This window comes from Stutzerimonas marianensis (assembly GCF_022810315.1).
In the GTDB taxonomy this organism is placed as follows: domain Bacteria; phylum Pseudomonadota; class Gammaproteobacteria; order Pseudomonadales; family Pseudomonadaceae; genus Stutzerimonas; species Stutzerimonas marianensis.
This window is the reverse complement of sequence record NZ_JALGRD010000001.1, coordinates 1-56,876: the sequence shown is the minus strand read 5'-3', so window position 1 is coordinate 56,876 and position 56,876 is coordinate 1. Positions and strand designations below refer to the sequence as shown.

Genomic DNA, 56,876 nt, shown 5'->3' with positions numbered 1-56,876 from the left:
CCGAGCCCGGATTGCGGGCTGGTTTCCTCACGCCAGTAAGGCTGGAACAGCTTGGCCAGGCGATCCGGTGCGATGGGTTGCCCGGCGTTGCTCACGCAGAGCAGCAGTTGATCGTCTTCGATCGTTGCGGACACCTCGATCGTCCCCTCGGGCGCGCCGTGCACCAGGGCGTTCGCCAGCAGGTTCGAGAGCAGCTGGCCGAGGCGATCGGCGTCACAGCGAACGCCCTCCAGCGGCCCGATGTTCGCCTGGATCCTGCGGTGCGGGTTGGCGCTCTGAAGTTCTTCGACGATATGGCCCAAGGCGCCGCGCAGGTCGTCACAGGGGCTCAGGTTCAGCGGTATGCCCTTGCCGAGCCGGCCCCTGGCGAAGTCGAGCACGTCGTCCACCAGCCGAGCGGCGCGATGGCTGGCGGTCAGCATGTGGCCGGCAATGCCGAGCACGGTGGGGTCGGTGGAGCGGCGCTGTAGCAACTGGGCGCCGGACATGATCGAGGAGAGCGGGTTACGCAGGTCGTGCCCGAGCAGGGCGATGAACTGCTCGCGCAATTCGGCCGTCTGCCGCGCATCGAACAGGGCGGCCTCGGTCGCCTCGAAACGCGCCTCCGACTCCAGCTGCATGGCGAGCAGTCTGGCGAAGGATTCCATCATCGGCAGCACAACCGCTTCCGACAGCTTTGCCGGAAGCGGGTCCAGCGCGCATACCGTGCCGAAGAAGCTGCCGTCGGAGCGGAAGATCGGTGTGGAAATGTAGCTCTCGAAGCCGTACAGCCTGGGCGTGTGATGATTGCAGTAGCGATCGTCTTCGCTCGCCTTGCTGATGATGATGGTCTCGTGTGAGGAGTGGATCTCGTGGCAGAGCGTGGTCGTGACGTCCAGCTCGCCGCCGACCTCAAGGCCGAAATTGATCTTGTCGAGTACCGCGCAGGCCGTCCATGAGTCCTCGGTGACACGGGCCACCGCGGCGAAGCGCAAGCCGGTCGTGTCGCAGATGACCTGGAGAATCGCCGGTACGGCGCTGATACGGCCGATGGCCGAGATATCGTCGATGACCGATCGGTTCATGGAGCGGGTCGGTGTGCCATACGGATGGCTGGGCACTCTAGCATGCGTCACCCGACAAACGCACCGAGCCCACGCGCGGTTGGCCCGGTGCGATCGGTTACAGCTGGGACGTCGCGGTGGGCGTGGCGCTGACCGGCAGGATCTGCTTGCGCATCAGCAGGTAGTGCATCACGGCACCGAACAGCGCGCCAAGCAGCCAGGCGAAGCCCGACAGGCTTTCCAGGCCCGGCGTCCAGACCGAGGCGACGGAGAAAATCGAGGCGATGCCGAAGGCGATGATCGCCTTGCGGTTCCAACCGGCATTGAAATAGTAGGTCGAACCGGGTTCGGCGCTGAACAGCTGTTGCACGTCCAGTCGCTGGCGGCGAACCAGGTAGTAGTCGGCCACGATGATGCCGTACAGCGGCGCCAGCACTGCACCCAGGGTGTCCACGAACGCGGCGATGCCCACCGCGCTGATGAACGAAACCCACAACGCACCGATGAAGAAGGCGATGGCGGCAGTGATGAAGCCTCCCGTGCGTGCGCTGATGCGGGCGGGTGACAGGTTGGCGATGTCGTAGGCCGGCGGGATGAAGTTGGCGACCAGATTGATGCCCACTGTCGCGGCGAAGAAGGTGATGGCGGCGATGAGCGTCAGGCCCACATGATCGATCCGCGCCACGATATCGGTCGGGTTGGTCAGCGTTTCGCCGAAAACCACCACGGTGCCGGCGGTGATCACCAGCGCGATCAGCGAGAAGAACGCCAGGCTCACCGGCAAGCCCAGGAAATTTCCGATGCGCATCTGACGCTCGGTTTTGACGAAGCGGGCGAAATCGCCGTAGTTGATCACCACTGCCGCGAAGTAGGCGACCATGGTGCCGACAACCGCGGCGAACGCTGCAACCGGCCCGCCTGCGTAGCTGCCGGTGCCGCTGAAAATTCCGCCCAGCGCGCCAGCGAGGCTCGGGCCGGCCTTGTAGCAGATCGCGATCATCATCGCGATCATCACCAGATATACCAGCGGCCCGGCCCAGTTCAGAAACCGCGTCACCCAGTCCACACCACGTACGAACAGCGCGACCTGAAAGGCACAGACCAGCACGTAGGCGACCCAGTCGACGGTCGTCAGGCCCAGCAGCGTCGCCTCGGAGCCTGGACCCGTGAGGGTGCGGATCAGCAGGGCCACGGCGGTCGAGGCGAAATAGGTCTGCACGCCGTACCAGAAGATCGCCACGATGCCGCGCACCATGGCCGGGAAGTTCGCACCGCGCACGCCCATGCTGGCGCGGGCCATGACCGGGAAGGGGATGCCGTACTTCACGCTGGGCTTGCCGGTCAGCTGCACCAGGCCCATCACGATGAAGCCGGCCAGCACGATCCCGGCAAGCACGGCCCAGCCGTTCAGGCCGTAACTGATGAACAGCGTCGCGGCCAGCGTGTAGCCGAACAGGCTTTGAATGTCGTTGGACCAGACGTTGAAGATTTCGAACCATCCCCATTTGCGTTTGCCAGGCGCGAGGGGCTCGAGGTCGGCGTTGTGCAGGGTCGGATCGGGGTGTGGCAGGGTCAAATCCTGATCGTTCATGGCGAGCGCTCGTGTGCAAGGCTGGTTCTGTCAGCTGTATGCAGTTTGTGTACCGCACCAGCGTTCCCTTGAAGCGTTCCGCGTACTGCACACGTCGCGAAAGGCTGCGTGCCGCCCCGTCTGTGCGCCGGAAGGCAACGGTTTCAGCCTAGATCACGCTTGGGCAAGGTGCCGGATTTATGTATACAACTCGCGTGCCGGCAGGCACAGCACTTGCCGGCGCGCGCGGACAGAATGCCCCGTTGTGCTGCATCTGCCATGGGAGCGTGCAGTCATGGTGCGCCGATGGCCGCCGGAGCGGCTGGGCGAATAAATTCGCCCCTACAGGACGTACGGCCGAGCCATGCCCCGCCACACCAATCCGATGTCGCGAATTCATTCACCCGCGTTCAACACACGTCACGCTCCCGAAAAGGCCCTACCAACCGAATGGAACCCTTGTAGGGGCGAATTCATTCGCCCGCGTTCAACGCACGTCACGCCCCTGAAACGGCCAACCAACCGAATGGAATCCCGGGTAGGGGCGAATTCATTCGCCCGCGTTCAACGCACGTCACGCCCCTGAAACGGCCAACCAACCGAATGGAATCCCGTGTAGGGGCGAATTCATTCGCCCGCGTTCAACGCACGTCACGCCCCCGGAAAAGGCCCAACCAACCGATTGAATCCCATGTAGGGGCGAATTTATTCGCCCGCATTCACCGCACGTCACGCTCCGAAACGGCTCAACCAGCCGACTGGAATCCCGTGTAGGGGCGAATTCATTCGCCCGCGTTCAACGCACGTCACGCCCCCGGACAAGGCCCAACCAACCGATTGAATCCCAGGTAGGGGCGAATTTATTCGCCCGCATTCAACGCACGTCACGCTCCGAAACGGCTCAACCAGCCGAATGGAATCCCGTGTAGGGGCGAATTCATTCGCCCGCGTTCAACGCACGTCACGCTCCGAAACGGCTCAACCAGCCGAATGGACTCCCGTGTAGGGGCGAATTTATTCGCCCGCGTTCCAGCGCACGACAGGGCGCATCTGGTCCGCAAGTTGAGCGCGCCCTACCCGCGTTACCGCGCTAGCCGATCAGAACAGGAAATACCGCTGCGCCATCGGCAGCACGTCGGCCGGCTCGCACCAGAGCAGCTGGCCATCGGCGCGCACCTGATAGTTCTGCGGGTCGACCTGGATGTCCGGCGTGTAGTCGTTGTGGATCAGGTCCTTCTTCTGCACCTGGCGGCAGCCCCGGACCACGCCGATCTTCTTCTTCAGTCCCAGCTGTTCCGGCACGCCGGCCTCGAAGGCGGCCTGGCTGATGAAGGTGAAGCTCGACGCGTGCAGCGAACCGCCGTAACTGGCGAACATCGGCCGGTAGTGCACCGGCTGCGGCGTCGGGATCGACGCATTGGCGTCGCCCATCAGGCTCGCGGCGATGGCGCCGCCCTTGAGGATCAGGCTCGGCTTGACGCCGAAGAAGGCCGGGCGCCAGAGCACCAGATCGGCCCACTTGCCGACTTCGATCGAGCCCACCTCGTGGCTGACGCCGTGGGTGATCGCCGGGTTGATGGTGTACTTGGCGATGTAGCGTTTGGCGCGGAAGTTGTCGTTGCCCGCGCCGTCGCCGGGCAGGGCGCCGCGCTGCTTTTTCATCTTGTCGGCGGTCTGCCAGGTGCGGGTGATTACCTCGCCGACGCGGCCCATGGCCTGGCTGTCGGAGCTGATCATGGAGAACGCGCCGAGATCATGCAGGATGTCTTCGGCGGCGATGGTCTCGCGGCGGATGCGGCTCTCGGCGAAGGCGACGTCCTCGGCGATGCTCGGGTCGAGGTGGTGGCAGACCATGAGCATGTCCAGGTGCTCGTCGATGGTGTTACGGGTGAACGGCCGGGTCGGGTTGGTCGAGCTGGGCAGCACGTTGGCGAAGCCGCAGGCCTTGATGATGTCGGGCGCGTGGCCGCCACCGGCGCCTTCGGTGTGGTAGGTGTGGATGGTGCGGCCCTTGAACGCGCCGAGGGTCGTCTCGACGAAGCCCGATTCGTTCAGCGTGTCGGTATGGATGGCCACCTGCACGTCGTACTGGTCGGCGACCGACAGGCAGTTGTCGATGGCCGCCGGGGTGGTGCCCCAGTCCTCGTGCAGCTTGAGGCCGATGGCCCCGGCCTTGACCTGCTCGATCAGCGGTTCGGGCAGCGAGGCGTTGCCCTTGCCGGTGAAGCCGATGTTCATCGGAAAGGCGTCGGCGGCCTTGAGCATCATCGCCATGTGCCAGGGGCCGGGCGTCACCGTGGTGGCGTTGGTGCCGGTGGCAGGCCCGGTGCCGCCGCCGATCATGGTAGTGACGCCGCTCATCAGCGCCTCTTCGATCTGCTGCGGGCAGATGAAGTGGATGTGCGAGTCGATGCCGCCGGCGGTGAGGATCATGCCTTCGCCGGCGATGACTTCGGTGCTGGCGCCGATGGCGATGGTCACATCGGGCTGAATGTCCGGGTTGCCGGCCTTGCCGATGGCGGCGATGCGGCCGTCCTTGAGGCCCACGTCGGCCTTGACGATGCCCCAGTGGTCGAGGATCAGCGCGTTGGTGATCAGGGTATCGACCACCTCGGCGGCGCACAGCTGGCTCTGGCCCATGCCGTCGCGGATCACCTTGCCGCCGCCGAACTTCACCTCTTCGCCATAGGTGGTGAAGTCTTTTTCGACTTCGATCCACAGGTCGGTGTCGGCCAGGCGCACCTTGTCGCCGACGGTGGGGCCGAACATGTCGGCGTAGGCTTGGCGGGATATCTTCATGGCTGTTCCTTGATGCCTCGGCGCAAACGGTGGCTGCCGGTGGTTCGTTCATGGGCGAATGAATTCGCCCCTACGTATTGCGTCGACGCTGCGGGATGTTCGGCACCGGCCCTGTAGGGGCGAATTTATTCGCCCGCTCGTCGAACCCCTGGACCGACTCGCTCACAGCGCGCCCATCACCCGCCCGGCGAAGCCGAATACTCGGCGCTCGCCGGCCAGCTCGACCAGTTCCACCTCGCGGCTCTGTCCGGGTTCGAAGCGCACCGCGGTGCCGGCCGGGATGTTCAGGCGCATGCCGCGCGTGGCGGCGCGGTCGAAGGTGAGGGCGTCGTTGGTTTCGAAAAAGTGGTAATGCGAACCGACCTGAATCGGCCGGTCGCCGCTGTTGGCGACGGAGAGGGTCAGGGTGCGGCGGCCGGCGTTGAGCTCGATGTCGCCGTCCTGGATCTGGTATTCGCCGGGAATCATGGTTTCGAGGTCCTGTTCAGGGTCAGTTGCATCATGGTCAGATCCAGCCAGCGGCCGAACTTGCAGCCGACCTGGCGCATCTGGCCGACATGGATGAAGCCCAGTTGCTGGTGCATATGCACCGAGGCGCGGTTCTCGCTTTCGATAAAGGCGACCATCACGTGCTTATCGAGCATGCGGGCGCGCTCGATCAGGGCCTGCATCAGGCTGCGGCCGATCCCACTGCCGCGATGGTCGGGGCTGACGTAGACCGAGTTCTCCACGGTATGACGATAGCCGTCGTGAGGGCGCCAGGGGCCGAAGGAGGCATAGCCGGCCACCTGTCCCGCTTCGTCGATAGCCACCAGCACCGGGTAGCCCTGCTGATGCCGCTCGGCCAGCCAGGCCTGGCGGTTGGCGAGGTCGACGGTGCGGTCGTTCCAGATCGCCGTGCTGTTCTCTACCGCGTCGTTGTAGATCTGCAGGATGCCTTCGAGGTCGGTGTCCAGGGCGTCGCGTATCTGCACGTTGGTTTCCTTCAAGAACGGTTCAAGGTCGTGGGCAGTAGACATTGACCGATATTTCAGGCGATTGGTTGATGCACCGTGACCAGCTTGGTGCCGTCCGGGAAGGTCGCCTCGACCTGGATTTCCGGGATCATCTCCGGCACGCCCTCCATCACCTGCTCGCGGTTGAGCAGGGTAGTGCCGTAGTGCATCAGCTCGGCGACCGTCTGGCCGTCGCGTGCGCCTTCGAGCAGCGCGGCGGAGATGTAGGCCATGGCCTCCGGGTAGTTGAGTTTCACACCGCGGGCCAGCCGGCGCTCGGCCACCAGGCCGGCGGTGAAGATCAGCAGCTTGTCTTTTTCTCTGGGTGACAGGTCCATAGCAGTTCCACGTAGTGTTCATTGGCACGGGCGAGGGTAACGGCAAGGCCGGCTCGCCGGTGAGGCTGTCAGGTGCTCCATATCCGCGGCGCCAGCGCTTCGCGGCCGAGCAGCGCCGGGCGCAGTCGCTGCCAGAGCGCGATCATCCAGGCGCGTGCTTCCAGCGTTTCGCCGGCCAGGCAGCGCGCAACGACCAGGCCGGGCAATTGGGTCAGGTCGCCGCGCACGGGTGTCTTCAGGTCGCGGCAGGCGTCGAGCACATCGGTATCGAGGGTGCCAGTGACGATCAGGGTGCCGAAAACCGGTTGGCCGGCGAGGCCGATGGGCGAATCGAGCAGGCGGTCGCCGCCTTCGATCGCCTGGCGTTCATGCCAGAGCAGCTGGCCGTCGCGGCGAATGTCCAGCGCGGCGCGCAGCCGGCCACTGTCGAACCGCTCCGCACAGGCGGGGCGGCCAAGGGCGACGATGTCCCAATAGAACAATCGCGCGTCGCCTTCCAGATCGATGCGGGTGCGCAGTTCCGGCTGCGCGCCGGCGTAGACGATGGTTTCCTGCGGCAGCCACTCCAGCGTCGCGCCGGCCTGCACACGCAGGTCGAGGGTCTGATGGGCCGGGCTGGCAGCGCGATACCACTTGGCGGCGCCGGGACTGGTGAGCTGCGCCCAGGCACCGTGGCCAACTTCCGCATGAATCGCCAGGCGATCGCCCCCGGCGATGCCGCCAGGAGGGTGCACGACAATGTGCTGACAGACCTCGGGGCCCTCGGGGTAGAGGTGCTTCTGCACCCGCAATGGGCCGTTGTGACGACGGCGGACCGGGCGCGTCGCCTGGCCGAGCCGTGCGTAGCCGAGGTCGAGCTCGGCCAGCCAGTGCGGGGTGAAGATCGGGGTCAGTGCGGTCATGCGGGCGTGCGTGCCTTGGATTCGATAGAGAGTTTTCAGCAATTGTCGTGCCTTGCGCCATCCCGGTGCGCGGTCCTCCGCCGGGCGCCGCACCAGGCCGTGACGGGCGAGCGAGATGCCGCGCGTGGTGGACTGTCTGTGTGCGCCGTTGTGGTGCATTTCAGTGGCTGCAGTGACTTCGTGCTGCTCTTTGGTGCGCTTTGCTGGCTCGTGTATCGGCCGCGGTTGGCCCTGTCGCCGCCGAGCCGAGATCGCTAGAGTCGCGCGAACGCTTGCTGGAGTGCCCGGATGTTTGCGCTGCTTGCTTTCGCCGCCGGGCTGGTACGCGGCTACAGCGGTTTCGGTTTCGCCATGCTGCTGGCGCTTGGCCTGTTGACCCGGCTCAGTCCGGCACAGGTGGTGCCGGTCGCGCTGATGCTCGACCTGGCGTGTTCGGTCTCGCTCTGGCCTGGCGCGCTGCGCAGCTTCCATGTGCCCATTGGTAGTCGGCTGATCGTCGGCATGCTGCTCGCGGTACCGCTGGGGGCGGGTTTACTCTCGGTGGTGCCGGGCGCGTGGATGACGCCGGTGATTGCGTTGCTGTGCCTGCTGGGCGGCCTGCTGGTGTTGTGGCGGCCGCCACCCGTCCGGCCGGACGGGCCTGGAACCCGTGGCGCTTTGCCGGCTGGTCTCGCCTCCGGGCTGGCGATGACCATGGCCTCGGCCGGCGGCCCGCCGCTAATCCTCTATCTGCTGCGCAGCGGGCTGGACGCCGCCCACCTGCGCGGAACGGCCATTCTGTTCTTCGTCGCCAGCAGCGGCTGTTCGTTGCTTGGGCTGTGGGCGTTCGGCGTGCTCGGGCGCGAACACCTGACCTTGGCGCTGGCGCTGTTGCTGCCTGCGGTGGCAGGCAATCTGACCGGGCAGCTGCTTCATCGCCACTGGCGACCGGTGCCGATGCGGCTGGTGGTCGGCGCCATTCTGGTACTCACATCCGCGGCGATGCTCGGGCGAAGCCTGGCGCGGCTGGGTGGGGCGTGACGCCGCGCGGCGGGTTGCGTGGGGACGCGGGCGAATAAATTCGCCCCTACAGGGATTGGCGGGGCCGCGCGGTTGGTCGGCCTGTGACCGCGTCCTGTAGGGGGCTAATCAAACGCCGCCTTGGATGCTGTCGGCCCTGGCGGCTGGGCTTGGTTGTAGGGGCGAATTTATTCGCCCAACGGCTGACATCCACGGCGATGCCCGGGCGAAGCCTGGCGCGGCTGGGTGGGTGAGGACGCGAGGCGGGTTGCGTGGGGACGCGGGCGAATAAATTCGCCCCTACAGGGATTGGCGGGGCCGCGCGGTTGGTCGGCCTGTGACCGCGTCCTGTAGGGGGCTAATCAAACGCCGCCTTGGATGCTGTCGGCCCTGGCGGCTGGGCTTGGTTGTAGGGGCGAATTTATTCGCCCAACGGCTGACATCCACGGCGATGCCCGGGCGAAGCCTGGCGCGGCTGGGTGGGTGAGGACGCGAGGCGGGTTGCGTGGGGACGCGGGCGAATAAATTCGCCCCTACAGGGATTGGCGGGGCCGCGCGGTTGGTCGGCCTGTGACCGCGTCCTGTAGGGGGCTAATCAAACGCCGCCTTGGATGCTGTCGGCCCTGGCGGCTGGGCTTGGTTGTAGGGGCGAATTTATTCGCCCAACGGCTGACATCCACGGCGATGCCCGGGCGAAGCCTGGCGCGGCTGGGTGGGTGAGGACGCGAGGCGGGTTGCGTGGGGACGCGGGCGAATAAATTCGCCCCTACAGGGATTGGCGGGGCCGCGCGGTTGGTCGGCCTGTGACCGCGTCCTGTAGGGGGCTAATCAAACGCCGCCTTGGATGCTGTCGGCCCGGGGGGCTGGGCTTGGTTGTAGGGGCGATTTTATTCGCCCAACGGCTGACATCCACGGCGAGGCCCGGGCGAAGCCTGGCGCGGCTGGGTGGGGCGTGACGCCGCGCGGCGGGTTGCGTGGGGACGCGGGCGAATAAATTCGCCCCTACAAGGATGGGCGGGGCCGCGCGGTTGATCGGCCCGTGACCGCGTCCGGTAGGGGCTAATCAAACGCCGCCTTGGGTGCTGTCGGCCCTGACGGCTGGGCTTGGTTGTCGGGGCGAATTTATTCGCCCTACGGCTGACATCCGCGGCGGTGCTCGGGCGAAGCCCAGCGCGCCGTGCCAATCGTTGGCTATTGGTCGCGGTCGATGTTGAAGGGCGACCAGGCCTGGCGGGTCGGCATCACTTCGAGGCGGTTGATGTTGATGTGATCGGGCAGCGTGGCGACGTAATAGATCTGCTCGGCGATGTCTTCGGCGGTCAGCGGCGTGGTGCCGCGGTAAAGCTTGTCCGAGGCTTCCTGGTTGCCCTTGGTGCGGACCAGGGTGAATTCGGTCTCGGCCATGCCCGGGGCAATATCGGTGACCCGTACGCCGGTGCCCAGCAGGTCGCAGCGGAGGTTGTAGCTGAACTGCTCGACGAAGGCCTTGGTCGCGCCGTAGACGTGGCCGCCCGGGTAGGGCCAGTGGCCGGCTACCGAGCCGATGCTGACGATGCTGGCGCCCTTGCCGGTTTCGATCAGGCGCGGCAGCAGCGCATGGGTGACGTTGACCAGCCCGGTGACGTTGGTGTCGATCATGGTGTGCCAGTCGTCCAGCGCGACCTTCTGCGCGGGTTCGGGCGCGAGGGCCAGGCCGGCGTTGTTGACCAGCGTTTTCACCTCACGAAAGCCCTCGGGCAGCTCGGCGACCACCTGCTTGACCGCCTCGGCGTCGCGCACGTCCAGCGCGGCGATGTGAACCGGCACCTTGCTCGATAGCTCTTGTTTCAGCGCCTCCAGGCGATCGACGCGGCGACCGGTGAGCACCAAAGCCCAGCCGGCCTCGGCGAAACGGCGGGCAGTGGCGCGGCCGAAGCCGGATGTCGCACCCGTGATGAAAACCACATTGTTCATGCAGGGACCTCTTGTCTGTTCGGGTAGGCGGGCCGCACGCGGCCGACCGGGAGAGCTTACTGCGTCAGACCGATGAGGGCAGTAGCCAGTTGCCCGGGGCGGGTGGGTCAGGGCTGCCGGGAGCCAGCGGGCGAATAAATTCGCCCCTACGATGGGCGTGGATGGCGGGGCGCAAGCGGCTGTAGGGCGTATGCACTCGCCAAGAGAGATAGCGGTGCCGCAAGAGCGGGCGAATAAATTCGCCCCTACGATGGGCGTGGAGGGCGGGGCGCAAGCGGCTGTAGGGCGTATGCACTCGCCAAGAGAGATAGCGGTGCCGCAAGAGCGGGCGAATAAATTCGCCCCTACGATGGGCGTGGAGGGCGGGGCGCAAGCGGCTGTAGGGCGAATGCTCTCGCCAAGCGCGGTCGCGGTGCCGCAAAAGCGGGCGAATAAATTCGCCGCTACGGTGGACGTGGATGGCGGGGCGCAAGCGGCTGTAGGGCGAATGCTCTCGCCAAGCGCGGTCGCGGTGCCGCAAAAGCGGGCGAATAAATTCGCCGCTACGGTGGACGTGGAGGGCGGGGCGCAAGCGGCTCTAGGGCGAATGCACTCGCCAAGAGCGGTAGCGGTATCGCAAAACGGGCGAATAAAATCGCCCCTACGGTGGACATGGATGGCGGGGCGGAAGCGGCTGTAGGGCGAATGCACTCGCCAAGAGCGGTAGCGGTATCGCAAACCGGGCGAATAAAATCGCCCCTACGGTGGGGATGGATGGCGGGGCGCAAGCGGCTGTAGGGGCGAATTCATTCGCCCAAGCGAGCGGCCAGGCGTTACGCCAGTTCGAGAAACCGCCGAACCCGTTCGGTCGAAGGGTTGGTGAAGAAAAGCTCCGGCTCGGCCTTCTCGATTATCCGGCCCTTCTCGAGAAACACCACCTGGTCGGACACCGCGCGAGCGAACTCCATCTCATGGGTGACCACGATCATGGTGTAGCCCTCGGCCGACAGGTTCTTCATCACCTGCAGCACCTCGCCGACGCGCTCCGGGTCGAGCGCCGAGGTCGGCTCGTCGAACAGCATCACCTCGGGGCTCATCGCCAGCGCACGGGCGATGGCCACACGCTGCTTCTGTCCGCCGGAGAGCGTGTAGGGGTAGGCGTCGGCCTTGTGCTCCATGCCGACCTTCTCCAGCAGCGCCATGGCCTGGGCGCGGGCTTCATCCTTGCGCATGCCCTTGACCTGCACCGGCGACTCCATGACGTTTTGCAACACCGTGAAATGCGGCCACAGGTTGAAACCCTGGAAGACCATGCCGGTGCGCGCGCGCAGCGCGGCCAGTGCCTTGTTGCCCATCTTGCGGCCGCTGGCATCGATGCCGATGCGCTCGCCGGCGATGTAGATGCTGCCGCGGTCCGGCTCCTCCAGCCAGTTGATGCAGCGCAGCATGGTCGATTTGCCCGAGCCGGACGAGCCGAGCACGCTGACCACCTCGCCCTTGTTTACCGTCAGCTCGATGTCGCGAAGTACCTCCACGCCGTCGAAGCTTTTGGACAGGCGCTCGATGCGCACCGCAGGTACGTCAGACATGCTCGAATCCTCGTTTGGCGCCGAACCGGCCTGCCCACTTGAGCGCCAGTTCCAGGCAGATGCTGATCAGCCAGTAGAGTGCGATGACCACCACGAAGGCTTCCATCGGAATGAAGTAGGTGGCCTGCACCGAGTTGGCCGCCGCGGTCAGCTCCCGCACGGTGATGATGGTGAGAAAGGCGGTGTCCTTCAGCGCCAGGATCAGCAGGTTGCCCATGAGCGGGCGGGTCTTGATCACCAGCTGCGGCAGCACGATGCGCCGATACAGCCGGAAGGCGGTGAAGCCGTACGCCTTGGCCGCCTCCACCTGGCCGGCCGGCAGCACCAGCCGGGCGCCGCGCAGCACCTCGCCAAAGTAGGCAGCGTAGTAGACGATCAGCGCGATCAGGCCGGCGGTCCAGGCGTCGAGCCGCAACCCGAGGCTGGGCAGTCCGTAGTAGAGCAGGTACGCCAGGATCAGGAAGGGCAGCATGCGCATGCAGTCGATAAAGCCGCGCAGCAGCCAGGTCGCCGGATTTCGCCGTTCAAGCCAGTAGGCGAACAGGCAGCCGATGATAAAGGCGATGCTGACAGACAGGCCGAACAGCAGCAGCGTGTTGAGGAAGCCTTGCAGGAACGCCCCGCGCGCCTCCCAGATGATGGCCCATTCGCTCATCCGTGCCTCCTCACATCGCCAGCCGGTTGGCTTTGCGCTCGGCGATCGCCTGTACGCGAATCAGCACGCCGATGATCAGCATGTACAGCAACGCCGCCGCGAGAATCGGCGGCAGCGGCTCGTAGGTCACCGCGGTGATGCGGTTGGTCACCCGGGTCAGGTCGACGATGCCGATCACCGCGATCGCCGGGCTGCTCTTGATGATGAAGGACATCTCGTTGACCAGCCCCGGGAGGCTGCTGGTGAACATCTGCGGCAGCATGATGCGGCGGAAGAAGGTCGGCCCGGTCATGCCGCAGGCCAATGCCGCTTCGCGCTGGTCGCGCGAGAAGCTGAGAAAGGCCGCGCGCCACACCTCGGCATTGAATGCGGCGGTGTTGAGCGTCAGCGCGAGAATCGCCGCGGTATTGCGATCCAGGCCCACGCCCAGCGTCGGGGCGGTAAGAAAGATGAACAGCACTAGTGTGACCAGCGGGGTGGCGCGCGCGAGGCTGACGTAGAGCACCAGCAACTGATCGATGAAGGGGATGCGGGCCATGCGCACCAGCGCAACGCCGAGCCCCAGCACCACGCCGATTGCAATGGCAATGCCCGAAATCCACAGCGTGGTCCAGGCGCCTTCGAGCAACAACAGCCAGGCCTGTCCGTTCATGGTCGGTGTTCCCTCGATGCAGCGAATGACGGGGTGCGTGAGCCCGAAGGCTCAGCAGAGTGCTAGCAAGGCCGGGGCCAAGTCGGCCCGACGGCCTTGCCGCGAGGGGGCGTTCAGTCCATGCCGGCCAGCGAATGGAACTGCTCGACGCTGGTGATCGGCTCCTTCGGCAGGTTCGGGAAGGCTTCGCCGAACCACTTGGTCTGCAGTTCGGCGAGCCGGCCGTTGTCGCGGATGTGGTTCATGAAGCCGGTGAAGAATTCCAGCAGTTCGGGGCTCTGCTTGGACACCGGCCAGGCGGCGAAGCCGTCGCCGGACACCGCGATGCCTTTGGCGAAGGTATCGCCGCGGGTCTTGACCAGGTCGTTCACCGAGATCAGTGCGTTGACCACGTAGTCCAGCCGGCCGTTGGCGAGGTCGGCGTAGGCTTCCGGGTAGGACTGGTATTCCACCACCTCGCCCATTTCGCAGTTCTCGGCGGCCATCATCTTCTTCAGCTCCGGCAGGCGCGCGAGCAGGGCGCTGCCGGCCTGTACGCCGACGGTCTTGCTGCACAGGCTGGCGATTCCCGAGAGGCTGTCGTCGTCGGCCCGCTTGGTATAGAAGTGCTGCGCCGAGGCAAAGGGCGGGGCGAAGTCGAACACCCGCAGGCGGTCATCGGTGACCAGCGCGCCGGTGAAGGCGGCGTCGTACTGGCCGGACGAGACCGAGGCGAGCAGACCGGTCCAGGGCAGGATCTCCTGGCGCACATCGAAGCCCTGTTCCTTGGCGTAGGCCTTGAGGTCCTCGAGCAATTCCTTGTGGAAGCCCTCCGGCTTGCCATCGACGATGAAGTTGAACGGCGCGTAGTCATCCTCCGTGGCGACGGTCATGTAGCCGCGCGACTTGACTTCGGCGAGGTCCGTGGCCTGCACGTTGGCGGCCACGGCGGCCGACAGCACGCAGCCGGCCAGCGTCAGGGTGCGCAGGAGGCTGCGCGATTTGGCGGTAACCGAATCCTTGCTTGAATGCGTCATGTCATTGCTCCAGTTCGACGGTGGACGGGCCTGTCAGCGGCGCTGAGCGGCGGCTTGCTTTCACCTTAGGAGCCGGTTCGTCGGCGGCGATAGGTGCAGTTACCGAAGTTCGACTGGCCAGTCGGGCGGGCAAGGCGGGCGGGCACGTCCGCCCGCCACAAGCCCCCGGCACGTTCCGTAGGGGCGAATTCCATTCGCCCAGGGAGCCACGGCATTCCCGCCAGCGTCGTCGAGAACCCTGACCCAGGCGGGCGAATAAATTCGCCCCTACAGGGTTCTGCACGTTCCGTAGGGGCGAATTTCATTCGCCCACAGAGCCACGCCATGCCCGATAGCGTCGGCGAGGATTCCTGACCCAGGCGGGCGAACAAGTTCGCCCCTACAGGGTTCTGCACGTACCCGTAGGGGCGAAGTTATTCGCCCAGGGAGCCGCGGTATGCCCGCCAGCGTCGTCGAGAACCCTGACCCAAGCGGGCGAACCAGTTCGCCCCTACAGGGTTCTGCACGTACCCGGAGGGGCGAATTTATTCGCCCAGGGAGCCGCGGTATGCCCGCCAGCGTCGTCGAGAACCCTGACCCAAGCGGGCGAACAAGTTCGCCCCTACAGGGTTCTGCACGTACCCGTAGGGGCGAATTTATTCGCCCGCGTNCTGACCCAGGCGGGCGAATAAATTCGCCCCTACAGGGTTCTGCACGTTCCGTAGGGGCGAATTTCATTCGCCCACAGAGCCACGCCATGCCCGATAGCGTCGGCGAGGATTCCTGACCCAGGCGGGCGAACAAGTTCGCCCCTACAGGGTTCTGCACGTACCCGTAGGGGCGAATTTATTCGCCCAGGGAGCCGCGGTATGCCCGCCAGCGTCGTCGAGAACCCTGACCCAAGCGGGCGAACAAGTTCGCCCCTACAGGGTTCTGCACGTACCCGTAGGGGCGAATTTATTCGCCCGCGTCCGCTCGCCGCCGCCGTGGCGCACTCCTTGCTTTGGCTCAGGCAGATGCCTGTCGAAGGGAGAACGCCATGATCGATCACTACATCCACCTGGACTTCGATCAGCAGCGCGGCCTGCAGGAGCAACTGCGCGAGACGCTGGTCTCGGCGATCCTCAGCGGCGGCTTTCCGGCCGACGAGCCGCTGCCCTCGTGCCGCAAGCTGTCGCAGCAACTCGCGGTGTCGCGCAACACCGTGGCACTGGTCTACGAAAGCCTGCTGGACAACGGCTACCTGGTCAGCCGTCCGCGCAGCGGTTACTACCTGCACCCGGATTACCAGACTGGAGATTCGCTGTCCGAGCTCGCGCGCCTGCCCTCGCTGCACAAGGGCGATGCGTCTTCCGATCTGGCGGACGAACGCGCACCAGACTGGAGCGCGCGACTGAAGATGCAGCCCAGCCTGAAACACGGCGTGCTACGCCCGAGCAACTGGACGCGCTACCCCTATCCCTTCGTCTACGGCCAGCCGATCCGCGAGCTGTTTCCACTCGAACGCTGGCGCGAAGTGTCGCGCTCGCTGCTGCGTGGCGACCGTGAGCCATGCTGGATGAACGACCGCTTCGACCGCGACGACGAGATGCTCGTCGAGCAACTGCGCACGCGCGTGTTGCCCAAGCGCGGCATCTGGGCCCGCTCGGACGAGATCCTCGTCACCCTCGGCTCGCAGAACGCGCTCTACCTGCTCGCCACCCTGCTGATGGGCCAGGGCAGCCGAGTGGCCATGGAGAACCCCGGCTTTCGCGACGCGCTGAGTCTGTTCGAGCTGCGTGGCGCCGACGTGCAGCTGCAGCCGGTCGATGAACAGGGCCTGGTCGTCGACAACCGGTTGCACGGCTGCGACTACCTGTACGTCACGCCGGGCCACCAGGTGCCGACCGGCGTGGCCATGAGCGCGGCGCGCCGGACCGCGCTGCTGCGGCAGATCCGCCAGCATGATCAGGTGGTGATCGAGGACGACTACGACGCCGAATTCAACCTCGACCACGGGGCCCAGCCCGCGCTCAAGGCCAGCGACGCCAGCGGCCGGGTCATCTACATGAGCAGCCTGTCGAAGGCTTTCTCGCCGGGGTTGCGCATCGGCTACCTGGTGGCCGACGCCGAACTCATCGACGAACTGCGCGCGCTGCGCCGGCTGATGTACCGCCACCCGCCGCTGAACAACCAACGCATGCTGGCCGAGTTTCTCGCTCAGGGGCATTACGACGCCCACCTACGGCGCTTTCGCGAGGAGCACCGCCGCCGCCGCGACACCCTGCGGCTGGCCCTGGAAGATGAGCTGCCGAGCTGCCAGCCGATGGGCAGCCCCGGTGCCAGCGCCTTCTGGCTGCGCGCCCCGGATGGCATCGACACACAGCGCCTGGCCTGGGCCGCGGCGCAACAGGGCGTGCTGTTCGAAGCGGGCGCGCAGTTCTTCTTCAACGAGGCACCTCCCGCCCATTTCATGCGCCTGGGTTTCCATGCGATCGACGCCGCACGGATCGGCGAGGGTGCGCGTGTCTTGGGAAGGGTGTTGGACGAGCTCTAGCGTGGCCTCCGGCTTGGTGCGGGCAGTCCCTACGGTCGCGGCGCTGGCGACGGGTAGTCGCGGACTCTGTAGGGGCGACCTTGTTCGCCTGGGGCGATTGGTGTGCCTCTTCGGGCGAATAAATTCGCCCCTACGGTGTGGGCGGTGGCGAGGGATAGTCTCGGACTCTGTAGGGGCGAACTTGTTCGCCCGAGGCGATCCTGGCTACCCTGCGCGTCGACTTTTCATCGATGGGACATAAGGACATGTCACGAGATTGCCCTGCGCCGTGGGCGCTATTCCGCGTCAGGCCAGCTCTACCACATCACGACCTGCACACACGAACGGCGACCCTTATTTGCCAACGCCACCTGCGCGCGGCTCGTGATCGGGCACATGCGAAACCTGCATGACGACCGCCGATTGTCATCGTTGGCCTGGGTGCTGATGCCTGATCACCTCCACTGGCTTTTCGCCCTGGGCGAGGGTGCCACCCTCTCCGGAGTCGTCAAACGCTTCAAAGGCCGCTCAGCCGCTGGGTTGCGCCCGGCCACCGGCCCTGGTCCCGTATGGCAACGCGGCTTCCACGACCACGCGCTACGGCATGACGAAGATGTGCAGGCCATTGCTCGTTACATCGTCGCCAATCCCCTGCGGGCCGGGTTGGTGGGGCGGGTCGGCGATTACCCCTGGTGGGATGCGGTTTGGTTATAGCCACCGAGCAGCAGGGTGCTTGGGCGCAGGTGAGGGTGGTCGCGGGACGGCGTAGGGGCGAACTTGTTCGCCCGGGGCGATTGGCGGTGCCCCGTCGGGCGAATAAATTCGCCCCTACGGTGCGTCGGAGAGGCGTTCGTGGGCCTGTGTAGGGGCGAACTTGTTCGCCCGGGGGCGATTGGCGGTGCCCCGTTGGGCGAATAAATTCGCCCCTACGGCCTGGGCGTTGGCACGGGTAGTCGCGGACTCTGTAGGGGCGAACTTGTTCGCCCATGGCGCTCAGGCGCAGCGCCGCGAAAAGTCGTCGATCACCTCGTCGAGGATGGCCAGCGCTTCGTTCACTTCGGCGGGCGAGACGATGCATGGCGGCACGACGTGCAGGCGATTCTCGACCGTGAAGGTGAGCAGCCCTCTGGCCTGGAACGCGGCCTTCATCTGCGCGATCACCGGGGCCGCGAGCGGTGTCTTGTGCTCTCGGTCCGAAACGAACTCGACGGCCCAGAACAGCCCCATGCCGCGGACCTCGCCGATCAGCGCGTGCCGGCGTGCCAAATCCTGCAGCCCGGGGCTAAGCAGTTCCTGGCCTATACGCCGGGCGTTGTCGACCATGCCTTCCTCTGCCATGGCGTCGAGCGTGGCGACGATCGCCGCCATGGCCAGCGGATGACCGGAGTAGGTCAGCCCGCCAGGGAAGAAGCGTGTCTCGAAGAACTCGGCGATCGGCTGCGAGATCATCACACCCCCGGCCGGCACGTAGCCGGAGTTGACGCCCTTGGCGAAGGTGATCAGGTCCGGCGCCACGCCGAAGTTGTCCAGCGCCAGCCATTGGCCGGTGCGGCCGAAGCCGGCCATGACCTCGTCGAAGATCAGCACGATGCCGAACTCGTCGCACAGGGCGCGCACGCCCTGCAGGTAGCCTTCCGGCGGCACCAGGACGCCGGCCGTGCCAGGAATGGTTTCCAGAATGATCGCCGCGATCGCCGCCGGGCCTTCGCATTCGATCACCCGGCGCAGATGGTGCAGGGCGCGGGCGCACTCCTCGGCCTCGTCGCGGGCGTGGAACTCGCTGCGGTACAGGTAGGGGTTGAAGAAGTGCACATGGCCGCGGGCGAATTCGTTCGGTACGCGACGGGGATCGCCGGTAGCCACGATGGCCGCGCCGGTGCTGCCATGGTACGACCGATAGGCCGAGAGAATCTTGTCGCGCCCGGTGAATTGCCTGGCCATACGCATGGCGTTCTCGTTGGCATCGGCGCCCGCGTTGGTGAAGAACACCTTGCTGAAACCGGCCGGTGCGCGGGCGAGGATGCGCTTGGCCGCTTCGCCGCGCATCAGGTTGGCGGTGGCCGGTGCCACAGTGCAGAGGCTGTCGGCCTGGGCCTTGATGGCCTCGATTACCTTGGGGTGGCGATGGCCGATGTTGGTATTGACCAGCTGGCTGCTAAAATCCAGGTAGCGCATGCCGTCGTGGTCCCACAGGCGGCACCCTTCACCGCCGGCGATCACCAGCGGGTTGAGTGCGCCCTGGATGGACCAGGAATGGAATACGTGCTGGCGATCCAGCGCGCGGACGTAGTCGTTGGTAACTGGCGTGGTCATGTCGGCCTCGGGATCGAAGCGCCGGTAGGTCGGCGCGGGGTGAGGCCACCTTAGGAACAATCCGCACGCGTCCCGTAGGGCCAGATGCGGCCCACGCGCGGGTCAGCATGGGCACCCTGTCAGGTCCAGGCCGATGTTTGCGCGGCGAGCCCGTCCGCAACCTTGCCCGGCACTGGCTCGCCACCGCCCGGCAACTGTCCCTTGGCAGGTGTCGATATCCGGCTAGGCTGAGGGCTCGTTCAACTGCCGAGGACCGACCATGGCCCATGCCTTCGAAGGCGCTGCCCGTCCGCCTGCCGTCGACCGCGCCGCGCTCGACACGCCCGCCATCCGCCAGGCGCGCGTCGACCTGGCGGCCTGCTTTCGCATGGCCGCGCGACTCGGGATGGGCGAGGGCATCTGCAATCACTTTTCCTTTGTCGTGCCGGGGCATGACGATCTGTTTCTGGTCAATCCGTACGGGCTGGCCTTTTGCGAGGTTACCGCGTCGTCGCTGCTGATCTGCGACTTCGAAGGCCACGTACTGCTCGGTGAAGGCCGTCCTGAAGCCACCGCTTTCTACATCCATGCGCAGTTGCATCGGCTCAACCCGCGGGCCCGTGCGGCCTTCCATACGCACATGCCCAACGCCACGGCGCTTTGCCTTCTGGAAGGCGATCCCTTCGTCTGGGCCGGGCAGACGGCGCTGAAATTCTATGACCGCCTGGCCGTGGAGCGCTACAACGGCCTGGCGCTCGACAACACCGAGGGCGAGCGGATCGCCCGTGCCGCCGGCGACGCCGATGTGGTCATGCTGAAGAACCACGGCCCGCTGGTGCTCGGGCCCACCATTGCCGAGGCCTGGGATGATCTCTACTACCTGGAGCGCGCCGCCGAGGTGCAGTTGCGCGCGATGGCCAGCGGTTGGCCGCTCAAGCCTGTCACCCCGTCCCTCGCCCAAGCGGCATGCCAGCAAATGAAAGAGGGCAACGCCGAGAGCGCGCGGTTGCACCTTGAGAGCGTCAAGCGGCAGCTGATGCGCACGGAACCAGACTTTGCGGCGTGAATCGTGTGACCGGGCGAATAAATTCGCCCCTACGGTACTCGGCCTTGTGTGGGCGAATGCATTCCCCCAACGACCTCATGCCGAGTGGGAGACAGGGATGGACGCCGCGGGACGGGGCGATTTCGTGACCATGCAAGGCGACCGCTGTTTCGAGCGATGGGCGGCCGGGCGAATAAATTCCCCCACGGTTCGGCCTGTAGGGGCGAATTCATTCGCCCAACGACTTCATGCCGAGAGGGAGACACGGGTGGACGCCGCGGGACGGGGCGATTTCGCGACCATGCAAGGCGACCGCTGTTTCGCGCGATGGGCGGCCGCGCGAATAAATTCCCCCACGGTTCGGCCTGGAGGGGCGAATTCATTCGCCCAACGACTTCATGCCGAGATGGAGACCCGGGTGGACGCCGCGGGACGGGGCGATTTTGCGACCATGCAAGGCGACCGCTATTTCGAGCGATGGGGCGACCGGGCGAATAATTCGCCCCACGGTTCCGCCTTGTAGGGGCGAATTCATTCGCCCAACGACTTCATGCCGAGTGGGAGACAGGGCTGGACGCCGCGGGACGGGGCGATTTCGTGACCATGCAAGGCGACCGCTATTTCGCGCGATGGGGCGACCGGGCGAATAAGTCGCCCCACGGTTCCGCCTCGTAGGGGCGAATTCATTCGCCCAACGACCTCATGCCGAGCGGGAGACAGCTTGGACGCCTCGGGACGGGGCGATTTCGCGACCATGCAAGGCGACCGCTGTTTCGAGCGATGGGCGGCCGGGCGGCCGGGCGAACAAATTGGCCCCACGGTTCGGCCTTGTAGGGGCGACTTCATTCGCCCAACGGCCTCATGCCGAGTGGGCGACAGGGATGGACGCCGCGGGACGGGGCGATTTAGCGACCATGCAAGGCGACCTCTATTTCGAGCGATGGGGCGACCGGGCGAATAATTCGCCCCACGGTTCCGCCTTGTAGGGGCGAATTCATTCGCCCAACGGCCTCATGCCGAGTGGGCGACAGGGATGGACGCCGCGGGACGGGGCGATTTCGCGACCAGGCAAGGCGACCACTGGTTCGAGCGATGGGCGGCCGGGCGGCCGGGCGAACAAATGTGCCCCACGGTTCCGCCTTGTAGGGGCGACTTCATTCGCCCAACGGCCTCCTGCCGAGTGGGCGACAGGGAGGGACGCCGCGGGACGGGGCGATTTCGCGACCATGCAAGGCGACCACTGTTTCGAGCGATGGGGCGGCCGGGCGAACAAATTTGCCCCACGGTTCCGCCTTGTAGGGGCGAATTTATTCGCCCACATGGGGCAGCCGAGTAAGCCAGCGAGCGGCGGGCCGGGGCGTCAGATCGCCACCAGCCGTTGCACCCCCTCGGCTTCCATGTCCGCGCCGCGACCCTGCTGGATGATCTCGCCGCGGCTCATCACCAGGTACTGGTCGGCCAGTTCGGCGGCGAAGTCATAGAACTGCTCCACCAGGAGGATCGCCATGTCGCCGCGGGCCGCGAGCTTCTTGATCACCGCGCCGATCTCCTTGATCACCGAGGGCTGGATGCCTTCGGTGGGTTCGTCGAGGATCAACAGGCGCGGCTTGCTCGCCAGCGCGCGGCCGATGGCGAGCTGCTGTTGCTGGCCGCCGGAGAGGTCGCCGCCGCGGCGGTGCTTCATTTCCTTCAAAACCGGGAACAGCTCGTAGATGAACTCGGGTACTTCCTTGGCTTCCCTGGCGCTGAAACGGGACAGGCCCATCAGCAGGTTTTCCTCGACGGTCAGGCGGCCGAAGATCTCGCGCCCCTGCGGCACGTAGGCGATGCCGGCGTGCACGCGCTGGTGCGGCTTGAAGCCGGTGATCGGCTTGCCCTCCCAGTTCACCGCGCCTTCCTTGGCCGGGATCAGGCCCATCAGGCACTTGAGCAGGGTGGTCTTGCCGACGCCGTTGCGTCCGAGCAGGCAGGTGACTTCGCCGACCTTCGCCTCGAACGAGAGGCCGCGCAGGATATGGCTGCCGCCGTAGTACTGGTGCAGTTGCTGGACTTGCAGCATGTCGATGTCCTTGTTTCTTTCATGACGCGTGGAAAAGGCTGCGCCGTTTCGGCGGGCGTAGGGTGGACGGCCGAAGCCAGCCACCTTTTTTGCTCAACGCCCCAGATACACCTCGATCACCCGCTCGTCCGCCTGCACCTGTTGCAGCGAACCCTCGGCCAGCACCTGGCCCTGATGCAGCACGGTGACGTGGTCGGCGATGGTCTCGACGAAGCCCATGTCGTGCTCGACCACCATCAGCGAATGCTTGCGCGCCAAGGACTTGAACAGCTCGGCGGTGAATTCGGTCTCGGCATCGGTCATGCCGGCTACCGGTTCGTCGAGCAGCAAGAGCTGCGGCGACTGCATCAGCAGCATGCCGATCTCGAGGAACTGCTTCTGCCCGTGGGACAGCAGCCCGGCCGGGCGATGACGCGACTGGCCGAGGCGGATGGTCTCCAGCACTTCGTCGATGCGGTCCTTCTGCTCGCCGGAAAGCCTGGCCCTGAGGCTCGCCCACACCGACTTGTCGGTCTTCTGCGCCAGCTCCAGGTTCTCGAACACCGAAAGCGCCTCGAACACCGTGGGCTTCTGGAACTTGCGGCCGATGCCGGCCTGGGCGATGTCCACCTCGCTCATGCGGGTCAGGTCCAGCGTTTCGCCGAACCAGGCGCTGCCGCTGGTGGGGCGCGTCTTGCCGGTGATGACGTCCATCATGGTGGTCTTGCCGGCGCCGTTGGGCCCGATGATGCAGCGCAGCTCGCCGACGCCGATGTACAGGCTGAGATCCGTCAGCGCCTTGAAGCCGTCGAAGCTGACGTTGATGTCTTCCAGGCTGAGGATGGTGCCGTGGCGTACGTCCAGGCCCTTCTCGGCGACCCGGCCGAGGCCGATGGCATCGCGGGTCAGGCCACCGCCGGTGGGGTCGAAGCCGTCGATGACGGCGCTGCAGGGTACGGTTTTCATTCTTCGCCCCTCCGCTTGATGAGGCCGATGACGCCCTTGGGCAGGTACAGGGTGACGACGATGAATAGCGCACCGAGGGCGAACAGCCAGTATTCGGGGAAGGCCACGGTGAACCAGCTCTTCATGCCGTTGACGAGGCCGGCGCCGAGCAGCGGTCCGATCAGCGTGCCGCGTCCGCCGAGTGCGACCCAGACGGCCGCCTCGATGGATTGCGTCGGTGCCATCTCGCTGGGGTTGATGATCCCCACCTGCGGCACGTAGAGCGCACCGGCCAGGCCGCAGAGCACCGCCGACAGCGTCCAGATGAACAGCTTGTAGCCGCGCGGATCGTAGCCGCAGAACATCAGCCGGTTCTCGGCATCACGCAGGGCGGTGAGCACCCGGCCGAACTTGCTGCGCGCCAGGCGGAAGCCCAGGTACAGGCTGCCGGCCAGGAGCGCCACGGTGGCGAGAAACAGCGTGGCGCGGGTCGCCGGCGCCGAGATCGAGAAACCGAGGATGGTCTTGAAATCGGTGAAGCCGTTGTTGCCGCCGAAGCCGGTCTCGTTGCGGAAGAACAGGAGCATGCCGGCGAAGGTCAGCGCCTGGGTCATGATCGAGAAGTACACGCCCTTGATTCGCGAGCGGAAGGCGAAGAAGCCGAAGACGAAGGCCAGCACGCCGGGCACCAGCACCACCAGGCACATGGCCCAGAGGAAGCTCGACGTGCCATACCAGTACCAGGGCAGCTCGTTCCAGGCGAGAAAGCTCATGAATGCCGGCAGGCCGTCACCGGCGCTCTGGCGCATCAGGTACATGCCCATGGCGTAGCCGCCGAGGGCGAAGAACAGGCCGTGGCCGAGGGACAAGAGCCCCGCGTAACCCCAGACCAGATCCAGCGCCAGGGCGACGATGGCGTAGCAGAGGATCTTGCCCACCAGGGTCAGGGTGTAGGCCGAAACGTGCAGAGCATGCTCGGCCGGCAGCAGGTGCAGCAGCGGCATGGCGACGAGGACGGCCAGCGCCAGGCCGAGGGCGATGACCGTGGCTTTCGGCCCGGCTTTCTGCGCGGCGGTGAGGGTAAGTGGCTGGTTCAATCGATGACCCTCCCCTTGAGAGCGAAGAGCCCCTGCGGACGCTTCTGGATGAAGAGGATGATCAGCGCGAGGATGAGGATCTTGCCCAGCACGGCGCCGATCTGCGGTTCGAGGATCTTGTTGGCGATGCCGAGGCCGAAGGCGGCGAAGATGCTGCCGGCCAGCTGGCCGACACCGCCGAGCACCACCACCAGGAAGGAATCGATGATGTAGCTCTGGCCGAGGTCCGGGCCGACGTTGCCGATCTGGCTCAGGGCCACGCCGCCGAGCCCGGCGATGCCGGAGCCCAGCCCGAAGGCCATCATGTCGATGCGCCCGGTGGGCACCCCGCAGCAGGCGGCCATGTTGCGGTTCTGCGTTACCGCGCGCACGTTCAGGCCCAGACGCGTCTTGTTCAGCAAGAGCCAGGTCAGGAGCACCACGAACAGCGCGAAGCCGATGATCACCATGCGGTTGTACGGCAGCACCAGGTTCGGCAGCACCTGCAGGCCACCGGACAGCCAGGCCGGATTGGCGACCTCGACGTTCTGCGCGCCGAACAGCACCCGCACCAGCTGGATCAGGATCAGGCTGATGCCCCAGGTCGCCAGCAGGGTTTCCAGCGGGCGGCCGTAGAGGTGGCGGATCACCGTGCGTTCCAGCGCCATGCCGATTGCGGCGGTGACGAAGAAGGCCACCGGCAGCGCCACCAGTGGGTAGAAGGCGAGGGCGTCAGGGGCGAGCCGCGCCATCAGCACCTGCACCATGTAGGTGGTGTAGGCCCCGAGCATCAGCATCTCGCCGTGGGCCATGTTGATCACCCCGAGCAGGCCGAAGGTGATCGCCAGGCCGAGGGCGGCGAGCAGCAGGATCGAGCCCAGCGACAGGCCGCTGAAGGCTTGGCCGAGCAGCTCGCCGATCAGGAGCTTGCGCTTGACCTGAGCCAGGCTGGTCTCGGCGGCCTTGCGCACGTTGGCGTCGGTTTCCGCCTCGTCGGCTAGCAGGTTTTCCAGGCGCACCCGGGCCATGGGCGCGCCGGTTTCGCCGAGCAGGCGCACCGCGGCGAGGCGTACTGCCGGATCATTCGCGGTCAGCTGCAGGTTGGCCAGCGCCAGGGTCAGCGCTTCGCTGACGGCGGCATCATCCTCGGCGTCCAGGCGCTGCTGGAGCAGCTCGAGCTGTTCCGGTTGGCCGCTGCGCTGCAGGCGCTTGGCCGCGGCGAGGCGCTGCGCGGGGTCTTCGGCGAACAGCTGGTGGCTGGCCAGAGCGGTGTTGAGCAGGCCGCGCAGGCGGTTGTTCAGGCGCAGCTTCTTCGGCGTGCCGACCGGCTCGGCATCACCTTCGAGGGCACGGTAGGCTCCGTTTTCCTCGATGAAGGGCGTCTTGTTCTGGTCGATGGCCACGCGATTGGCGCGCAGCGCTTCGATCAGCGGCAGCCGCTCAGGCGCCGGCGCGGCGGCCCAGCTTTCCAGCAGTCTGGCCTGTTTGGCCGGACTGGCCTTGGCGTAGTCGGCCGCGTCTCCGGCCTGGGCCGCCCAGGGCAGGGCGAGCAGGAGCAGCAGCAATAATCGGTGCAGGGCAGTGTTCATCTGTGCATTCCCCAGGGGGCGCCGTGTGCTCTCTTGGCGGAGCTGGCGGCGGTGGGTGGGCGGATGAGAACGTCTCGACTACGCGTCCCGATCCGCCCAACGAAACCCGAGTGATCGTGGGGTGGATCGGGGCGCGCTGTAGGCGCGTCACCCCATCCACCGCGACGACCGCAGCGGTTAGTTCGACTTCACCGCGTAATCCGGCTTCTTGTCGTTGCCCGGGATGTAGGGGCTCCACGGCTGGGCGCGGACCGGGCTTTCGGTTTCCCAGACCACCGAGAACTGGCCGTCCTCCTGGACCTCGCCGATCATTACCGGCTTGTGCAGGTGATGGTTCTTCTCGTCCATGGTCAGGGTGTAGCCGCTCGGCGCCTCGAAGGTCTGCCCGGCGAGGGCATCGCGCACCTTGTCCACCTCGGTGCTGCCGGCTTTCTCGACCGCCTGCGCCCACATGTGGATGCCGACGTAGGTGGCTTCCATCGGGTCGTTGGTCACCGCCTTGTCGGCGCCCGGCAGGTTCTGGGCCTTGGCGTAGGCCTTCCACTTGCTGACGAAGGCTTCGTTGACCGGGTTCTCCACCGACTGGAAGTAGTTCCAGGCGGCCAGGTGGCCGACCAGCGGCTTGGTGTCGATGCCGCGCAGCTCTTCCTCGCCGACCGAGAAGGCGACGACCGGAACGTCGGTGGCGTCCAGGCCCTGGTTGGCCAGCTCCTTGTAGAAGGGCACGTTGGAGTCGCCGTTGATGGTCGAGACCACGGCGGTCTTGCCGCCGGCGGAGAACTTCTTGATGTTGGCGACGATGGTCTGGTAATCGCTGTGGCCGAAGGGGGTGTAGACCTCTTCGATGCTGGATTCCGGCACGCCCTTGCTGATCAGGAAGGCGCGCAGGATCTTGTTGGTGGTGCGCGGGTAGACGTAGTCGGTACCGAGCAGGAAGAAGCGCTCGGCGCCGCCGCCGTCTTCGCTCATCAGGTACTCGACGGCCGGGATGGCCTGCTGGTTCGGCGCGGCGCCGGTGTAGAAGACGTTCGGCGACAGTTCCTCGCCTTCGTACTGCACCGGGTAGAACAGCAGGCCGTTGAGCTCTTCATAGACCGGCAGCACGGATTTGCGCGAAACCGAAGTCCAGCAACCAAAGGTCACCGCGACCTTGTCCTGGGTCAGCAGCTGACGGCCTTTCTCGGCGAACAGCGGCCAATTGGACGCTGGATCGACCACCACCGGCTCGAGCTGCTTGCCGAGCACGCCGCCCTTGGCGTTGATCTCGTCGATGGTCATCAGCGCCATGTCCTTGAGCGAGGTCTCGGAGATGGCCATGGTGCCGGACAGCGAATGCAGGATGCCGACCTTGATGGTTTCGGCGGCCTGCAGGGTGAAGGGGAACAGGCCCGTCAGTACCAGGGCACTGGCGGCGAGGGTGGACTTGATCAGAGGACGGCGTTTCATGGTGACGGCTCCTTGGCTGTCCGTGCGCGACGGTTGGGTGGGTCCTTGGGACTGGGGAGCCTCATCGCAGCATCCGTGCCAAGTCATCGGCAGGCCTTCTGCTTCGCTGCTTTGCGCGATTTTCGGAAATGCGCCGTAACGGGGCGCGAAGCGTCTATTGTCCGATAAGAGGGCGTCTGGCGAGGGCGTGGCGCAGGCGATGCACCGTTGTGGTGCCGTTTGGCCTGGAACGCTGGGCGAGCCGCCGGCGGGGGCCTGGCCACAGGCGCGGACCGTTGAGGCTTGCCGGTCGGCCGGCCGCGTCCTAGCATGGCCGCCCAGCTCCTGAACGCTCCGCCATGCCCCGTACCTCCAATCCTCGCTCACCGCGCCCTGCCGCGGTCCGCCCCTCGCCTCGTCGCGTCGCCAAGGCGCCACCGGCCGAGCCACGGCTGTTGTTGTTGAACAAACCGTTCGACGTGCTCACCCAGTTCAACGATGCCGACGGCCGCGCGACGCTGAAAGACTTCGTGTCGGTGCCGGGCGTCTACCCGGCCGGGCGGCTGGATCGCGACAGCGAAGGCCTTCTGCTGCTGACCAATGATGGCCGCTTGCAGGCGCGTATCGCCGATCCGAAGCACAAGTTGCCCAAAACCTACTGGGTGCAGGTAGAGGGCGAGGCCAGCGAGGCACAACTGCAGCAGCTACGTGAGGGGGTGACGCTCAATGATGGGCCGACGTTGCCCGCCGAGGCGCGCCGGCTGCAGGATCCGACGTTGTGGCCGCGCACCCCACCAGTGCGTTTTCGCAAGTCGGTACCGACCTGCTGGCTGGAGCTGATCATTCGCGAGGGCCGTAACCGTCAGGTCAGGCGTATGACCGCCGCCGTCGGGTTGCCAACGCTGCGGCTGGTGCGGGTACGCATCGGCCCCTGGGCGTTGGACGGCCTGCAGCCTGGCGAGTGGCGGGAAGTGCCGGCGACACTGTAGCCCGCTGGCAGGGCCCTAGTGCGGGATGCCCTGGCTGACTTCGATGATGTAGCCGATGATCGGCTTGGCGAGAAAGGCGAACAGGCACAGGCCAAGGCCCAGGAACAGGATGGCGGTGCCGAGCCGGCCGGCCTTGGACTTCTTGGCCAGGTCCCAGATGATGAACGCCATGAAGGCCATCAGGCCGCCGACCAGCGCGATCATCATCCACTTTTCGAATACTTCGGGCTCCACGGGGGTCTCCAGCTGACATCGATGAACAGGCACGCGGCGGACCGGTGCGAGCGCGGCAGTATACGCGCGCGTCTGGTTTCCCGGATGCCTGTAGCTTGGACGGCCAGCCTCACGAAGCGTTCTGGACCGGACGTCCGCGGTCGGCGGCGGGCCAGTTTGTCGCAGGCTCAATAGTGGGACTTGATGACCTCGATCCCTTTGATCAGGACAGCGCGCCAAGCTTGCAGGTCCGTCGGCGTGAGTTTGCCGTCGTGCCGGCCTATGGTCTGCAGCAGTGCCGTGAGCCAGAGGTCGTAGAGGTCGGGGCTGATATTCAGGTGTTCGCGCGAATGGCTTTTGCCGAGCGCCTGAAGCTTGGTGTCGGGCATGCCACGAGCGAAGAGCACCAGGTTCATGATGCCGGCACGCAGCAACTGCTTCTGGGCGGTCATGTCGGTGTTGGCGAACTTCGCACGCACGGCAGGCGAGCTGGCAAGAAAAGTGGCGTAGAAGTCATCGAAGAAGCCATCGCTGGCGCAGCAGCGACCATAGCTCTGCATGACACGGTCGGTCTCTTTCATGGGCGTTCCCTGCTGGAAGGTCTAGGGGCTGCACCTGCGGCGCAGCCAGAACTGCCCGACGGGCTTTGCCAGAGCGCCGCGCACCGGCCCGTCGGAACAGAAGGGTGCGGATTATAGGCAATAACCTTGCGAAAGGTGTGGTTTAGCGGCGTGCTCGCTGTCTCAGCTTCGCAAGTGCTCGAGCGGTAGCTCGGTGCTCGACGCCACCTGCCGCAGCACGAAGCTCGAACGCACGCTGGAAACGCCGTCGATGCGCGTCAGAGTGCCAAGCAGGAAGGCCTGGTAGTGCTCCATGTCAGGCACCACGACCTTGAGCTGGTAGTCGGCATCCATGCCGGTCACCAGGCTGCATTCGAGCACCTCCGGGCAGCCGGCGATGACACCTTCGAAGTGCTCGAAGCGGTCCGGGGTGTGCCGGTCCATGCCGATCAACACGTGTGCGGTCAGGGTCAGACCGAGTTTCCTGCGATCCAGCAGCGCGACCTGGCGGGCGATGTAGCCGTCGTCTTCGAGCTGTTTGACGCGCCGGGAGCAGGGGGAGGGCGACAGGCCGATGCGCTCGGCGAGGTCCTGGTTGGAGATCCGCGCGTCGCGTTGCAATTCTGCGAGGATGCGCAGGTCGTAGCGGTCGAGTTTGCTCATTCTCTGATTCTTGCGTGAGGTTGTTGCGCAGAACTATGCGCTCGTGATGATCGATTGCGCAATGGGTGGGTATATGAGCAATTTTCGCAATCTTCTGCCGGTATGAGGCGCGTAAGCTTTATTCAACTTCAGCCCCCGGCAGAACAGGCATGGCAAGGATCCCCGCCGTGCTTACCGAGAACCTTACCGAGGTCGACGGTCCGGGCCCCCGGCGCTCACGAGGCACCGAGAGAAGAAGCCGTTACCATCGGCCAGACGAATCGAAGAGACCACGCCCGGGCGTGGTCTTTTTCGTTTTGGGTGTTTTATGGTGGCTGAGGTTTCGGGGGAAACTCTATGCCGAGAGGGCTGATAGCTTGGTTTCGCCCTGCTGGGCGAGTTTCTTTTGGCACTCGCCCCAAAAGAAACCAAAAGGTCTGGCCCCTGCATCCGGGTCTCGCTTCGCGAGACTTCCCTCATTCCATCGCTGCTCCCGGGGTCGCCGCGCAAGGGCCATCCCTGGCCCTTCACGGCTCTCGCGGCATCCATGCCGCTCGCCCCTCTACGCAGCGATTCCATTCGGCCTCCTGAAAGGGGCGTTCGGAGTCGTATGCTGGTTTGGTCGTTAACTAACAAAATAACGAAGCGCTCCGTTATCAATCTTAGAGTTTTCAGACGACACGGACCCCAGTCCCCTTCAGGAGGCCGAGCGTAGGCGCTGCGCAGGGGGGCGCGAGGCATGGATGCCGAGCGAGGAGTGATGGGACATGGATGTCCCTTCGCGACGACCCCGGGAGCAGCGCCGGAGGGAGGGAAGTTTTGCGCAGCAAAACCCGAATGCTGGGGTGGCCTTCTTTTTGGTTACTTTTTCTTGGCCACTCAAGAAAAAGTTACTCGCCCAGCAGGGCGAAACCCGTGCTATCAGAGCGCGGGCTAATTGTGTGAGCACTGGGCGGGGCGCCGCACCTGCGCGCTTTACGCGAGGTTTATGGGTGCGGCCTAACCACCTCAAGCGGATCAGCATGCACCAGCACTTCCGCCCTCGGATACTTGGCGTGTATCGCCGCCTCAACCTGATCACACAAGGCGTGCGCCTCGATCAATGGCAGCTGCCCGGGCAGCTCCAGGTGCATCTGCACGAACCAGCGGGTGCCCGAAACCCGGGTCCGCAGGTCGTGGCAGCCGACCACCCCGGGAACGCCGCAGGCTAGCCGGCCCATGTCTTCGCTTACCTCGGGCGGCAGCTCGGTATCCATCAGCACCGCGCCGGCTTCGCGCACGATGCTCAGGGCGCTCCAGAAGATGTACAGCGCGATGGCGATGCCAAACACGGCGTCCAGGCGCTCCAGGCCATAGCCGGCGAGTACCAGGGCAACGAGGATGCTGGTGTTGAGCAGCAGGTCGGAGCGGTAGTGCAGCGAGTCGGCGCGGATGGCTGTCGAGCCGGTTTCGCGTACGACGTGTCGTTGATACAGCAGCAGCGCAATGGTCAGTACCAGCGACAGCAGCATCACCGCGATCCCCAGCGCTGGGGCCCCGAGGGGTTCGGGATGCAGCAGGCGGTCGATGCCCTGAACGCAGACAAGAATGGCGCTGACCGAGATGAAGGCGCCCTGGCCCAGCCCGGCCAGCGCCTCGGCCTTGCCATGGCCGTAACGGTGGTCCTCGTCGGCCGGGCGCAGCGAGTAGTGGACCGCCAGCAGGTTGAGCAGCGAGGCGGCGCCGTCGAGCAGTGAGTCGGTGAGGCCGGCCAGCAGGCTCACCGAGCCGCTCAGCCACCAGGCCAGCGCCTTGCACGCGGCCAGGGTCAGGGCCACGGCGAGCGCCAGGCGCGTGGCCCGGCGCATCAGCCGTGCGTGGTCGGCGCTGACGCCCTTGCGCCGTTCGCCGGCTTGCTGCATCAGGCGGCGGGGCGCAGGCCGAAGGCGGCCAGTTGCTCGACGCTGCCGGTGTGCTGGATCAGCCGCGGATCGTCCAGCGGCAGGCTGCGGCCGGTTTCCGCTTCGATGATGGCCTTGAGTTTGGCCTGGTCGACCACGCCGTCGGCGCCGATGGCTTCCTGGAGTTTTTCCGGCGCCATGGAGTAGTTGTCATCAGGCAGATAGATCGCACCGGTGGCGAAGTCGATGCCGAAGGCGATCAGCCCGGGGATGACGTAGAACAACAGGCCGATGGCGTTGGCTACGGCAATGGCCGGGTCGATCTTGCCGTCGATCTGCCCACGGCGGTCGGGGTAGAACAGCGTGCCGCAGGCGCTCAACTGGGTGAACAGGGAGACGGCCAGCACGCCGCCGATGACACGGGAACGAGTACGCATAGGGACCTCCTGGAAAAGTGGCGCAACTATACAAGGGCTGCGTGATGTTTTCGCGATATCAGACCGCTCGTCGTGCACTGATGTTCAGGCCGCGCGGCGAGGCCTACGGGAGCGCGACACCTTTTACCTAGACCTTACGTTTGGCTGACGATTCGCCAGCGGCGGCCCCCCGATAATCCGCGACGCCACAACCCCGTCGTCTTTCGGAGGCGTCTCATGCCCTGTTCCCGTTCACACGCAAGTTTCGTTGCCGCGCTCGCCCTCGTCCTCAGCTTTCCGGCGTTCGCTGCGCCACCCGGGCATGGTCCGGCGGCACACGGGCGGCCAGGCCCGGATTACCGTCACGTCCAGCCCGGACCACGCCACGGTCATGGACTGCCTGCCGGTGCACGTGAGTTATGGGTCGGCAGCATGCTCTACTTCGTCGCCGCCGGAACCTATTACCTGTGGAACGCCGATCGCAACCGCTACGAGCCGGCCAGCCCGCCGCCGGCGGTGCAGGTCGGGGAGGCCGGGCGTTACGACGTGATCGCCTACCCGGCCAAGGCCCAGAGCGCCGAGCAGCAGAGCCGAGACCGTTACGAATGCCACAGCTGGGCGGTGGGCCAGAGTGGCTTCGACCCGGCGACCGCGCAGTCCGCGCCGGCAGCAACCACGGCTGACACCTACCGGCGCGCGCTCAGCGCCTGCCTCACCGGGCGCGGTTACAGCGTCAACTGAGGCGATGCTTCAAACGGTCATGCGGCGAAAAAACAGGCTGAAGCGGTGCGTTTACAGGTCGTAAACTGCGCGCTTCCCTGTTCCGCGGGGTTCCGGTTGCAGTCTTCCGGCGCCCCGCCCATCGCGAGTGACCATGAATTCGCTGCCCATCGATGAAGCCTTGCCGGCGCTGCGCCGGGCCCTGCAGTCCCACGACGAGGCGGTCCTCGAGGCGCCGCCCGGTGCCGGCAAGACCACGCGCGTTCCGCTGGCGCTGCTGGGCGAGCCCTGGCTGGCCGGGCAGTCGATCCTGATGCTCGAGCCGCGCCGCCTGGCCGCTCGCGCGGCGGCCGAGCGCCTGGCGAGTGAGTTGGGCGAGACGGTCGGCGAGACCGTGGGCTACCGCATCCGCCTGGACAGCAAGGTCGGGCCGAACACCCGTATCGAGGTGGTCACCGAGGGCATCCTTGCGCGGCGCCTGCAGGACAATCCGGCGCTCGACGGCGTTGGCCTGGTGATCTTCGATGAGTTTCACGTTTTGCTAAATGCGCAGGAAGTCACATTGTCTTGTCAGAAAAGCCAGCCACGTCTCGCCTCAGGCTTTGGTTGCTGCCAGTAGGTGGAGTCGGGTAGGTGCTATTGCGCACTACTCAATCTCCTTGGCAGCAAAGCGCAATGCCGACCGCATCCACTCCGGCATCTTGCAGGCCCGGAGCTTCATCAGCTCTTCGCCGCTCAGCGCACTAACAATCTTGGAAACCACATTAGCGGACAGCCCTTCTTTCCCGATGTAGTAGAGAGCAGTAAGCGCCACACCTACCGTCGTGCCGGCGTGCTGCAAGCGGTCCTTGGATACGTGGCGGAGGCGAACCACCGCATTGCCAACCTTGATCTCGCGAGTAGATCCGCTGGTGTAAAAGGTCGGCAACACCTGCATCTGTGTGCTGAGGCCCAACCTCCGAACAGCCTCCGCGCCGTGTATCTGGATCGTCTCGCCGTTCGCCTTCGTGATGACCTCCACGACAGCCAGCGGACTCGGGCGCACCACCCTGCCGGTGTACTTGCTCATTTTGGGGCGCATGTAGACACCGCGAGCGACTCGCTCCAGCGTGCCTGATTGCACCAGCCTAGAAAGCGCTTTATTAATCGACGCACGGGAACCGACCTGCGCGAACACCGCGCCGGCAAATGGCCTCCCCTTTGGCATGTGCTTGACTCGATTTAAAATAGCTTGCGCGACGGACATATGAGCCCCAAAAAGTCAGAATCCACATATTTTCTGACGCCCACAAAAACTATAAGCCCTGCCAAAAACAGGACCTCCAGGCCAGCCACTGGGGACAGAGGGACAGCAAGATCAACACTCACTGTGCGGCCACGGAACCGGCCCCTCACACAGCCTCGCTGAGTAATCAGTCAGGTTCGACTAGAGCTCTCAACTCCTCACCAACCTTCTCCAGGAGCTGCTCAAAACTTTCAGGAGCTTCGGATCCAAGCAAGTAGGTCAGGGCCAAGAGGGTGACAGGGTGAGTGTCGAGCACCGTGCAGAGGCTATCGAGCTTTTCGAGAGTCGGGCTCGTTGCCCCGCGCTCCAGCATGCTGACGAAGGTACGACTGCTAACGAGCGAGAAATCTTCCTGTGCCAGCCCCCTACGCTGCCGCACGAGCCTCAACGCTTTCCCGAACGAATCCCGGACTTCCATTTTGCTGCTCCGCAAAATGGAACGATGAAGCGCGATTGAACAATATATGACTACAAAATATATTGTTCATCAATCAAGTACAATTATCATTAGGAGATTGGCGCGTGTTCAAAACCAGTCGGAATGCGGAACTGCTTCCTGGGCTCTCAACAGCGCCAGATGGCGTGCAGTTCTGGTCATATGTCGAGCTAGAGATGACCTGGCCCTGGTTCTACCTGCAGATCGTTGAGGACGATGGAAACGCGGCCTTTCGAAGCATGCTAATGGTTCCGTCGGTTCCATTGCTGGAACAGGTCATAGCTGCGCAGACCGAGCACGCCTGGCTGGAGCAGGCGTATCTTGTGAGTCCCGGGCATATGAACGAGGTGGGTCGCTGGTTGATGGAGCCGTTACTGGAGATCCTTTCAATTCGTGATGCACAAGGTAGCGAGCTTGGGCACCAGTACCGAGTGGAGGGAGATCGCACGTACTCAACCTCAGCGTGTCAGTCTCTCGGCAGTCGAATTAGTAAACACGTGATCTTCTCTGCTGCATTACATCTGCGAGGCTAACGCCCCACTTCCTACCCGTATCCATAGTCCCATCTGAACCGAGCTCAGTTGTCTTTCCAGAATTCGCTCCGCTGCACAAGGCCGAACTCATCGCCAGTCCTATCGGGATTCTCGTCGAACATGGTGTTGACCATACGCTCGCGGCGGAGACCACTCAGCGCTCGGAAAAAGCAGGCCTCACAGAGATGCACCTCATAACGCTCGCCATCATGCTTGGAGCCATACCCCCAATGAGCCTGAAGGGTTCCAAACTGGAAACCATGACCTTCAACGCGAGTACTCTGACAACACACATCACAGGTAATGTCTGCGACCGTTTCAGTCGGCAAAATAACAAAATGCTTCACGAACAGCACCTCCAGCGGTGACAGAGCCCTTGCCTGGCGACCTCTTCAATTTACCTGCAGACCGTCACCATTTACCCCAGGAGAGGGGCCCTTGGACGACATCCACCTTAAGTCAGTGTCCACTCAGCCCGGGACAGATCTCATAGCCTGGAAAGCAGGGCGTCATCGTTGCTCGGTACAAATCTAAAACTCGAAGCTCAATCCACACCTAAAGCCTTGATCACCGCATCGACGGGATCCGCGTAAAAACTCGTCTGAAACTTGGTGAACAGTTCTGGGGGGATGGTTGGCAGATCCACCGCGCTGCTCATAGGCAACGCGACCCGCTTGCCGCCCGCATCAAAAGCCACCTGCAGACACTCCGCAATGCTTTCCACTGGAGTGATGTTGCCTCCCAGGCTCATATCGCCCAGTACTACCATCTGCCCCTGGGCGGGGCGCCCCAGCAAGCCGGAGGCGAAAGCTACCAAGCTAGCGAGTGCCATGTGGGTCAGCGGACCAGTGTTTTGCAATTCCACCACATGCAGGTGGAAATCATGTTCTAGAACCCTGGCCGAGGCACTGATGCGCGAAGCATTTGCCTTGAAGTAGTCAAAGGCAATCTTCACCTGCTCCTTGGCAATGCTGGAATTCCAGAGGCCAGAGGTGGCGAGCTTTCCAGAGCCTTTGGTGACCTGTAGCTCAAGGCGGCCACTTTTAGCCCCGCTCTCTTAAGGCTTTCCAGTGCCCGCAGAGCGTCATCATAGGGACGCACGCTTGCCAGTTCCGCGTAGAGATCAAGCTCCAGAGTAGCAAGCTCAACGTTACCTAGTTGTGTACCAAACAGATTGGCGGCGCCGGCCAGCCCCACGTTTTGTGTCATCAATGTCCTGGCATCATCGGCCCTAGGTTGACGACCTCGGCTGCGTGCCTGTTTTAAGAGGTTGCGAAATGGCCGCCGCCGTTCACCGATTTGCAGGAGCGTGCCATAGACATCAAAAATTACGGCTTCTATCAAAACAGAGTACCTGCGCTTAGGCTTTTGCACGGTTCGGTATTCATCAAAATGAAGCGGCCGAGCATCGAACAATGGAGGCATAGGCTAGGCCAGCAGGCGGTATCTGCGCGAGCTACTTTTTCAGCAGCTCGCTTCAACATACATACGACCTGACATACCAGAGAACCTGACAGAAATGTAATGGTTACTTCAGCCTTTGGTCAGGACGCTTTGCATATATTGGCTGTCAGACGCTGCAAGCATTGAAAAACCGCAAATGTCCCTGCAATAGGCCAAGTTCGTCGCTAACCAATCCATAAGGTGCCCCGTATGTCCTCTCAGCAGTGCCATCACCAGCCCGACCAAACGAAAGGTACTGCAGCACTCACAGACCCCGTCTGCGGGATGAAGGTGGAAGAGGATAGCGAGCATCAAGAGCATTATCAGGGAAGCACTTACCGCTTCTGCAGCCAGGGTTGCCAGACCAAGTTTCGTTCCGACCCTGCTCGATATCTCGCTGCACCGCAGGCTCATGGGACCTCCTCTCGGGCATCTACCCCACCCGCACAGAAACCACCCGCCGGTGATGCAACGACAGAGTACACCTGCCCGATGCACCCTGAGATCCGCCAAATGGGTCCAGGTGATTGCCCTATCTGCGGGATGTCATTGGAACCTCTGATCCCTGAACTCGACGAGGAGGAGAATCCCGAACTCAAGGACTTCTCGAAGCGATTCTGGTGGTCTCTGCCCCTGACCGTAGCAGTAACCCTGTTGGCAATGGCGGGACATGCGATACCGCTGTTTCACGGCGCTAGCCAGAACTGGGTTGAACTAGCCCTTACGACCCCGGTTGTCTTGTGGGCAGGTTGGCCATTTTTCGTGCGCGGTTTCGCATCAGTTAAGCATCGCAGCCCAAACATGTGGACGTTGATCGGGCTTGGCACAGGGGCTGCGTATATTTACAGCATCGTAGCAACCGTCTTACCGAGCATATTTCCAGAGTCATTCACTGTGGGCGGCCGGATAGGCGTTTACTACGAAGCCGCAGCGGTCATCATTTCACTGACGCTTTTAGGTCAGCTGCTCGAACTGAAGGCCCGCTCTCAGACATCTTCCGCAATCAAGTCCCTGCTTGGCTTATCACCCAAAACAGCTCGCCGTATCGCCAAGGATGGTTCCGAGGAGGACATCCCGCTCACACATGTTCACGAGGGCGACCATCTGCGCGTTCGTCCTGGTGAAAAGGTACCCGTTGATGGAGAGGTGTTAGAGGGCGAGAGCGCCGTCGACGAATCCATGCTAACGGGCGAGCCGGTTCCGGTGACGAAGCGGACAGGCGATTCGCTTATCGGCGCGACGATGAACACGAGCGGCTCGCTTGTCATGCGAGCCACCAGGGTTGGCTCCGGGACTATGCTTTCACAAATCGTCCAGATGGTTGCGAATGCGCAACGCTCCAAAGCACCCATGCAGCGAATGGCGGACACGGTTGCGGGTTATTTCGTGCTGACGGTCATTGGTATCGCCTTGCTGACATTCTTTGCATGGGGCCTGTTTGGACCCGAGCAGGGCTGGGTATTCGGCCTGATCAATGCAGTTGCGGTTCTGATCATTGCTTGCCCTTGCGCACTTGGCCTTGCAACGCCTATGTCGATCATGGTTGCCACAGGCAAAGCGGCTGGAAGCGGAGTGCTTTTCAGAGACGCAGGCGCCATCGAGAACGTCCGTAAGGTAGACACGCTGATTGTCGATAAAACAGGAACCTTGACCGAGGGCCGACCTGTCTTCGATCGGGCCATAGGCGTCACGCCGTTTGACTCGCAGGAAGTCATCCGTTTGTCTGCCAGCTTGGATCAAGGTAGTGAGCATCCCCTAGCCCACGCGATCGTAGACCATGCCAGAAGCGAAGGTATCCAGCTGGCGAAGCCAGAGACCTTCGAGTCAGGGTCAGGTATCGGAGTCCGTGGTCTGGTGGAAGGCAAGCAGCTACAACTAGGCAACACCGCGCTTATGGAAGATGCGGGTGTGAGCGTCGAGCCGTTGAGAGATCAGGCAGAAAAAATGCGCGAGAGCGGTACCAGCATTGTGTACCTGGCTGTTGATGGGGCACTTGCCGGCTTGCTGGCCGTATCGGACCCAATCAAACCGACTTCCAAGGAAGCTGTAGCGCGGCTCCAAGCGGAGGGCGTGCAAGTCATCATGGCCACCGGCGACGGGCTTACCACTGCCCGCGCGGTGGCTCGTGAGCTATCGATCGATGAGGTGCATGGCGAAGTGAAGCCGCAGGACAAGGAGGCGCTGGTGGTTAAGCTACAAGCCCTAGGTAAAGTAGTCGCCATGGCAGGCGACGGAATAAATGATGCGCCGGCGCTCGCCAGGGCTGATGTCGGCATAGCGATGGGCACGGGCACTGACGTCGCCATGAACAGCGCCCAAGTTACGCTCGTTAAAGGTGACCTGATGGGGATACTGCGCGCGCGCACGCTTTCGGTGGCGACGGTTCGCAATATGCGTCAGAACCTTCTGTTTGCCTTTATGTACAATGGGTTGAGCATCCCGATTGCCGCAGGTCTGCTCTATCCGTTCTTCGGACTGTTGCTGTCTCCGATGATTGCTGCCCTAGCCATGAGCCTCAGCTCAGCATCGGTTGTGTTCAACGCACTCCGGCTCCGTCAAACGCGTGTAGTTTGAAGCCTGTCGGCTTAGGCTTAGGCTTCGGTTGCGAAGCGACCGAAGCCTCATTGATTGCTCATGAATTGCCCCGTAAGCTGGAAATATGAAGTCCTACATGCGCTCCTTCCTTGTCCTGCTGCTAGTGCTCGCGCTTCCGATCAACGGGATGGCGCAATTGCTCATGCCGGTTGGGTCGTCAGCGCATCACGTAATGCCTGATAGGGTAGGCATAGAGGCTATGGCAGCCAGCCACGCGTCGATGGCTGGCGTCAGCGGCGCTGAGCCCGAGTGCTGTGAAGGGCATGAGCAAGGGAAGACGACCGTCTGCAAGACGGGACAAGAATGTAAAACTGTCAGCCTTCTTCAGATCGTTGCTGCAAAGGCGCAGCTGGTCCCTGCGGGTAAGCCGGCTAATACGCCCTATAACGACCAGGTACTTTCTCGCCATCTGGACGCCGTCTGGCATCCTCCCCGCGTCTGATTCCGATCAAATTCTAGGAACCGCCCGGATGTGAGCATTCGGGCCGGCTACCGCGCGCCTTCGGCTCGCATGGAAGATCAGGAATCCTGTCTAAATGAAATCCCGTATCCGCTGGGCGCCTCCCTACGTGGCCGCCTTGATCATCGGCGCGCTCTCATTCCCCGAGTTCGCGTCAGCTCTAACCTTAGAACAAGCCCTGAGTTTGGCCGAGCAAGACGCGCCTTCGCTGGATGCGCAAGCCGCCAATCTCAAAGCCGCACGCAGCGCTGCAATTCCTGCCGGCGAGCTGCCTGACCCTAAACTTAGGCTTGGGCTGCAAAACGTTCCCATTGAAGGTGACTCGCGTTGGCAATTGGACCAAGAGGCCATGACCATGCAAATGGTCGGGGTCATGCAAGATGTGCCAAACCGAGCGAAAAGGCGCGCCCGTGTCGAGGCTGCGCAGGCTAGTGTTGCGCTCGCAAATGTTCAGCAAACGATTGAACGTCTCAGCGTGCGCCAGGCGACCGCCGAGGCATGGATCGCTAGTTTCGCAGTCGAGCAAAAGCTGAGCCTTTTCAGACGGCTCTACAGCGAGAATCAGCTACTTTTTCGGGCTGTTCAGGCGCGCATTGCTGGCGGCAGTGGCCAAACCGCAGACAGCGTACTTCCGAAGCAAGAGGCAGCATTGCTTGCGGAACAAGAGGATGAGCTGATGCGCAACCAGGCTGTTGCGCGGGCCGACCTCCGCCGCTGGATAGGCGAGCCAGCAGACCAGCCGCTTACAGGCGACTGGCCGCGATGGCATACCGACGTTGATCACTATCAGCACAACCTGAACCGCCATCCGGCTTTGCTCGCCTTCGACCCGATGACTCGTGAAGCTGAGGCTAAAGTTCGCCAGGCCGTCGCTGAGAAAACACCGGACTGGAGTTGGGGAGTTGATTATCTGCGTCGTGGCCGGGAGTACGGCGACATGGTCAATCTCAGCGTCAGCTTCGACCTGCCGCTGTTTACCAGCTCTCGACAAGATCCAAAGATCGCGGCCGAGCGAGCTCGCCTCACACAGATCGAGGCGCAGCGCCAGGCAACGTTGCGTATGCATAACCAGGAGCTGGCCGCAGACCTGGCTGAATACCAACGCTTGGATCGAGCACTTACTCGCCTCGAACAAACATTTCTCCCCCTCGCTGAAGAAAAAGTCCGCCTTGCCATGGCCGACTACCGCGCAGGGAAAGGCGTATTGATCGCTGTCATCGATGCGCGCCGCCAGCTTGTCGAGACCCGGCTGCGGCAGATCGACGTGGCCCGCGACCGATCACTGAGCAACGCCCGCCTGCATTTCGCCTTTGGAGATACCCGACCATGACCTTTCAATTCAAGCGGCTGGCACTCGTCCTCAGCCTCCCGCTGATGGTTAGCGCTACAGCCTTATTCGGGCTGTCTACCGCAGCCTTCGGACAATCGCCTGCAAAAGAAGGTAAGGAAGTTCTCTATTGGTATGACCCTATGGTGCCCCAGCAAAAGTTCGACAAACCTGGGAAGTCCCCCTTCATGGACATGGAGCTTGTCCCGCGGTATGCCGATGAGGGAGGCGACGGAGCTTCGATGAGCATCGACCCGAGCGTGACGCAGAATCTCGGCATGCGCCTGGCGACCGCAACGCGTGAGTCAATTAGCCAATCGCTTGAAGCGACAGGCGCATTGATGTTTGACGAGCGAGACGTGGCGGTTGTGCAGGCGCGTGCCGGTGGCTTTGTCGAGCGCGTTTACGACCGAGCACCGGAGGATGTCATCGAAAAAGGCGCGCCGTTAGCCGATCTGCTGGTTCCCGAATGGGTTGCCGCACAGGAAGAGTACCTGGCGCTCAAAGGGATTGGCGAACCCCAGCTGCTCGCAGCGGCTCGCCAGCGGTTGCGCCTTGCTGGCATGCCGCCAGAAGTCATAGTGCAGCTAGAACGAACTGGTAAAGCGCGCCCTGTTTGGACAGTGAGGAGTCCAATAGGCGGCGTGCTGAACAGCCTCGACGTTCGCGAGGGCATGACCGTATCCACTGGTGCGTCTCTGGCACGTGTTAATGGGCTGGAAAAGGTATGGTTAGAGGTTGCGGTGCCTGAGGCGCAGGTTGCAAATGTGGCGCCTGGGCAGCTGGTCAACGCGCGCCTCCCGGCCTTTGCAGGTGAAGTTCTGGAAGGGACGATCCAGGCCGTACTACCACAAGCCAACTTGGATAGCCGTACTGTGCGCGTCCGGGTTGAACTGCCTAATCCGCAACAACGGCTTCGTCCCGGCATGACGGCCGAGGTGACGTTGAGTCGCAACGTCGAAGATGTCTTGGTCATCCCGTCCGAGGCGGTCATTCGCACCGGTCGGCGCGCATTGGTGATGCTGGCCGAGGATCAAGGCCGTTACCGCCCGATTGAGGTTCGCACAGGCCGGGAATTCGATGACCAGACAGAGGTGCTTGAAGGGCTGGAAGCCGGTCAGAAGGTCGTGGCGTCCGGTCAGTTTCTCCTGGATTCAGAGGCGAGCCTACGCGGGCTGACCGCTCAGGGTTTGGAGGAGCCTGCAACTTCTACAGAACCTGCGCTGCACGAGGCTGAAGGTACGATCGTCAGCCTGGAAGATGGCATGGTTGGCCTGTCGCATGGGCCGTTCAAGACGCTGAACATGCCTGGGATGACAATGTCCTTTCCGGTTGCAGATCAATCGCTCCTAACAAAGTTGCAGACCGGCGATCACGTCCGTGTCGGCGCGCGTGAAAGCGAAGAGGGCCTGGTCATTGAGCACATCGAGAAGCTGGGGGGCCAGCCATGATCGCAGCCATAATTCGCTGGTCAGTGGCCAACCGCTTTCTGATCCTGCTGGCTACTGTGTTCGCGGTGGCTTGGGGTGTCTGGTCGGTCAAAAACACCGCTGTTGATGCATTGCCAGACCTTTCCGACGTTCAGGTCATCATCCGCACGCCATACCCCGGGCAGGCGCCCCGGATCGTTGAGAATCAGGTCACCTACCCACTGACGACGACCATGCTGTCTGTCCCCGGCGCAAAGACGGTCCGCGGCTACTCCTTCTTCGGGGATAGCTACGTGTACGTCCTGTTTGAGGACGGCACCGACCTCTATTGGGCCCGTTCTCGGGTGCTGGAGTACCTGAGTCAGGTGCAGAGTCGGCTTCCCGCCGCCGCCAAACCCGCTTTGGGCCCTGACGCCACAGGTGTCGGCTGGATCTACCAATATGCTTTGGTAGACCGAACGGGCAAACATGACCTCTCGCAGCTGCGCTCTTTGCAAGATTGGTTCCTGCGCTATGAGCTCAAGACACTGCCCAACGTGGCGGAAGTCGCGCCCATAGGCGGGATGGTCAAGCAGTATCAGGTCGTACTGGATCCCGTGCGCATGGCAAGCAGGGGCGTGACGCAGCAGCAGATTGCAAAGGCGATCGATGAAGCCAACCGTGAAACCGGCGGGAGTGTTCTGGAACTCGCAGAAACCGAGTTCATGGTCCGTGCGACCGGGTATCTCAAGACACTCAAAGACTTTCGAGCCATTCCTTTGCGTCTCGACGGCGGCGTGCCTGTGACGCTAGGGGACGTTGCGCATATCCAGCTCGGCCCGGAAATGCGCCGGGGCATCAGCGAGCTTGACGGTGAAGGTGAGGTAGTCGGCGGCGTGGTGATCCTGCGGAGCGGCAAGAACGCTCGGGAAACCATCGCTGCCGTTCAGACCAAACTGGATGAGCTGAAAGCGAGCCTGCCCCAAGGCGTCGAAATCGTCACGACGTACGACCGTAGCAAGCTGATCGACAGTGCCGTTGAAAACCTCACGCACAAGCTCATCGAGGAGTTCATTGTCGTTGCGTTGGTTTGCGCGATTTTTCTGTGGCATCTGCGCTCGTCGTTGGTCGCCATCGTGTCGTTGCCGATCGGCATCCTGATTGCTTTTGTGATCATGCAGCGGCAAGGCATCAACGCCAACATCATGTCGTTGGGTGGCATCGCGATCGCCATCGGAGCGATGGTCGATGCAGCAATCGTCATGATCGAAAACGCCCACAAGCACATTGAGGCCTGGCACAAGCGGCATCCTGACTCCACCTTGAAGGGCCAGAAGCACTGGAAGGTCATTACTGACGCGGCTGTTGAAGTGGGGCCGGCACTGTTCTTCAGCCTGCTGATCATCACGCTGTCGTTCATACCAGTGTTCACCCTGGAGGCGCAGGAAGGCCGGCTGTTCGGTCCACTGGCGTTCACCAAAACCTATGCAATGGCAGCCGCCGCGGGCCTGTCTGTCACGCTGGTTCCGGTGCTCATGGGGTATTGGATCAGGGGCAAAATCCCTGACGAACACCGTAATCCACTCAACCGTGGCCTCATCTGGATCTACAAGCCGGCCCTGGACGCGGTACTGCGCTGGCCCAAGATGACTCTGCTGGTGGCTGTTCTGGTCTTCCTGACAGGCTTGTGGCCGGCCTCTCGCCTTGGTGGGGAGTTCTTGCCCCCGCTGGATGAAGGTGACCTCCTTTATATGCCCACTGCGCTTCCAGGCCTCTCCGCTCAGAAGGCTTCTGAGCTACTGCAGCAGACGGACCGGCTCATAAAAACGGTTCCAGAAGTTGCACACGTGTTCGGTAAGGCTGGTCGAGCCGACACCGCTACAGATCCCGCCCCGCTGGAAATGTTCGAGACGACCATTCAGTTCAAGCCGAAGGATCAATGGCGCCCTGGGATGACGCCTGACAAGCTGGTTGAGGAGTTGGATCGCACCGTACAGGTACCTGGATTAGCCAATCTGTGGATCCCGCCGATTCGAAACCGTATCGATATGCTGGCGACGGGTATCAAGAGCCCGATCGGGGTGAAAGTGTATGGCACTGACTTGGCACAGATCGACAAAGCCACCCAGGCAGTGGAAAAAATCGCCAAAACGGTGCCTGGGGTCAGTTCGGCGCTTGCTGAGAGACTGACCGGCGGCAGGTATATCGATGTGGATATCGATCGTGTCGCCGCCGCACGCTACGGCCTGAATATCGCGGACGTGCAATCGATCGTGGCCGGTGCCATCGGTGGTCAAACCATTGGTGAAACCGTGGAAGGGCTCGCCAGGTATCCGATCAACCTCCGCTATGGCCGCGAGTGGCGCGACTCGATATCCGATCTGCGCAACCTACCGATCTACACGCCGCAAGGCAGCCAGATCACGTTGGGGACCGTGGCCAAAGTACAGGTGACAGACGGACCGCCCATGCTTAAAAGCGAAAACGCAAGGCTGTCGGGCTGGGTTTACGTCGATGTTCGTGGCCGCGATATGGCGGCTGTGGTGGGCGATCTGAGGGAAAAGATCAGCAAAGGGGTCCAGCTCGAATCCGGCATGAGCATCAGCTATTCCGGCCAATTCGAATTCATGGAGCGAGCTAACGCGAAGCTGAAGCTCGTCGTGCCGGCTACCTTGCTCATCATTTTTGTCTTGCTCTACCTCACGTTTGGGCGCTTTGGGGAGGCGTTGCTGATCATGGCCACGCTGCCATTCGCCCTAACCGGTGGCGTCTGGTTCCTCTATTTGCTCGGGTACAACCTATCGGTAGCGACAGGAATCGGTTTCATCGCACTGGCAGGCGTTTCTGCTGAGTTCGGCGTCATTATGCTGCTGTATTTGAAGAACGCATGGACAGATCGGGTTAACGCGGGAGCCCATGGCGAAGGCGTACTGCTCGACGCAATCCGCGAAGGCGCTGTGCAGCGGGTGCGCCCCAAGGCCATGACCGTAGCAGTGATTATCGCCGGTCTGCTGCCCATCCTCTGGGGTAGCGGAACCGGCAGCGAAATCATGAGCCGCATCGCCGCGCCCATGGTGGGCGGGATGATCACCGCCCCTTTGCTCTCCCTGTTCGTTCTGCCGGCAGCTTACCTGCTGATGCGCCGCCGGCAATTGCGAGTTACCACCCAGCAAGCAACCAACCCCACTGGAGAACATCCATGAACATTAAGCACATCACCCTTGCCTCACTCTTCCTGGTGCCAGTCGCCTATGCCGCCGACAAGGAGCCAATGGGCGGCATGCCGATGGATCACAAAGGCATGAACATGCCAATGGACCAGAAGTCGGCGGGACAGACCGCTACAGCCATCGGCACAGTCAAGAAAGTAAACACCGAGAGCGGCACCGTGACCATTGCACACGGCCCGGTCGAAGCGCTGGGTTGGCCTTCTATGACGATGGGCTTCAAAGCGAAGCCTGATCAGCTCCAAACGCTGAAAGAAGGGGACCAGGTCGAATTCGAGTTCTCCTCGAAAGGTATGGATTCCACCATTACGCGCATCGAAAAGCAGTAAAGAGCAGAAAGCGACCGCCGCAGGCGCGGCGGTCCAACACGAGAATGAAGCGATTACCGCTTTGTAACCTTGGCAACAGCTTCTTGTAAGTAGCAAGCCTTTAATCTACAGGCATCAACTAACCAAGAGGTGCAAACCATGAACCGCATAACCAAAGTAATCGTTCCTTTTATTCTGACCGTTGCTTCCTCGCTTGCAATGGCCGAAGGCGGAAGCGAACGTACGCTGAATCGCTTAAATGACTCGGCAGGAGCAAAGCCCACCCTTAAGGAGCTTGTCAAAGAGGGTCAAGTGCTGAGCATCGCACCTGCAGGGGCGACCGGCACGACTCGAATGATTCAAAACTATAGAACTAGTGCCCAAGTCCAGACGTATGAGATGAAGGTCAAGACCCCCGACGGGAAGATCCATACGGTAGAGTTCCTGAGCACCCCAGTTGGCGTGAACAATGGCTAATCTGCCAAGCTTAATATCCGAGGGATAGTTAGATGAGCAGCATAATATCTAAGATTAAAAGCGTACTGCAGCGCAATCCGGTCGTAACGGGGTTAACCGCAGCTGTGGTTGGCTACATGCTACTGAACCAAAGCACTGCGGCGTTGGCAACAACGCTGCCAAGCCTGCTCTTTCTCTTGCCCTGCTTGTTGATGATGGTCGTATGCATGAAGCATATGTCTAGCGGTAAGTGCGACAAGCCCAAGGAGCCCAACGTTGGCGAAAACACCTTGTTAAGCAAAAGCGAATAACCCACTGAACTTGGAGATTTAACATGCGAAAGGCCATCACCGTTACAGCAATCGCAATCACCTTGGCGAGCGGACTGAGTTTCGCAGCGGCAGATAAAGCGGACCAAAGCCATTCAGAAACCGGCATGATGAGCGGCGACAAGCATATGGAAATGATGGGTGACATGCGTGGAATGATGAAAGAGTGTCGTGAGATGATGGGGGCCGCCAAAGCCGACCACTCGCAAAATGGCGAAAATCCAGACGCAGCATAGGATATGAGGGTGTGAGTAACAATGATCGAAGCAGGTGGGGGGTGCCCCACCTGCTTTTTTGTGCTTGATGGCCTAACCAGGACCGTACTGATGGGAAAAGTGTCACTGACGAGCAGAATGGCGATAGCTTTCATGCTCGTGGTTACGGTTGTGCTGCTGGCGGCCGCAATCAGCTTTAATTATTTTTGTCAGCTCCATTTCGAACGCAAAGATGCACAAGTGCTTAATGAAAAGGCCGCTGCAGTAGAGCGTACGCTACTCAACAGCTCAGCATTCGGGCCTGAGACCGCTTCAAGGATCGATGCCGTTATTGAGCACTCCTTTGGCTTCGCGACTGCGGTTGTAGTAGACGGTAAGACGGTTTACTCCCATCACAATCTGTCTGAGAGCTTGCTACCTCTTGTCACAGACATCCAAGAGGAACGCTGGACGGTAAGTTTCGGTGGCCACCAGTACAGCGGAATTACCAGAAAAGTAAATCGGTGGGTAGAAGGGCAGGACACTGTTATCTATTTGGCTTTGGATGTAACGCACCGAATCCACTTCTTCGATATGATTCAGCAGTGGTTTGCTTATACGCTTGTCGTTAGTGCACTTCTGAGTGGCGCGTTAGGTGTTGTTCTGATCAGGAAAGGCTTAAAACCAATAGACGAACTGTCCAAGACTTCTTCTACGGTAACCGCCCACTGCTTAGATACCAGAATTCCAACTGAGTCGGTGCCAGGCGAGCTGCATGAACTCGTAGACAACTTCAACGAAATGCTTTCGCGCTTGGACGACTCTTTTCTCAGATTGTCAGGTTTCTCAGCGGATATCGCGCATGAGCTAAGAACGCCGCTGAACAGCATGCTTACCCAAATGGAGGTCGCGCTCTTGCGCGACCGCGAGAATACCGACTACAAAGACATTTTGTATTCCGCCCTCGAAGAACTTAGGCGCATGTCAAAGATGGTCGATGACATGCTATTCCTCGCCAAGGCGGACAACGGGAAGATTACGCCCAATGCCGAAGATGCCAGCATGGCTGAGATTACCGCGAGCGTTATCGAATATTACGAGCTTGCAGCCGAGGACAAAAAGGTAGAAATCGCGCTTTCAGGCGATGGATCGGTACATGGCGATAAATCGATGCTGAGACGGGCCGTCTCAAACATAGTCTCTAACGCAGTTCGATATGCAGAGGAAGGCAGCACCATCAGCGTTGAAATAAGCGAGAGCGGTGGCTCGGTTTGCACAGCCATATCCAACCGAGGCACAACGATTCCAGCCGAGCTTCAGGCCCGAGTGTTTGATCGATTCTATAGGGTCGACACCGCAAGGCGCGAAGGAACCACCATGAATGCGGGCCTCGGCATGGCTATCACTCGTTCGATAGTCGAAGCGCACAAAGGGCGCATCGCTTGCGAATCAGCTGAGGGGCATACGACTTTCACAATGACGCTTCCAAAGCTTATGTCTAGTTAATGGCAGAGTGCCAGCAACGACCCTGACCTACGCTCATAGAAACGCCAGGCTGAACCGAAAGAGGCCGAGACTTTCGAAGCTGTATGTTTGGTTCTGGAGGTTCCCGTGCAAGCGTCCTCATCGAGAAAATGCGGTACGACAGCCGCAGCGCTCAACGAAGCGTGCTTCTGCGTAAGCCTAGATCAAGCTGCGCTCGTAAACTCATTGACCGAACAGCTTGGGAATTCAGAGCTGTCGGAGCTATTGAAGTCACGTTGCCCTCATGTGTTTGCAGCACGACCGGTCTTTGTTTCATCCTTGCGGCTGCGCCAGGTTAATGAGGTTATTCAGGCCATCGAGCAGACCGTGAGCTCGCCCGGTTGGCGTGAGCATGCTCTGGATTCTGCACCTCCTATTGCCCGACACGATCCTCGGGGCGCGCGCGGCGTCTTCTTTGGCTACGACTTCCATCTGGATGATGACAAGCTTGGGCTCATCGAAATAAACACAAATGCGGGCGGAGCGATGCTAAACGTATTGCTCGCCCGCGCGCAGCGTAGTTGTTGCAGCGGCGTAGTCGGGCTTTCGCCAGGTCAGGAAGGACCCGGCGGCTTCGAGCGTTCGATTCTGGATATGTTCGCCCAGGAATGGTCTACGAGCGGCGAGCCACGTCCGCTCACGCGCGTGGTGATCTTGGATGAAAGCCCACAAGCCCAATACCTGTATCCGGAGTTCCTTCTTTTTCAGCGGTTATTCGAGTCAGCAGGAATCGACTGCCTAATCGCGGACCCAGCCGATCTGGCCTTTCACAACGAGTGCCTCTTGGTCGACGGGAAGCCTGTGGATCTCGTCTACAACCGACTCACCGATTTCTATCTGGAAGGCGACAATTGCAGCGCGCTGCGCAGCGCTTATTTGGCTGATGTCGTGACGGTAACGCCACATCCTCAGGCCTATGCCCTTTATGCCGACAAACGCCGGTTGGTTGACCTAACCAACGCACGTTTTTTGGAAGAGATTGGCGTCGATCAGCAAGTCCGAGCCGTATTGGCCCAGTACGTCCCGCTTACGGTTCCTGTCGAGCATCGCAATGCGGAGCACCTCTGGCAAAACCGCCGTAGCCTCTTTTTCAAGCCTGTCAGCGGGTTTGGTAGTCGCGGTGCGTACCGAGGAGACAAGCTCACCAAGCGGGTTTGGGAGGAAATCATTGGCGGAAACTACTTGGCCCAGTCCCTTATAGCTCCTGGCGAGCGTAGAACCGTCGCCGACCCTCAGGTACGACCAATGAAGTTTGACCTGCGCGCGTACGCTTATGCTGGCGAGGTGCAGTGGAACGCTGCCAGGGTCTACCAAGGCCAAACGACCAACTTTCGAACGGAGGGTGGCGGCTTTGCTCCTGTGTTTACCTTAAGCGAGGAACAGGAGCGAACCGGCTCCACAGAGCAACGGACGCACACCTCATTCACTTTCTTGCTCGACGAAAACGGCGCCGTAGAGGAGCTGCCGCACCCGTTCTATCTGGCGTTGGTTCGTGCCGAAAGGGCTACCTCGAAACTTGCCGGTAAGCGCTTCCGATTGGCGGACTGGTATGTGGCAATGGAAAACGGCCAGCCATCCAAAGTCATCCGTGAATGGTACGGCTGGGTAGCGTTCGACGCAGCTGGTGGTTACCACCCTGAACGTGGTTCGCCGAAAAACGACGAGTCGGATAGCGATGACAATGTAGATTCATCTGCCCTGCCAACCCCGGAAGAACACGATCGAATCGAAGGTCTGTTGTTTCAGCGTGAGTAATGGGCCTGTCCCGCACGCCACCATAGCTACGGCTGTCTTCGCCGTCACACATCCAATGTGCGAGTACTAGCCCTACGGCCAGGCCCGACAAGAACATAGCCAATGCTGAACGCTAAATTTGTACCGTTCGATCGGTTTAATGTAAGAGTAACGTGATTGCTCTTTGGCTTCGTAAATCAAAAATAGCCGTGTCTCAAGACTCAAAGGTCACCTAAGGATGGTCTGAAGTAGCCCTGTGTTTCCGGCCGACTTCTGCCCTTGCCAATTTTAGAAGCGGCGATTCGACCAAAATCGATCAAGTCATCCGCTCATTTCTGAGTTTTTAGCCGCCGCGAACACCTCTCAGCGGCCATTTCCCACATTACAGGCGCACCTCTCCTGCATTCGTCAGCAAATGCCGGCGCGCCATCCACAGGTTCGACAGGGCAAACAATGTCACCAGCTGCGCCGTGTTCTTCGCCAGGCCACGGAAGCGTGTCTTCACATAACCGAACTGGCGCTTGATCACCCGGAACGGGTGCTCGACTTTGGCGCGCACCTGGGCCTTGGATTTCTCGATCTTGCGCTTGGCTTTGTACAGCGCACTGCGCTTACTCAGCTTCTTGTACGTACTGCGGCGGGCCGCAATCTGCCAGATCACCTCCCGGCCTTCATGTTCCGGGCGCTTCTCGACGCCGGTGTAACCCGCGTCGGCACCCACCATGTTTTCCTCACCGTGCAGCAGCTTGTCGACCTGGGTAACGTCTGCAACGTTGGCTGCCGTCCCTACCACGATGTGCACCAGGCCGGACTCGGCATCGGCGCCGATGTGGGCCTTCATGCCGAAGTAATACTGGTTTCCTTTCTTCGTCTGGTGCATTTCCGGGTCGCGCTTACCGTCCTGATTCTTGGTCGAACTCGGCGCATGGATCAGCGTGGCATCGACGATAGTGCCTTGGCGCAACGACAAACCGCGGTCGCCCAGATAACCATTGATCACCGCCAGAATCCCAGCCGCCAATTCGTGTTTCTCCAGCAAGCGACGGAAGTTGAGGATGGTGGTTTCGTCGGGAATGCGTTCCAGGCTCAGCCCGGCAAACTGGCGCAGGATCGTGGTCTCGTACAACGCTTCCTCCATCGCCGGATCGCTGTAGCCGAACCAGTTCTGCATCAGGTGTACGCGTAGCATCGCCATCAGCGGATACGCCGGACGGCCGCCTTCACCCTTGGGGTAGTGCGGCTCGATCAGGGCAACCAAACCCGTCCACGGCACCACCTGATCCATCTCGATCAGGAACAACTCCTTACGGGTCTGCTTGCGCTTACCGGCGTACTCGGCGTCGGCAAAGGTCATCTGCTTCATCGGGAAACTCCGGCAACGGGATCGGCGTATTTCACCAGAAACGGGAAGTCTTCTTCAGGATTTCCCTAAGTGGGGCTCGCTTTTTTCACGCACTGGCCCAATTGATACAGGGCGCTTTTGGTACTGTCTTCGTAATCTTATTAACGTTTCATTAGTTAAATGGGCCGTTACGCTTACACCAGAGTCAGTAAGTCCCAGAGCGTGGAAGCGCTTTAAGACTAGCGAGATTACATTTTTGTAAGCTTCTGAAAAAAATCGAAACCTCATCATCTTCGGCTTGTCCGTTTAGGAGTGGCATTCGAAAGCCACTTCCGGGCAGGGCTGCGCGAACACTTTGAGTTAGCGATTCACCAGCAATCATTATAAAGAGGTCTAATTACATGCAAATGTCTTACTGGCGCTTTGCAGCGATGGTAGCCACGTCGACGATCATTATGTATGGCGTGATGTATTTAAATGCCTACTCGCTCGAGCATGTTTTTTGGAGCGAGACCCGCGCTTGGATGGCATTGGTGATGGGCGCGGTAATGGCAGTGGTCATGCTCGCATTCATGCTCAACATGTATATGCGTAAATCAGTAAATCTAGCGATATTTGCAGGAAGTGCAGTGGCTTTTGCCATAGCACTATGGCTTGTACGTGGGCAAGCGACGGTAGACGACACGGACTACATGAAGGCCATGATCCCACACCATTCGATAGCCATCCTGACAAGCGAACGAGCTCAGATTTCAGACCCCCGCGTCCGCAAATTAGCTGACGAAATCATCGACGCTCAGCGCCGAGAAATTGCAGAGATGAAGTCCTTGATCAAGGACCTAGAGGGGACAAACTGATACAAAAATGAATCGAATATCCTTTTGCTCTAAGTCGTACTCCCTGCAGATTATGTCGGTATAACGGCGAAATTTACCTACTTTTTCTTTGCCCAAGTGGGTGAAGACCACCACGTAATCGATGCGGGATGTCAGTAAGACAAGCAGCGCGCCGCCAGATCGGTGAATTGTTCAGAATTCAAACCGGCAATGGCAGCGGTCGCCAGCATCGCGAAGTACAATGCTATTGGATGGCTTCCATCCAGCCCTCGACGTCCTGATCCCCTCTCGTTGCACAGGGGCAAGCTTCTCGCACTGACATCGGTTATAACCCAGCGTGAGTTCGGTAGTGGAGAGGGCCGCGTGGTTGCTTTTCGCTTTTTGTGCAACGTCAGCCGGATACGCATGCGAAGCCTGCAACAGCCTAAACAGGCCTGATAAGAGGACGCATGATGTTCCGAATCAACTGGGTGGCGCTTCTGACGCGAGTCTTCGCCATCGCTAGGAGCTAACCGCAGTGACTCTTCAACCTCCAAGCATGGCCTGGAACCTGCTGCTGCTAGCTTGGCTAGTGGCACTGGTCTCGACCCTCTCCGCGCTATTCATTGGCGAAGTGATGGGCCAGGCACCCTGTGTGTTGTGCTGGTTCCAGCGTGCCTTCATGTTTCCGCTGGCGGTGATCCTAGCCATCGCCTGCTACCGCTCGGATTTCGGCATCTGGCGCTATGCTCTGCCACTGACTGCTATCGGTGCGGCGCTGGCATTCGCTCACACGTTGCTCTATGCAGGGCTGATCCCTCAGCCGATCCAGCCCTGCACAGCCACCGGTCCATCTTGCTCAGGAGCGGAAATGACCGTGTTCGGCGTGGTGCCGCTGCCGGTACTCGCTTTGTTCGCTTTTATCCTGATCGCCATCCTGCTCATCCTCATCCGCCGGAGAACCACCCAATGAATCGCCATTCCGTGGTTCTGATCATCAGCGTTGTGATCCTGGCCGCCTTCGCCGCCGCCGTATTCTTCTACTCGTCCTCGCAGTCGCCCCAACAGGCCCAGGCGCCCGGTTCGACAGTGCAAGAGCCCGAGAGAAAATCCGAGCTGGGCGGCGGCCAACTGGTTCGCTTCCACTCGCCGGTGTTTGGGCCAGCGCAGGCGCCGGTGACCATCGTCGAATTCTTCGATCCTTCCTGCGAGGCATGCCGCGCCTTCCATCCCTATGTGAAGCAAATCCTCACTGAGAACCCGAAAGATGTACGTCTAGTGCTTCGCTATGTGCTGTTCCATCAGGGCTCCGAAGAGGTGGCGCGGATGCTGGAGGCGGCGCGTAAGCAAAATCTTCATGAGCAAGTATTGGAGGCGGTCCTGAAGGCCCAGCCGGGTTGGCACGACGACCCCAAGGTGGCGGAGGCATGGGCCGCTGCCGAGCGCGTTGGCCTCGATCTGGAACAAGCCCGTCAGGACATGCACACGCCTAGCGTCGACGCCGTGCTAGAAACGGATATGCAGGACGTCAAGGCAGTTGGTGTTCGTGGCACCCCGACTTTTTTTGTCAATGGTCGTGCACTCAGCGAGTTCGGCCCGGAACCGCTGCGCCGGTTGGTGAGCAGCGAAGTGGCCAAGGCACGGGAATGATGCTGTGAGCGCGCTAGATAACCGCGTGCCGCCGCTGCTGGTGGTGTGCCTGATCGCTCTGCTGATGGGTTTGGCGGCCTCCGGATTGCCGCGCATCGAACTGGCATGGACCGCGCGCCTGATCTTTGCACTGCCGGTACTGACCCTGGGGCTTGGTGTGTGCATTGCCGGCGTACTGTCGTTTCACCGCGCACGTACTACGGTCAATCCGTTGCAGCCGCAGCAGGCTTCGGCGTTGGTGGAGGCTGGCATCTACCGGCACAGCCGCAACCCCATGTACCTGGGCTTCGCCATCATCCTGACGGCCTGGGCGCTGGTCCTGGCCTCGCCTCTTACCTTGCTGGGCGTAATTGCCTTCGTGCTCTACATGAACCGTTTCCAGATCGAACCCGAAGAGTCGGCGCTGGAAGCGCTGTTCGGCGAATCATTCGCTCGCTACCGCGCACAAGTCCGCCGCTGGCTCTGAACGTCTGCGGTAGAGAGATTGGCGAGGGCTTGCTCGGTCGCGCCAGCCTGTCGGAGGTGCCCACGTTCTGGCCTGACCCTCTCGTGACGGGCTACTTCGATTGCATGCTGTAAGCATGACTCTGTTCGAGGGCATAGCGTCAACTGTACCGAGTGCTATTCGTGGTGCTCGCTCCGTTGATATCGAGCTCACGGCCCGGTGTTAATAGTAAGCGCAAAGCAGGCTTATGCCTCGCTTCGATGACTGTCGGCCTGCCTGATGTCGATACAAACACTGCCGTCTAGCTCCATTTCAAGTGTCGAGTGGCTGACCTCGAATTGATCATGCAGTACACGCTTTAGATCAGTCTTCACGCGTTCAATATCCGGCAGACTAGCCTTCTTTATGACAACGTGTGCTTCCAATGCAATTGTATGTTCGGCGATTTCCCAAACATGTACATGATGGACGCTCTCTACGTCGTTCACTTTCTCCATGACATTGATTATATCGGCTACGGAGACGCCTTCTGGTGCGCCCTCCATTAGTAAATGAATGGTTTTAGGCAACATGCTAAACCCCTGCCACAGCACGTAACCAGCGATCATCAATGTCAGTACAGTATCCGTCCAGTACCAGCCATACAGAAGGATCAATGTCCCGGCTGCAACAACGCCGACGGATGCCAGCGCATCAGACACATTGTGCATGAAGGCCGCCTTTATATTCATGCTGTCCTTGGACATCGTGTAGGTGAGCATGGCCGTGACGATGTCTACAATCAAGGCTATTCCCGCCACTACGACCACTGTCCAACCCTCAATGGGCTGCGGGGCAAACAACCGGCCTATAGCCTCATAGATAAGGTAAAGACCGACAATAATCAGCGTGACCAAGTTGATCAACGCCGCTATGGTTTCACTGCGCCGGTAGCCAAACGTTTTAAACGCATCTGGAGGCCTGCGACCGATCTTACGTGCGATGAGCGCGATAACCAACGACGCGGCATCGCTCAGGTTATGTAGCGCGTCAGCTATTAGCGATAGGCTACCAGAAAGTATCCCACCGACTACTTGCGCCAGTGTTAATAAAACATTGACGCCAATAGCACCAATCAGTCGCTTATCGCCTATGGCTTCGGTGTTATGGTTGTGTTCATGGCCCACCGATCTAACCTCCCGTTAAAAGTTTAACTAAGAATTGGGCAGGAAAGTCATAAGACCTTCCACATACAAGGATAGATAACACTAGCCCATTTGTACCGCGAGACATGGAAAAAGCTCGCTTTCAGACCCCCTTCCAAAAATGCGACCACCGTGGCGCAAGTAAGTGCGTCGCCGCCTTCTGCGTGGCGATAACTGGCCGCTCTTCCAAACGCTAGAAAACGTTGCCGGCTAGCAACTTGGCTATGCGATGTGATCTGAAGATGACGAATTTGTAATCTTAGTATCATGTCTTTCGCTGATTTAATAGGCTGAAAGATGGGCGTGTCTACTGATGACGGCAATGCCATATAGATGGCGGCCTCATGTGGCTGTAAACAGATCAGTACATTTCAGTATTGTAATGTTTGGCTCACGCTGCTGTTATCTTCAATCACGCAAAATTCGCTTGAACCTATAGAGCTTCCCAATAAAGCTCAACAAGCCAATCTTGAATTTTACGAGGACTGCCCTATGAATTTTTTGAAATCTCTCGTTGTTGGGGCGGCAATCTTCGCCTCCGTATTGTCTTATGCAGAAGATGGCTACGACCGTTCGATGAAAATGAATGAACAATTCAGGGCAGACCAAAAGCGAATTCATGGAACCGAATCTGCCGATAAAAAAGCAGACGAGGTAGAGGTCAAGAATACTAGCCAAGATCAGAACAATACGGAAAGCAAGAAAGAAAAAAAAGCTGACTAACCGCTTCACTCCGAACAATATCTACTGCTGTAGCTTCCGAGCTCCATAGGAAGCAGGTGTAGTCTAAGCGCCCTTCGGGGCGCTTTTTTTGTTTCCATAATTGCCTGCTAAATCACTACCAGTGAATCGTCCCGGCTTTCGTAGATCCCGTTTCGATTAAGTCACGCCGCCATAGCCTGACCTGCTTGTTGCTGATGGAAGTTGCTTCACCTCCGCAGGGGCGTTGTCTTAGCTATCGCCTTGCTGCCAACCGGGGCAGGTCAGCCGCTGCTTGCACAATCCTTCGTCAGCTCACCGTGGATGAAAGCCATCAGTCGAGAAGGCGTATTTAGACGCACCAAGCACTGAGTAAGCTCTATTCACCGCTTAGATGCATTAGACCTACGCCACAAAGGCTGTGCTGCCCGCTGCGCCGCTGATGAAACTTAGCGCTCCGATAACCAGCGCGCCCCGCTCTCGCTAGCTAGCAACAACGGGGCGTTGTGTGCCGCCATTCAATCTCTAGCTCGTTCTATTAGCGGCTAGCACGATTTCTTTCTCCTCCAATTCCTCTTCGCGCCGATGAGCCAGCTGGTAGAGCAACGGAAGTACTAATAGCGTTAGCACCGTTGAGGAAAGAATCCCCCCGATCACCACCGTCGCA

Annotated in this window: 51 protein-coding genes and 1 pseudogene (1 of these 52 running past the window's edge); 22 read left to right on the top strand and 30 right to left on the bottom strand. The window is 61.7% G+C overall.

Features of this window, described 5'->3' with window-relative positions; translation table 11 throughout:
* The 7 genes from MST27_RS00265 to MST27_RS00235 all read right to left on the bottom strand — a co-directional run.
* Positions 1-1,064, bottom strand: the 5' portion of a protein-coding gene (locus tag MST27_RS00265) for a GAF domain-containing sensor histidine kinase (RefSeq protein WP_243604006.1). Its footprint begins 118 nt before the window's first position; 1,064 of the gene's 1,182 nt are visible here — the first part of the coding sequence; its start codon is at positions 1,062-1,064; the stop codon falls past the left edge of the window.
* A 97-nt stretch (positions 1,065-1,161) separates the two neighbouring features.
* On the bottom strand, positions 1,162-2,634 hold the full coding sequence (locus MST27_RS00260) for an NCS1 family nucleobase:cation symporter-1 (RefSeq protein WP_243604005.1): 1,473 nt from the start codon (positions 2,632-2,634) through the stop codon (positions 1,162-1,164).
* 1,077 nt (positions 2,635-3,711) lie between these two features.
* Positions 3,712-5,412, bottom strand: a complete 1,701-nt coding sequence (gene ureC, locus MST27_RS00255; RefSeq protein ID WP_243604004.1) for an urease subunit alpha — start codon at positions 5,410-5,412, stop codon at positions 3,712-3,714.
* A gap of 162 nt (positions 5,413-5,574) precedes the next feature.
* Positions 5,575-5,880 (bottom strand): urease subunit beta, encoded by a 306-nt coding sequence (locus MST27_RS00250; protein WP_243604003.1) that lies wholly within the window; start codon positions 5,878-5,880, stop codon positions 5,575-5,577.
* Positions 5,877-6,431, bottom strand: a complete 555-nt coding sequence (locus MST27_RS00245) for a GNAT family N-acetyltransferase (RefSeq protein ID WP_243604002.1) — start codon at positions 6,429-6,431, stop codon at positions 5,877-5,879. The genes MST27_RS00250 and MST27_RS00245 overlap by 4 nt, the downstream gene beginning before the upstream one ends.
* An 11-nt stretch (positions 6,432-6,442) precedes the next feature.
* A complete protein-coding gene (gene ureA / locus MST27_RS00240; RefSeq protein WP_181090153.1) occupies positions 6,443-6,745 on the bottom strand; it encodes an urease subunit gamma in 303 nt (100 codons plus the stop codon).
* 68 nt (positions 6,746-6,813) lie between these two features.
* Positions 6,814-7,647: an urease accessory protein UreD gene (locus MST27_RS00235; protein ID WP_243604511.1), complete on the bottom strand. Its 834-nt coding sequence runs from the start codon at positions 7,645-7,647 to the stop codon at positions 6,814-6,816.
* 288 nt (positions 7,648-7,935) lie between these two features.
* On the opposite strand from MST27_RS00235, the gene MST27_RS00230 reads away from it, so the two are divergent.
* Positions 7,936-8,667, top strand: a complete 732-nt coding sequence (locus MST27_RS00230) for a sulfite exporter TauE/SafE family protein (protein ID WP_243604001.1) — start codon at positions 7,936-7,938, stop codon at positions 8,665-8,667.
* A gap of 1,170 nt (positions 8,668-9,837) precedes the next feature.
* Here MST27_RS00230 and MST27_RS00225 read toward each other — a convergent pair.
* From MST27_RS00225 to MST27_RS00205, 5 genes are all read right to left on the bottom strand, one after another.
* Positions 9,838-10,599: an SDR family oxidoreductase gene (locus MST27_RS00225; protein WP_243604000.1), complete on the bottom strand. Its 762-nt coding sequence runs from the start codon at positions 10,597-10,599 to the stop codon at positions 9,838-9,840.
* Between the two features lie 812 nt (positions 10,600-11,411).
* The gene (locus MST27_RS00220; RefSeq protein WP_243603999.1) at positions 11,412-12,167 is read right to left on the bottom strand and encodes an amino acid ABC transporter ATP-binding protein; all 756 of its coding nucleotides are present in this window, start codon (positions 12,165-12,167) and stop codon (positions 11,412-11,414) included.
* Complete coding sequence (locus tag MST27_RS00215; RefSeq protein WP_243603998.1) at positions 12,160-12,822, bottom strand: amino acid ABC transporter permease; 663 nt, start codon at positions 12,820-12,822, stop codon at positions 12,160-12,162. Before MST27_RS00215 ends, MST27_RS00220 begins: the two co-directional genes overlap by 8 nt.
* 10 nt (positions 12,823-12,832) lie before the next feature.
* Complete coding sequence (locus MST27_RS00210; protein ID WP_243603997.1) at positions 12,833-13,474, bottom strand: amino acid ABC transporter permease; 642 nt, start codon at positions 13,472-13,474, stop codon at positions 12,833-12,835.
* Positions 13,475-13,587: 113 nt separating this feature from the next.
* Positions 13,588-14,490: a transporter substrate-binding domain-containing protein gene (locus tag MST27_RS00205; protein ID WP_243603996.1), complete on the bottom strand. Its 903-nt coding sequence runs from the start codon at positions 14,488-14,490 to the stop codon at positions 13,588-13,590.
* A 1,018-nt stretch (positions 14,491-15,508) separates the two neighbouring features.
* Here MST27_RS00205 and pdxR point away from each other — a divergent pair.
* Both pdxR and MST27_RS00195 read left to right on the top strand, forming a co-directional pair.
* The gene (gene pdxR, locus MST27_RS00200) at positions 15,509-17,005 is read left to right on the top strand and encodes a MocR-like pyridoxine biosynthesis transcription factor PdxR (RefSeq protein WP_243603995.1); all 1,497 of its coding nucleotides are present in this window, start codon (positions 15,509-15,511) and stop codon (positions 17,003-17,005) included.
* A gap of 237 nt (positions 17,006-17,242) precedes the next feature.
* Positions 17,243-17,698, top strand: coding sequence for an REP-associated tyrosine transposase (locus MST27_RS00195; RefSeq protein ID WP_243604510.1), 456 nt, complete (start codon positions 17,243-17,245; stop codon positions 17,696-17,698).
* 279 nt (positions 17,699-17,977) lie between these two features.
* Here the strand turns inward: MST27_RS00195 and MST27_RS00190 are convergent, their stop codons facing one another.
* Positions 17,978-19,297, bottom strand: a complete 1,320-nt coding sequence (locus MST27_RS00190) for an aspartate aminotransferase family protein (RefSeq protein WP_243603994.1) — start codon at positions 19,295-19,297, stop codon at positions 17,978-17,980.
* Positions 19,298-19,556: 259 nt separating this feature from the next.
* Here MST27_RS00190 and MST27_RS00185 point away from each other — a divergent pair, with 259 nt between their 5' ends.
* Positions 19,557-20,342 (top strand): aldolase, encoded by a 786-nt coding sequence (locus tag MST27_RS00185; RefSeq protein WP_243603993.1) that lies wholly within the window; start codon positions 19,557-19,559, stop codon positions 20,340-20,342.
* Between the two features lie 1,339 nt (positions 20,343-21,681).
* Here MST27_RS00185 and urtE read toward each other — a convergent pair.
* The 5 genes from urtE to urtA form a co-directional block, all read right to left on the bottom strand.
* Positions 21,682-22,380, bottom strand: a complete 699-nt coding sequence (urtE, locus tag MST27_RS00180) for an urea ABC transporter ATP-binding subunit UrtE (RefSeq protein WP_243603992.1) — start codon at positions 22,378-22,380, stop codon at positions 21,682-21,684.
* Between the two features lie 93 nt (positions 22,381-22,473).
* Complete coding sequence (urtD, locus tag MST27_RS00175; RefSeq protein ID WP_003283036.1) at positions 22,474-23,325, bottom strand: urea ABC transporter ATP-binding protein UrtD; 852 nt, start codon at positions 23,323-23,325, stop codon at positions 22,474-22,476.
* Positions 23,322-24,401, bottom strand: a complete 1,080-nt coding sequence (gene urtC, locus MST27_RS00170) for an urea ABC transporter permease subunit UrtC (RefSeq protein WP_003283037.1) — start codon at positions 24,399-24,401, stop codon at positions 23,322-23,324. The genes urtD and urtC overlap by 4 nt, the downstream gene beginning before the upstream one ends.
* Positions 24,398-25,969, bottom strand: a complete 1,572-nt coding sequence (urtB, locus tag MST27_RS00165; protein WP_243603991.1) for an urea ABC transporter permease subunit UrtB — start codon at positions 25,967-25,969, stop codon at positions 24,398-24,400. The genes urtC and urtB overlap by 4 nt, the downstream gene beginning before the upstream one ends.
* A 177-nt stretch (positions 25,970-26,146) precedes the next feature.
* Positions 26,147-27,415: an urea ABC transporter substrate-binding protein gene (gene urtA / locus MST27_RS00160; RefSeq protein WP_243603990.1), complete on the bottom strand. Its 1,269-nt coding sequence runs from the start codon at positions 27,413-27,415 to the stop codon at positions 26,147-26,149.
* Positions 27,416-27,753: 338 nt separating this feature from the next.
* On the opposite strand from urtA, the gene MST27_RS00155 reads away from it, so the two are divergent.
* On the top strand, positions 27,754-28,383 hold the full coding sequence (locus MST27_RS00155; RefSeq protein WP_243603989.1) for a pseudouridine synthase: 630 nt from the start codon (positions 27,754-27,756) through the stop codon (positions 28,381-28,383).
* A 15-nt stretch (positions 28,384-28,398) separates the two neighbouring features.
* On the opposite strand, the gene MST27_RS00150 is transcribed toward MST27_RS00155, so the two are convergent.
* From MST27_RS00150 to MST27_RS00130, 5 genes are all read right to left on the bottom strand, one after another.
* On the bottom strand, positions 28,399-28,617 hold the full coding sequence (locus MST27_RS00150) for a DUF2788 domain-containing protein (protein ID WP_243603988.1): 219 nt from the start codon (positions 28,615-28,617) through the stop codon (positions 28,399-28,401).
* A gap of 167 nt (positions 28,618-28,784) precedes the next feature.
* Positions 28,785-29,177 (bottom strand): globin, encoded by a 393-nt coding sequence (locus MST27_RS00145; RefSeq protein ID WP_243603987.1) that lies wholly within the window; start codon positions 29,175-29,177, stop codon positions 28,785-28,787.
* Positions 29,178-29,339: 162 nt separating this feature from the next.
* Positions 29,340-29,819, bottom strand: coding sequence for an Lrp/AsnC family transcriptional regulator (locus tag MST27_RS00140; protein ID WP_243603986.1), 480 nt, complete (start codon positions 29,817-29,819; stop codon positions 29,340-29,342).
* Positions 29,820-30,784: 965 nt separating this feature from the next.
* On the bottom strand, positions 30,785-31,699 hold the full coding sequence (locus MST27_RS00135; RefSeq protein ID WP_243603985.1) for a cation diffusion facilitator family transporter: 915 nt from the start codon (positions 31,697-31,699) through the stop codon (positions 30,785-30,787).
* A complete protein-coding gene (locus MST27_RS00130; protein WP_243603984.1) occupies positions 31,699-32,115 on the bottom strand; it encodes a polyribonucleotide nucleotidyltransferase in 417 nt (138 codons plus the stop codon). The genes MST27_RS00135 and MST27_RS00130 overlap by 1 nt, the downstream gene beginning before the upstream one ends.
* 216 nt (positions 32,116-32,331) lie before the next feature.
* On the opposite strand from MST27_RS00130, the gene MST27_RS00125 reads away from it, so the two are divergent.
* Entirely contained in the window at positions 32,332-32,835 is a 504-nt protein-coding gene (locus tag MST27_RS00125) for a hypothetical protein (protein ID WP_243603983.1), read from the top strand.
* A gap of 133 nt (positions 32,836-32,968) precedes the next feature.
* Positions 32,969-33,433 (top strand): DEAD/DEAH box helicase, encoded by a 465-nt coding sequence (locus MST27_RS00120; protein WP_476756120.1) that lies wholly within the window; start codon positions 32,969-32,971, stop codon positions 33,431-33,433.
* Between the two features lie 27 nt (positions 33,434-33,460).
* On the opposite strand, the gene MST27_RS00115 is transcribed toward MST27_RS00120, so the two are convergent.
* Together MST27_RS00115 and MST27_RS00110 are read right to left on the bottom strand one after the other, a co-directional pair.
* The gene (locus MST27_RS00115) at positions 33,461-34,060 is read right to left on the bottom strand and encodes a DUF6088 family protein (RefSeq protein ID WP_015275564.1); all 600 of its coding nucleotides are present in this window, start codon (positions 34,058-34,060) and stop codon (positions 33,461-33,463) included.
* Between the two features lie 166 nt (positions 34,061-34,226).
* Positions 34,227-34,517 (bottom strand): helix-turn-helix domain-containing protein, encoded by a 291-nt coding sequence (locus MST27_RS00110; RefSeq protein WP_003292631.1) that lies wholly within the window; start codon positions 34,515-34,517, stop codon positions 34,227-34,229.
* Between the two features lie 104 nt (positions 34,518-34,621).
* Between MST27_RS00110 and MST27_RS00105 the strand changes: the two genes are divergently transcribed.
* Positions 34,622-35,068 carry a hypothetical protein gene (locus MST27_RS00105; RefSeq protein WP_003292632.1) on the top strand — a complete coding sequence of 149 codons (447 nt, stop codon included), beginning with the start codon at positions 34,622-34,624 and terminating at the stop codon, positions 35,066-35,068.
* 44 nt (positions 35,069-35,112) lie between these two features.
* Here the strand turns inward: MST27_RS00105 and MST27_RS00100 are convergent, their stop codons facing one another.
* The 3 genes and pseudogenes from MST27_RS00100 to MST27_RS00090 all read right to left on the bottom strand — a co-directional run bounded on the left by MST27_RS00100 (position 35,113) and on the right by MST27_RS00090 (position 36,493).
* Positions 35,113-35,421, bottom strand: coding sequence for a hypothetical protein (locus MST27_RS00100; RefSeq protein ID WP_230724517.1), 309 nt, complete (start codon positions 35,419-35,421; stop codon positions 35,113-35,115).
* A gap of 191 nt (positions 35,422-35,612) precedes the next feature.
* A pseudogene (locus MST27_RS00095) lies at positions 35,613-36,041 on the bottom strand (S16 family serine protease); the annotation flags it as partial.
* Positions 36,020-36,493 (bottom strand): HAD family hydrolase, encoded by a 474-nt coding sequence (locus MST27_RS00090; protein WP_230724332.1) that lies wholly within the window; start codon positions 36,491-36,493, stop codon positions 36,020-36,022. The gene MST27_RS00090 and the pseudogene MST27_RS00095, both read right to left, overlap by 22 nt.
* A 228-nt stretch (positions 36,494-36,721) precedes the next feature.
* Between MST27_RS00090 and MST27_RS00085 the strand changes: the two genes are divergently transcribed.
* The 9 genes from MST27_RS00085 to MST27_RS00040 all read left to right on the top strand — a co-directional run bounded on the left by MST27_RS00085 (position 36,722) and on the right by MST27_RS00040 (position 50,095).
* On the top strand, positions 36,722-39,085 hold the full coding sequence (locus MST27_RS00085; protein WP_081002777.1) for a heavy metal translocating P-type ATPase: 2,364 nt from the start codon (positions 36,722-36,724) through the stop codon (positions 39,083-39,085).
* Between the two features lie 557 nt (positions 39,086-39,642).
* Entirely contained in the window at positions 39,643-40,896 is a 1,254-nt protein-coding gene (locus MST27_RS00080; protein ID WP_230724333.1) for a TolC family protein, read from the top strand.
* The gene (locus MST27_RS00075) at positions 40,893-42,344 is read left to right on the top strand and encodes an efflux RND transporter periplasmic adaptor subunit (protein ID WP_230724334.1); all 1,452 of its coding nucleotides are present in this window, start codon (positions 40,893-40,895) and stop codon (positions 42,342-42,344) included. Before MST27_RS00080 ends, MST27_RS00075 begins: the two co-directional genes overlap by 4 nt.
* Positions 42,341-45,505 carry an efflux RND transporter permease subunit gene (locus MST27_RS00070; protein ID WP_243603982.1) on the top strand — a complete coding sequence of 1,055 codons (3,165 nt, stop codon included), beginning with the start codon at positions 42,341-42,343 and terminating at the stop codon, positions 45,503-45,505. The genes MST27_RS00075 and MST27_RS00070 overlap by 4 nt, the downstream gene beginning before the upstream one ends.
* Positions 45,502-45,858 carry a copper-binding protein gene (locus MST27_RS00065; protein ID WP_230724336.1) on the top strand — a complete coding sequence of 119 codons (357 nt, stop codon included), beginning with the start codon at positions 45,502-45,504 and terminating at the stop codon, positions 45,856-45,858. Before MST27_RS00070 ends, MST27_RS00065 begins: the two co-directional genes overlap by 4 nt.
* A 138-nt stretch (positions 45,859-45,996) precedes the next feature.
* Positions 45,997-46,314, top strand: coding sequence for a co-regulatory protein PtrA N-terminal domain-containing protein (locus tag MST27_RS00060; RefSeq protein ID WP_003292648.1), 318 nt, complete (start codon positions 45,997-45,999; stop codon positions 46,312-46,314).
* Between the two features lie 313 nt (positions 46,315-46,627).
* On the top strand, positions 46,628-46,858 hold the full coding sequence (locus tag MST27_RS00050) for a hypothetical protein (RefSeq protein ID WP_003292646.1): 231 nt from the start codon (positions 46,628-46,630) through the stop codon (positions 46,856-46,858).
* 90 nt (positions 46,859-46,948) lie between these two features.
* Positions 46,949-48,322, top strand: coding sequence for a heavy metal sensor histidine kinase (locus tag MST27_RS00045; RefSeq protein ID WP_003292645.1), 1,374 nt, complete (start codon positions 46,949-46,951; stop codon positions 48,320-48,322).
* Positions 48,323-48,427: 105 nt separating this feature from the next.
* Positions 48,428-50,095, top strand: a complete 1,668-nt coding sequence (locus MST27_RS00040) for a hypothetical protein (protein WP_243603981.1) — start codon at positions 48,428-48,430, stop codon at positions 50,093-50,095.
* Between the two features lie 361 nt (positions 50,096-50,456).
* Here MST27_RS00040 and MST27_RS00035 read toward each other — a convergent pair whose 3' ends face one another.
* Positions 50,457-51,437: an IS5 family transposase gene (locus MST27_RS00035; RefSeq protein ID WP_243603980.1), complete on the bottom strand. Its 981-nt coding sequence runs from the start codon at positions 51,435-51,437 to the stop codon at positions 50,457-50,459.
* Between the two features lie 380 nt (positions 51,438-51,817).
* Between MST27_RS00035 and MST27_RS00030 the strand changes: the two genes are divergently transcribed.
* The 4 genes from MST27_RS00030 to MST27_RS00015 all read left to right on the top strand — a co-directional run bounded on the left by MST27_RS00030 (position 51,818) and on the right by MST27_RS00015 (position 54,347).
* A complete protein-coding gene (locus tag MST27_RS00030; RefSeq protein ID WP_230724339.1) occupies positions 51,818-52,273 on the top strand; it encodes a DUF305 domain-containing protein in 456 nt (151 codons plus the stop codon).
* A 517-nt stretch (positions 52,274-52,790) separates the two neighbouring features.
* Positions 52,791-53,204, top strand: a complete 414-nt coding sequence (locus tag MST27_RS00025; RefSeq protein WP_230724340.1) for a disulfide bond formation protein B — start codon at positions 52,791-52,793, stop codon at positions 53,202-53,204.
* Positions 53,201-53,881, top strand: coding sequence for a DsbA family protein (locus tag MST27_RS00020; protein ID WP_230724341.1), 681 nt, complete (start codon positions 53,201-53,203; stop codon positions 53,879-53,881). Before MST27_RS00025 ends, MST27_RS00020 begins: the two co-directional genes overlap by 4 nt.
* A gap of 4 nt (positions 53,882-53,885) precedes the next feature.
* Positions 53,886-54,347: a methyltransferase family protein gene (locus tag MST27_RS00015; RefSeq protein WP_230724342.1), complete on the top strand. Its 462-nt coding sequence runs from the start codon at positions 53,886-53,888 to the stop codon at positions 54,345-54,347.
* A gap of 224 nt (positions 54,348-54,571) precedes the next feature.
* On the opposite strand, the gene MST27_RS00010 is transcribed toward MST27_RS00015, so the two are convergent.
* Positions 54,572-55,492 (bottom strand): cation diffusion facilitator family transporter, encoded by a 921-nt coding sequence (locus tag MST27_RS00010; protein WP_230724343.1) that lies wholly within the window; start codon positions 55,490-55,492, stop codon positions 54,572-54,574.
* Between the two features lie 510 nt (positions 55,493-56,002).
* Here MST27_RS00010 and MST27_RS00005 point away from each other — a divergent pair.
* Positions 56,003-56,233, top strand: a complete 231-nt coding sequence (locus MST27_RS00005) for a hypothetical protein (RefSeq protein WP_243603979.1) — start codon at positions 56,003-56,005, stop codon at positions 56,231-56,233.
* Positions 56,234-56,876: the final 643 nt, after the last annotated feature.

Bases quoted from the DNA above. Each gene is read 5' to 3' on its own strand.
- MST27_RS00045 (WP_003292645.1), top strand. From the start codon at position 46,949: ATGGGAAAAGTGTCACTGACGAGCAGAATGGCGATAGCTTTCATGCTC.
- MST27_RS00090 (WP_230724332.1), bottom strand. From the start codon at position 36,493: ATGCCTCCATTGTTCGATGCTCGGCCGCTTCATTTTGATGAATACCGA.
- MST27_RS00135 (WP_243603985.1), bottom strand. From the start codon at position 31,699: ATGCAGCAAGCCGGCGAACGGCGCAAGGGCGTCAGCGCCGACCACGCA.
- MST27_RS00065 (WP_230724336.1), top strand. From the start codon at position 45,502: ATGAACATTAAGCACATCACCCTTGCCTCACTCTTCCTGGTGCCAGTC.
- MST27_RS00085 (WP_081002777.1), top strand. From the start codon at position 36,722: ATGTCCTCTCAGCAGTGCCATCACCAGCCCGACCAAACGAAAGGTACT.
- MST27_RS00220 (WP_243603999.1), bottom strand. From the start codon at position 12,167: ATGTCTGACGTACCTGCGGTGCGCATCGAGCGCCTGTCCAAAAGCTTC.
- urtE (WP_243603992.1), bottom strand. From the start codon at position 22,380: ATGCTGCAAGTCCAGCAACTGCACCAGTACTACGGCGGCAGCCATATC.
- MST27_RS00225 (WP_243604000.1), bottom strand. From the start codon at position 10,599: ATGAACAATGTGGTTTTCATCACGGGTGCGACATCCGGCTTCGGCCGC.
- MST27_RS00020 (WP_230724341.1), top strand. From the start codon at position 53,201: ATGAATCGCCATTCCGTGGTTCTGATCATCAGCGTTGTGATCCTGGCC.
- MST27_RS00155 (WP_243603989.1), top strand. From the start codon at position 27,754: ATGCCCCGTACCTCCAATCCTCGCTCACCGCGCCCTGCCGCGGTCCGC.
- MST27_RS00075 (WP_230724334.1), top strand. From the start codon at position 40,893: ATGACCTTTCAATTCAAGCGGCTGGCACTCGTCCTCAGCCTCCCGCTG.
- MST27_RS00145 (WP_243603987.1), bottom strand. From the start codon at position 29,177: ATGAAAGAGACCGACCGTGTCATGCAGAGCTATGGTCGCTGCTGCGCC.
- MST27_RS00250 (WP_243604003.1), bottom strand. From the start codon at position 5,880: ATGATTCCCGGCGAATACCAGATCCAGGACGGCGACATCGAGCTCAAC.
- MST27_RS00120 (WP_476756120.1), top strand. From the start codon at position 32,969: ATGAATTCGCTGCCCATCGATGAAGCCTTGCCGGCGCTGCGCCGGGCC.
- urtD (WP_003283036.1), bottom strand. From the start codon at position 23,325: ATGAAAACCGTACCCTGCAGCGCCGTCATCGACGGCTTCGACCCCACC.
- MST27_RS00025 (WP_230724340.1), top strand. From the start codon at position 52,791: ATGGCCTGGAACCTGCTGCTGCTAGCTTGGCTAGTGGCACTGGTCTCG.
- urtB (WP_243603991.1), bottom strand. From the start codon at position 25,969: ATGAACACTGCCCTGCACCGATTATTGCTGCTGCTCCTGCTCGCCCTG.
- MST27_RS00110 (WP_003292631.1), bottom strand. From the start codon at position 34,517: ATGGAAGTCCGGGATTCGTTCGGGAAAGCGTTGAGGCTCGTGCGGCAG.
- MST27_RS00260 (WP_243604005.1), bottom strand. From the start codon at position 2,634: ATGAACGATCAGGATTTGACCCTGCCACACCCCGATCCGACCCTGCAC.
- ureA (WP_181090153.1), bottom strand. From the start codon at position 6,745: ATGGACCTGTCACCCAGAGAAAAAGACAAGCTGCTGATCTTCACCGCC.
- MST27_RS00215 (WP_243603998.1), bottom strand. From the start codon at position 12,822: ATGAGCGAATGGGCCATCATCTGGGAGGCGCGCGGGGCGTTCCTGCAA.
- MST27_RS00060 (WP_003292648.1), top strand. From the start codon at position 45,997: ATGAACCGCATAACCAAAGTAATCGTTCCTTTTATTCTGACCGTTGCT.
- urtA (WP_243603990.1), bottom strand. From the start codon at position 27,415: ATGAAACGCCGTCCTCTGATCAAGTCCACCCTCGCCGCCAGTGCCCTG.
- MST27_RS00035 (WP_243603980.1), bottom strand. From the start codon at position 51,437: ATGAAGCAGATGACCTTTGCCGACGCCGAGTACGCCGGTAAGCGCAAG.
- MST27_RS00235 (WP_243604511.1), bottom strand. From the start codon at position 7,647: ATGACCGCACTGACCCCGATCTTCACCCCGCACTGGCTGGCCGAGCTC.
- MST27_RS00070 (WP_243603982.1), top strand. From the start codon at position 42,341: ATGATCGCAGCCATAATTCGCTGGTCAGTGGCCAACCGCTTTCTGATC.
- MST27_RS00140 (WP_243603986.1), bottom strand. From the start codon at position 29,819: ATGAGCAAACTCGACCGCTACGACCTGCGCATCCTCGCAGAATTGCAA.
- MST27_RS00245 (WP_243604002.1), bottom strand. From the start codon at position 6,431: ATGTCTACTGCCCACGACCTTGAACCGTTCTTGAAGGAAACCAACGTG.
- MST27_RS00125 (WP_243603983.1), top strand. From the start codon at position 32,332: ATGCCCTGTTCCCGTTCACACGCAAGTTTCGTTGCCGCGCTCGCCCTC.
- MST27_RS00205 (WP_243603996.1), bottom strand. From the start codon at position 14,490: ATGACGCATTCAAGCAAGGATTCGGTTACCGCCAAATCGCGCAGCCTC.
- pdxR (WP_243603995.1), top strand. From the start codon at position 15,509: ATGATCGATCACTACATCCACCTGGACTTCGATCAGCAGCGCGGCCTG.
- MST27_RS00080 (WP_230724333.1), top strand. From the start codon at position 39,643: ATGAAATCCCGTATCCGCTGGGCGCCTCCCTACGTGGCCGCCTTGATC.
- MST27_RS00005 (WP_243603979.1), top strand. From the start codon at position 56,003: ATGAATTTTTTGAAATCTCTCGTTGTTGGGGCGGCAATCTTCGCCTCC.
- MST27_RS00115 (WP_015275564.1), bottom strand. From the start codon at position 34,060: ATGTCCGTCGCGCAAGCTATTTTAAATCGAGTCAAGCACATGCCAAAG.
- MST27_RS00030 (WP_230724339.1), top strand. From the start codon at position 51,818: ATGCAAATGTCTTACTGGCGCTTTGCAGCGATGGTAGCCACGTCGACG.
- MST27_RS00130 (WP_243603984.1), bottom strand. From the start codon at position 32,115: ATGCGTACTCGTTCCCGTGTCATCGGCGGCGTGCTGGCCGTCTCCCTG.
- MST27_RS00185 (WP_243603993.1), top strand. From the start codon at position 19,557: ATGGCCCATGCCTTCGAAGGCGCTGCCCGTCCGCCTGCCGTCGACCGC.
- MST27_RS00230 (WP_243604001.1), top strand. From the start codon at position 7,936: ATGTTTGCGCTGCTTGCTTTCGCCGCCGGGCTGGTACGCGGCTACAGC.
- ureC (WP_243604004.1), bottom strand. From the start codon at position 5,412: ATGAAGATATCCCGCCAAGCCTACGCCGACATGTTCGGCCCCACCGTC.
- MST27_RS00050 (WP_003292646.1), top strand. From the start codon at position 46,628: ATGCGAAAGGCCATCACCGTTACAGCAATCGCAATCACCTTGGCGAGC.
- MST27_RS00190 (WP_243603994.1), bottom strand. From the start codon at position 19,297: ATGACCACGCCAGTTACCAACGACTACGTCCGCGCGCTGGATCGCCAG.
- MST27_RS00210 (WP_243603997.1), bottom strand. From the start codon at position 13,474: ATGAACGGACAGGCCTGGCTGTTGTTGCTCGAAGGCGCCTGGACCACG.